Consider the following 57,671-nt stretch of genomic DNA (forward strand, 5'->3'; position numbering starts at 1 on the left):
CCGCCGAACACGCAACCGGAACCCGATGGCACGTTCACGTTGCCGGCGCATCTGCCGTCGGATCCGTATCGCCGTCGGCGGCGTTGGATACCTTCATCCGGCTGCGCGATGGCTATTGCACCGAACCGGGATGTCTGACCTCGGCGTGGCGTGGGGATCTCGACTATGTCGATGAGTACGACCACGCGTGTCCGCACAGAGGTGGGCAGACCACTGAGGTGGGGTTGAACGCGAAATGTCGTCCCGGACACTTGCTGAAGACCTTCGGCGATTGGGTCGATGATCAATGGCGCGACGATGACGGGCGGGTGGTCACCGAATACATCACCCCCGAAGGCCTGGTGTTGCCCGGCGAAGCCGAAACCCAGGAAGACTTGTTCCCCGGACTGCGCAGGATCCGGTTCACCGCACCCGCCCAGGCCCCACCCCCGCGCACCGGCAGCACGATCGAACGCAGCACCCGCGTCAACACACGGGTGACGAACAAACACGCCCGCAGACGCGCCGAACGCGCCCGCAACCGCAAACGCGTCACCGACGCCGGCCCACCACCGTTCTAACGCCGATCTCCGGTAGCGGCTTGCCGCGCGTCGTCGATCTCATCGGGTCGGCCATTTATCATGGGCCCATGACGGCGGATGTCGGCACCATGTTGCGCCAGTGGCGATCACAGCGATCGATGAGTCAACTCGACCTCGCCTACGAGGTGGGTGTGTCACCCAAACACCTGAGTTTCGTCGAGACAGGCAAGTCGATACCCAGCCCGAACCTCATCGAGGCATTGTCGGTGCGTCTGGACATTCCGTTGCGCGAGCGCAATGCGCTCCTCCTCGCCGCTGGTCACGCGCCGAGATATTCTGAACAATCGCTCGATGCCGCGTCGATGGATCGGGTACGGACATCGGTGCAGCGGGTTCTCGACGCGCACAATCCGTTTCCTGGGCTGGCACTTGACCGTGCTTGGAATGTTGTGCTGGCCAACGAATCTGCGCGGTCGCTGGCCGCGATGTTGCCGCCCCATCTCACCGGTCCGCCGTTCAACCTCTTCCGGGCGTCGCTGCACCCAGACGGGTTCGCGAAGATCACCGTCGACTTCGACATCTGGGCCTCGTACCTGCTGACGACGCTGCGCCGGCTCGTCAGCATCACCGGCGATCCGCGTCTGGTCGACCTTGAGCGTGAGGTGACCGGTTACCCGACCGTGGACGACCTGGAACGGCGTAGCCCACGCACCGCGGAGCGGGATCCGGGCCTGCTGGTGCCATTCGCGATCCGGTCTGGTGAGAACGTGTTGTCTTTCTTCACGACGCTGACCACGTTCGGTTCACCCCGAGACATCACGCTCGAGGAGATGACGATCGAGCTGTTCTATCCCGCCGATGACACCACCGAGCGCGCCTTCGCGCGCTGATGGACCTACATTCTCGGATCTCAACCGCCTGCCGACGTGCGCGGGGCGTACCGCAGAAGAGCCGCAATCCCGTCCTTCGGCGCAAGGCGTTCATCCAGACTGACCAGGTCCGAATGGGTGCACACCGCGACCATCGGCAGTGCTTCATCCGCTCGTACCACGTCGTTCGGAGGGGCACCCAGCTCGGACAGGTTCTCGGGTGAGGGCGCCACCATCATCAGGTCCTCTCCGACGACCACCGTGGCATCGTCGATGTCGCCGATCAGCAGAGTCTGAACCTCGCCGGCGCGTAGCGCACCGCACACGGCTGTCAGGCCCTCGACTGCCAGACCCGAGGACCGCCCCTGTTCGGCGCGAAAGCGATCGGTGACTTCGGCGAGGACTCGGTTGTGCCGTCGCAACCACTCTGCGTCGACGGCGCCGGAGATCTCGCTGTCGGCAACGCTACCGCGCGCTCCGAGGCCGAGATTGACCACGACGTCCTCGATGCGTTGCGGCAATTGCGCGGTCAGATCGCTGACCGACCGCGATTCACCGACCACGAAGAGCACGTCCGGTCGTTCTCGATCGACAAGGGAGGTGAGCCGGTCGACGACGTCACGGATATTCTGGCGTGCCTGCTCTTCGGCGCGTGGCTGCGGGTCACCGTATCCTGGGGTTTCTGCGCCGGTTGCCTTGTGCACCGGATGGCCCTCGCCGGCGACGGTTTCGGAGTAGGCGACATCATCGCCGTGGACAATCTGGATGTCGGCGCCGCGGTGATCAACCACAGCGATCATATGAGAGCCGACGTCGCGGGCATGGGTCACCAGCGGAACCAGAAAGGGCAATGTCGAGTACCGCGCGACAGATGCGGTAGGCGGACGGATGAGCTGCTGGTCCAGGACTACCCGCTCCGCGGTGGCCACCAACCCGCGACCACTGACGCCAACCGGACGCTCGCCGTCCAACAGGGCGGTCTGAATGTGGTCCAATGCAGCTGTCGGGGCGCCGTCTGATTCCAGCTGCTCGCGAAGGCTGCGCCACCGCAATTCCATACTGTGCGTGGCATTCTCGGTATTGTGCGAGTCATCCACATAGACAGAGACGAACGGCCCCGAATCGGTCGGCAGCTCCCGGAACAGGTCGGTGTGCATGCGTATCTCCTTCGATCGCGTTGTCCTGGTTGCCGGGTTGCCACATGTCTGTTCGCCAAAACATGAGCGAGCCGATGCCCCGGGCGCCGGCATGCGGTTTCGGGTGGGGTTGTGCGGGTACCCCAACTGCATGACCGAAGATCCCTCTGCAACGCCGATGGAGCCGGCCCGTGATCGCGGAACGGAAGTCGATCAGAGTCGGCAACGGCGCGACGTCGAGAAGCGTTGGGACGACCCGAGCGCGCTCCGTCGGGCCGCGCTGTACGTGGTCGGTGTCGTCGGGGTGGCCGCGATGGGCGTCGTGGCATTCATGAGCACGGGACGAGACAACCTGGTGTGGGCGGTCGTTGGGCCGGCGGTGCTCGGGCTCGGCGGACTCGCCGCGCTCGTCATCGCCTATCGCGTGTACCGCGGCGGCGGCACCTGGCCTATCTGGCACGGTGCCGCATGGTTCCTGCTGGCATTGATGCTGCTCGCTCTCGGGTTCCCGATGCTCGCGATCGAATAGAACGTGCCTACGGCTGTCGCGAATGAAGGCTTACGCAATGCGATGATGCTGACGTGACCGACCGACCGACGACCTCAGCATCGACCCCTGCCGCGGGTGGCTCAACCTTCTCTGCTTCGTCCCTGTCCGGCCCGGCCGCCGTGCTCTGGGACATGGACGGGACGCTCCTCGACTCCGAACCGCTGTGGGACGTGGCCATGGCCGACCTCGCGCTACGGCACGGGATCACGATGAGCCCGGCGCTACGCGAGTCCACCCTGGGCAACGCACTTCCCGATGCGCTGAGCAAAGTGTACGCCGCAGCGAGAATCCCCGCCGCCGAACAGGACCGTGCCGGCGATGAACGGTGGTTGCTCGACCACGTCGCCGCGATGTTCGACAAGGGGTTGCCGTGGCGTCCGGGCGCCGACGCCGCCCTCGAGCTGGTCCGATCGGCGGGCCTGCCCATGGTGTTGGTCACCAACACGGTGCGGGAGCTGACCGATGTGGCACTCGAGACACTCGACGCCACGCGCTTCGTCGCGACCGTGTGTGGCGACGAAGTGGCCCTCGGCAAGCCCCATCCCGACCCGTACCTACGCGCGGCGTCACTCGTGGGCCTGCGGCCCGACCAGTGTCTGGCCGTCGAGGATTCGCCCGCGGGAACCGCGGCGGCGACCGCAGCGGGCTGCCCGACCCTGGTGATCCCGTCGGCGGCCCGGGTGCCTCAGGGCAGTCTGCGCAGCTTTCGGCGCTCGCTGGTCGGCCTGACGATCGCCGACGTCGTCGATGCATGGACCGGGCAACACCCCGGCCATCTTCCAGCCGGGCGTGACATGCAAAGATGAGGGACCGTGAAGACTTTCGAGGAGCTGTTCGCCGAGCTGAGCGACAAGGCACAGACTCGTCCCCCCGGTAGCGGGACGGTCGCCGCCCTCGACTCCGGAGTTCACACACTGGGCAAGAAGATCATCGAGGAGGCCGGCGAGGTCTGGCTCGCCGCCGAACACGAATCCGACGAGTCGCTCGCCGAGGAGATTTCTCAGCTCGTCTACTGGCTGCAGGTGATGATGATCAAGCGGGGTCTGACGCCGGCCGACGTGTACCGACATCTGTGACCGGGCGCCCCGGACACCGACATCGTCAGACACAGATCGACACCTCGACCACAGACCCCCACCTAATCCAGAAGGAACCCGACATGCTGCGTGTGGCCGTGCCCAACAAGGGGGCACTCTCCGAGTCTGCGGCCGCCGTCCTCGCCGAGGCCGGCTACCGGAAACGTACTGACGCCAAGGACCTCACAGTCCTCGACAACAACAACGACGTCGAGTTCTTCTTCCTGCGCCCGAAAGACATCGCCATCTACGTCGGCGCCGGCACGCTCGATCTGGGCATCACCGGCCGCGACCTGGCGCGGGACTCGGGGGCGTCGGTCGACGAACAACTCTCGATGGGCTTCGGCTCATCGACCTTCCGTTACGCAGCCCCCGCGGCGGAGAGCTGGTCGGTCGAGTCGTTGGCGGGCAAGCGCATCGCCACGTCGTACCCAAATCTCGTGGCAGATGATCTCGCCGGTCGCGGGGTCGAGGCCACCATCATCCGCCTCGACGGCGCCGTCGAGATCTCCATCCAGCTCGGTGTCGCGGATGCGATCGCCGACGTGGTGGGTTCCGGGCGGACGCTGCGTGCGCACGGGCTGGCTGCCTTTGGCGAGTCGCTGTGCGACTCGGAGGCCGTACTGATCTCACAGGCCGGGATCACGCAGACCAAGGCCGCGCGGCAGTTCGTCGCCCGCGTGCAGGGCGTGGTGTTCGGCCAGCAGTACGTGATGATCGACTACGACTGCCCGCGGACACTGCTTGCCGAGGCATCGAAACTGACACCTGGCCTGGAATCACCGACCGTCGCGCCGATGGCGGACCCCGATTGGGTCGCGGTACGGGCCATGGTGCCGCGTAAGATCCACCAGAGCCTGATGGACGAACTGTCCGAACTCGGTGCCAAGGCGATCCTCGCCACCGACATCCGGTCCTGCCGGTTTTGACGGTCCGGCACCGCGCCTCAGGCCATCCGATTCAGCAGGACGGTCTGAGCCGATCGGCCGATGAAGCCGTGGCGGTCGTGGAGGTCACCGAACGTCGCGCCGAAGCCGTCGGGCCCCTGCACCATGTCGGCGTCGATGCCGACCCACGGGCCCGACGGGATGCGGGTGAGGTGGACGGTGGTGTCGGTGTTCATCCACGTCCACTGATCGGTGCGTAGCCGGGTGCCCAGACCGTTGGCGATGTCGATGACGGTGAACATCGATTCGAGGTCGGAGATCTCCTCGCCACCCACCAGAGCGATCGCCGGCCGGACCCACACCGCCGGGGTGTCGCCGGTGCGGCCCGGTGCCGTCGCCGACTCGATCGAGCCAATGAAACCAATTGTGCCCCAGTCCACTCCGAGATCAGAATTCTCGGTGACGCCATGCACCGGGGTCAGGTCGTCGGGGGTCGGCGTCAACGCCTCGGGGGCTTCGGCGATGTCGGCGGTGTCTGCGGTGCGCAGCCGCCAGCCCACCGATCGAGCCGCGAGGCGAAACGAGCCATCAGCCTGCTGCACCTCGAGATCGGTGCCGACCAGGCTGATCTGGCGGCCGGGCCGGATCACCTCCGCGCGGATCCGATTCACACCCAGTCCGATCGGCCCGAGGATCTCGGTGGTGACGCGGGTGAACTGCTGGCCCGGCTGGGCATCGCAGCGCAGCAGGGAGCGCATCATCAGACCCGACGGTGGCCCGCCGTGTTGCATCGTCGACGCCCACACGCTCTGGGTGGCCTCGGTGGGTTGGAAGTATTCGTGGCCGGTGTTGCCGGCAGAGGCCGGCGGATCGATCGGCACGTAGTAGCAGGACTCCACGACAATCACAGTATGCCTACCGTCATAACCGACGCGGTCGGGGGTCGGGCTGCGTGACCTCAGCTGGTCATCCGGTGAAGCCCGGCGGCGGCCCCGGATACGGGGGGATCTCCCCGCCGAACTCCGGACAGCGGTGCTGGTGCTCGCACATGCGACACTGCCGGGAGCGGTGCGGGCGGAAGTCGCCGGTGGCGACCGCGGCGCGGATTGCCGTCCAGATGGCCTTGAGCGTGCGGGCGAAACGTTCCAATTCTTCGCGGTCGGGTGTGTAGCTGAGCTGTTGACCATCGGACAGGTACATCAGCTGCAACCGCGCCGGGACCACGCCGCGGATACGCAGCACGGCCAGCGCGTAGAACTTCATCTGAAACAGCGCCTTGGCCTCATAGGCCTCGCCAGGGGATCGGCCGGTCTTGTAGTCGACCACCCGTATCTCGCCGGTCGGCGCGACATCGATCCGATCGATGAAACCCCGCATCGCCACGTCGTCGGCGGTGATCTCGACGTGCTCCTCGCAGGCGTCCGCCTCGAAGGCGGTCGGATTCTCCATCGTGTAATAGGTCGCGATCAACTTCTGCGCATCGGCGACGAATCGGTCGGTGCCGCTTTCACCGATGATCTCCGCCAGCAGGGGATCGGCCTCACACAACGCCGCCCAGGCGCCTTCGACCAGCAGATCCGCCGACTCTTGGGTGCGCAGCTCAGCCGGCATGTCGAAGAGGTTCTCGAGCGCGGCGTGCACCACCGTGCCGCGGGTCTGAGCTGGGGTGGGGGTCTCCGGGAACCGGTCGATGGCGCGATATCGGTACAACAGCGGACACTGCTTGAAGTCGGCAGCGCGTGATGGGGACAACGCCAACGGTCGGCGCACCACGCTCGACCCGGGTGTTGCGGTGTCGTCGCCGGTCTGCTGAGGCGACCCAGCGTCCATCGTCATACTCACATTTGGCAGGGTAGGTCGCGACAGTGACAGGTTCGCGAAACGACACCCGTGCGACCAGCCGGAAGGACTCCAGCCCGATGCCGACGACCGGCCCCTTCGCCGTGGGTGACCGCGTGCAATTGACCGACGCCAAAGGTCGCAAGTTCACCGTTCACCTGGAGGAGGGCAAGCTCTTCCACACCCATCGGGGAGCCATCGCCCACGACGATCTGATCGGAGCGCCCGAGGGCAGCATCGTCGCAGCCACCAGCGGCACGCAGTATCTGGCGCTGCGGCCGCTGCTGGTGGACTACGTGCTGTCGATGCCGCGAGGGGCGCAGGTCATCTATCCGAAGGACGCCGCTCAGATCGTCACCGAAGGCGACATCTTCCCGGGCGCCCGCGTCCTCGAAGCAGGCGCCGGCTCCGGTGCGCTGACGTGCTCGCTGCTGAGAGCGGTCGGAGATCGGGGCACGGTCACGTCCTACGAGATACGCGCAGACCACGCCGAACACGCGATCCGCAATGTCGAGACCTTCTTCGGTGGCCGGCCCGGCAACTGGGAGATCGTGATCGACGACCTGGCCACGTTGGACGCCGATGCAGTGGCCCCCGACCAGCGATTCGACCGCGTGATCCTCGACATGCTGGCGCCCTGGGAACCCCTGGACGTGGTGCGTCGGGCGATAAAACCAGGCGGGGTCGTGGTGATTTATGTGGCGACTGTCACACAGTTGTCCCGCGTGATGGAAGCACTGCGTGACCAGGAGTGTTGGACCGAGCCGCGAGCCTGGGAATCGATGGTCCGGGACTGGAGCGCAGTGGGTCTCGCCGTGCGGCCGGAACACAAAATGCAGGGCCACACGGCATTTCTGATCACCACGCGCCGCCTCGCCGACGGCGTCACGACCCTGCGTCCACAACGTCGTCCCACGCGCGGATGACGACATCTCGCCGCTGATCCGACCCTGCCGGAAGACTCGGCGAAACGTCGCGAATACGTTGCGAAGACGTAGATTTAACACGTCGTCAACACCGAGTGTTGCGCGGTGCAGGGCGATTTCCGGTTCACACCGGTAGCGTGGGGTTACGGCGCAAACACTCCATGAAGACACCATGAGAGAAGTGTTTGCCGGGGAGAGGAGTCAGCAATGACCGAATCTGACCGCCAGGGCGCCAGCGGCGCCGACCACCTCGGGTTCTCGGGTGCGCGAGACCACGGACCCGAACAGGACGGCACCGGCCAGATGCCCGAGGATAACTTCGTCCCTGCCTACACGGCCCCTCTGGCCCGTCCGGAATCGCTGCGCGGCGGCGCACGCCCCGGCACCGGCCGCCCTGCTGATGTGACCGAACTCCAGGAGCGGGTCGATAACCTGACCACCCGGAATGCGAAACTGCTCGACACGCTCAAGGAGGCGCGCCAGCAGTTGGTCGCGCTGCGCGAAGAGGTAGACCGGCTCGGCCAGCCGCCGAGCGGGTACGGCGTACTCCTCGAGATCTATCCCGACAGTACCGTCGACGTGTTCACCTCCGGCCGCAAGATGCGCCTGACGTGTTCGCCGAACATCGAGGTCGAGACCCTGCACAAGGGTCAGACTCTTCGTCTCAACGAGGCCTTGACGATCGTCGAGGCCTGCGAGTTCGACTCCGTCGGCGAGATCAGCACGCTGCGCGAGGTCCTCGGCGACGGCCGCCGCGCGCTCGTGGTCGGACATGCCGACGAAGAACGAGTGGTATGGCTGGCCGAACCCCTCCTCGGCGAGGTCGACGGCGAGGACGGCAAGAAACGCACGTTGCGACCCGGTGATTCTCTGCTCATCGACACCAAGGCCGGGTTCGCCTTCGAACGGGTACCCAAGGCTGAGGTCGAGGACCTCGTGCTCGAAGAGGTGCCCGACGTCGGCTACGAGGACATCGGCGGCCTTGGCCGTCAAATCGAGCAGATCCGCGACGCCGTGGAGCTCCCGTTCCTACACAAGGACCTGTTCCGCGACTACGCGCTGCGTCCTCCCAAGGGTGTCCTGCTCTACGGTCCGCCCGGATGCGGCAAGACGCTCATCGCCAAGGCGGTGGCCAACTCGCTGGCAAAAAAGATCGCACAGGTGCGCGGCGACGACGCCAAGGAGGCAAAGTCCTACTTCCTCAACATCAAGGGCCCCGAGCTGCTCAACAAGTTCGTCGGTGAGACCGAGCGACACATCCGCCTGATCTTCCAGCGTGCGCGGGAGAAGGCGTCTGAGGGCACCCCGGTGATCGTGTTCTTCGACGAGATGGACTCGATTTTCCGTACCCGCGGTTCGGGCGTGTCGTCCGACGTGGAGACAACCGTCGTCCCGCAGCTGCTCAGCGAGATCGACGGCGTCGAGGGACTCGAGAACGTCATCGTGATCGGTGCGTCCAACCGTGAGGACATGATCGACCCGGCCATCCTGCGTCCGGGCCGTCTCGACGTGAAGATCAAGATCGAACGTCCCGACGCGGAATCGGCGATGGACATCTTCTCGAAGTACCTCACCGAGCAATTGCCGGTGCACGCTGACGACCTCAACGAGTTCGGCGGCGACCGGACGGCATGCGTCAACGCGATGATCGAGAAGGTCGTCGAGCGGATGTACGCCGAAAGCGACGACAATCGGTTCTTGGAGGTCACCTACGCCAACGGCGACAAGGAGATCATGTACTTCAAGGACTTCAACTCCGGTGCGATGATCCAGAATGTCGTCGACCGGTCCAAGAAGTACGCGATCAAGTCGCAGCTCGACACCGGTGCGCCGGGTCTACGGGTGCAGCACCTGTTCGATTCGATCCTCGACGAGTTCGCCGAGAACGAGGATCTGCCGAACACCACCAACCCCGACGATTGGGCACGGATCTCGGGCAAGAAGGGGGAGCGGATCGTCTACATCCGTACCCTGGTCACCGGCAAGAGCGCGGGTGCCAGCCGCGCCATCGACACCGAGACCAACACCGGGCAGTACCTGTAGGTCACGGGCTCCTCAGAAATCGGGGCGGTCGCACCACTGGTGTGACCGCCCCGACCTCTGAGGTCCGTAGGCGGGTCAAGCAGGCTCGGGCAGCGAGCCGGAGCCGCTCCCCGGACCCACGTCCTCGGCCGTGCCCACGGGATAGCGCACCAACCCAAGTTCGGCATCGTCGGAAAGCTGCGGGTGGCGCGGGAGAACCCGTGCGGTATAGCCGTGGCGACCAGAACGCGTGGGCACCACGGTGGCCCGGAACAGCGTCCGGCCGGAGGGATCGGTCTCCGATGTCGGTGACATCTCCACCACCTCGGGGTCGATGATCTCGCCGTTGCCGTCGACCCGTCCGACCAGTGCCTGCACACACACCCGCTGCGGACTCAACTCGCCCAGCGCGACGTGTGCGGTGAAGGTGAGGTTGACCCGTTGCGGGCCGTCGGCGTCGAGCGAGTCCCCCGCACCGGATTCGTCGATGCCGGCGATCTGCACCGCAGGCCACGAGCGCTCGAGTTGGTGGCGATATTCGGCGAGATCGCGGGCCGGTGCGAAGTCATCGGCGCAGATGGATGCGAGTTGGTCGGCGGCCGGCACATAGAGTGCGGCGGTGTAGTCCCGGACCATCCGTCCGGCCTGCACCTGCGGGCCCAGCCGGGTGAGCGTGTGACGCACCATCTGGACCCATCGTTCGGGCACCCCACTCGCCGAGCGGTTGTAGAACAGCGGGATGACCGTCGCCTCGAGCAGTGTGTAGAGGGCCTCGGCCTCCAGGTCGTCGCGACGGTGATCGTCGGCAACACCCTCGGCCGACGGAATCGCCCAGCCGTTCTCCCCGTCGGCCATCTCATCCCACCAGCCGTCGAGGATCGACAGGTTCAACCCGCCGTTCATCGCCGATTTCATGCCGGATGTTCCGCACGCCTCCATCGGACGCACCGGATTGTTGAGCCACACGTCGCAACCGGCGTAGATGTCGCGGGCCATCGAAATGTCGTAGTCCGGCAGGAAAACGATGTGCGTGCGCAATTCGGGATCCTCGGTGAACCGCACGACCTGCTGGATCAGTGCCTTGCCGCCGTCGTCGGCCGGGTGTGCCTTTCCCGCGATGACGAGCTGGACCGGACGCTGCGGATCGGTCAGGATGCGGCGCATACGCTCGGGATCACGCAACATCAGCGTCAGGCGTTTGTAGGTGGCCGCGCGCCGAGCGAAACCGATCGTGAGTGCGTCGGTGTCGAAGAGTTCGGCCGTCCACCCGAGTTCGGCCTCGGTGAATCCGCGGCCTCGGGCGCTGTCGTGGGCGCGGCGTCGGACCTCCTCGACCAGACGCGTGCGCAACTCCGATCGCACCTGCCAGATGTTCTCGGGCGACATCGCCGCGATGGCCGCGGCCTGCCCGGCCTCGTCGTCGACCGCCAGATCGAGCCATGTCCGCGCCGTCCAGGTCGGTCCGTGCACACCGTTGGTGACCGAGCCGATCGGCACCTCGTCCGCGTCGAATCCCGGCCACAGGTCGGCGAACATCTCGCGACTGACCGCACCGTGCAACCGAGACACACCATTGCTGCGTTGGCCGAGTCGAAAACCCATGTGCGCCATGTTGAACACACCGGGGTCGGCCTCGTCGCCCAGATCGAGGACGGTGGCGACCGGCAGGCCGGGCAGCAGCCGCGACATCCCCGCGTCGTCGGCATCGAGGTAGTAGCGCACCATGTCGCGTGGGAAGCGGTCGATTCCGGCGGGCACCGGGGTGTGGGTGGTGAAGACGTTCGACGCCCGCACCACCGCCTCGGCGGTGTCGAAGTCCAGCGCTTCGGTCCCGGGGCGGCCGACCATTTCGCGGATGCGCTCCACACCCAAAAAGCCCGCATGGCCCTCGTTCATGTGGAACACGGCCGGCTCGGCCCGACCGGTGACGCGGACATACTCCCGCACGGCCCGAACACCACCGATGCCGAGCAGGATCTCCTGCTTGATCCGATGGTCCTGATCGCCACCGTAGAGGCGGTCGGTGATGCCGCGCAGTTCCTCGTCGTTGTCCGGTAGGTCGGAGTCGAGCAACAGCAGCGGGATCCGGCCCACGGTGGCGACCCAGATCCGGGCGGACAACTGCCGGCCACCCGGCATTGAGATCGTCACTATCACGGTCTCACCGGCATCGGTGAGCAGCTCCAATGGCAGTGAGGTCGGATCGTTGACCGGATACCGTTCGACCTGCCAGCCGTCATGGGACAGACTCTGGTGGAAGTACCCGGAGCGATAGAACAGACCGACCCCGGTCAGCGGTAAACCCAGGTCCGAGGCTGCTTTGAGGTGATCGCCGGCGAGGATGCCGAGGCCGCCGGAGTAGATCGGTAGTACCTCGGAGATGCCGAACTCCATCGAGAAGTAGGCGATCCCGGTCGCGGCCAGGTGCGCCGAGCCCAGTTCGTCGGTGGTGTCGCCGAACCATCGCGACCCGGCCAGATAGCTCTCGAGATCGTTGCGGACGGCGGTCAGGCGTTCCCGGAAGGCGGGGTCGGCGGCGAGCGCGGCGAATCGCTCCGGCTCGACATCTGCGAGTAGTCGCAGCGGGTCGCCGGTGGCGTCCCACAATGCTGGGTCGATGGTGGCGAACAGATCCTGGGTGGGTGCATGCCACACCCAGCGCAGATTGTGCGCCAGCACGGTGAGGTGGGTGAGTTCGGTGGGCAGCGGCACCCGAACGGTGAACCGGCGGAAGGCTTTCACCCCAGTAGACGCTACCCAGAGCAGGACGACGCTGCGACCGCTCACAGATGAACATCTAGGCTCGTAGCATGCAGCGAATCATCGGCACCGAGGTCGAGTACGGGATCTCCGCGCCCGGGGACCCGACCGCGAACCCGATCATGACGTCCACCCAGGCCGTGCTGGCCTATGCCGCGGCCGCGGGCGTGCCCCGCGCCAAGCGCACCCGATGGGATTACGAGGTGGAGTCGCCGCTGCGTGATGCCCGCGGGTTCGACCTCGGTCGCGGCAGCGGACCGGCGCCGATCATCGACGCCGACGAGATCGGCGCGGCGAACATGATCCTCACCAACGGCGCACGGCTCTACGTCGACCACGCTCACCCGGAGTACTCGGCACCAGAGGTGACCGATCCGATGGATGCGGTGATCTGGGACAAGGCCGGTGAGCGGGTCATGGAGGCGGCCGCACGCCATGTGGCGAGTGTGCCGGGTGCGCCACGCCTACAGCTCTACAAGAACAACATCGACGGCAAGGGCGCATCCTACGGGACCCACGAGAATTATCTGATGAACCGGGAGACGCCGTTCACCGCCGTCATCGCCGGACTGACGACATTCTTCGCCTCCCGGCAGATCATCTGCGGAGCCGGCCGCGTCGGCATCGGACAATCCGGCGATGAGGCGGGCTATCAGTTGTCGCAACGGTCGGACTACATCGAGGTCGAGGTCGGCCTGGAGACCACCCTCAAGCGCGGGATCATCAACACCCGCGACGAACCGCACGCCGATCCCGAACGCTACCGTCGGCTGCACGTCATCATCGGTGATGCGAACCTCGCAGAGACCGCGACCTACCTGAAGGTGGGAACCACCGCACTCGTCCTCGACCTCATCGAGGCCGGCGTCGACTTCTCCGACATCGAACTCGCGCGGCCGGTACAGGCGGTGCACACCATCTCCCACGACCCGAGCCTCGCCGCGACCGTCGCACTCACCGACGGCCGAGAGCTCACCGCGCTTGCCCTGCAGCGCGAGTACCTCGAGCGTTGTATGAAGTTCCACGAGTCCGAGCACAGCGACGACACCCGGGCCGCCCACGTGTTGGAGACCTGGGCCGACGTCCTCGATCGGCTCGAGCGCGACCCGATGGAATGTGCCGACATCCTGGACTGGCCCGCCAAGCTGCGGTTGCTGGAGGGCTTCCGGCAGCGTGAAGGCCTCGGGTGGTCCGCGCCACGTCTGCACCTGATCGACCTGCAGTACTCCGACGTGCGGCTCGACAAGGGCCTCTACAACCGGCTCGTCGCGCGCGGATCGATGAAGCGGTTGGTGGACGAGAGCGATGTCACCCGCGCCATCAGCGAACCACCGCAGAACACCCGTGCCTATTTTCGCGGCGAGTGTCTGCGCCGCTTCGGTGCCGACGTCGCCGCGGCGAGCTGGGATTCGGTCATCTTCGATCTGGGCGGCGACTCGCTGGTGCGTATTCCCACCCTCGAACCGTTGCGCGGCAGCCGGGCACACGTCGGCAGGTTGCTCGACTCGGTGGACTCGGCGGCCGAACTCGTCGATCAGTTGACCACCACCTGACCGGGCCCAGCGACTGCCCGCAGCGCGGCCGGTCGCTTCCACCCGCGGCGGCTCGCACACCGGTAGTGTGTGAAATACGCGGTTTTTCAGATCCGGTGACCCATAGCCGGATCGGCGCCCGTCAGGGTGGATCGGGCCGGATTCGCAGTTTGTGTGTCCGGCGAGATGAAGGAGGCAGCAGATGGCGCAGGAACAGACCAGGCGTGATGGCGGCGGCGACGACGGTGACGTCGGCTCGGACGGCAGCGCCGGTCAGGAACGCCGCGAGAAGCTCGCCGAGGACACCGACGACCTGCTCGACGAGATCGACGACGTGCTCGAGGAGAACGCCGAGGACTTCGTACGTGCCTACGTACAGAAGGGCGGCCAGTGAGCGATCGGTTCGGTTCACTGCACACCCACAACTCACCCGCACGACCCATCCCGGCCACCACATCGTCGTTGGGTGCCGACATCTCGTCGTTCACCGACTACCTGCGCAACCATGCGCCCGAGCAGTTGCCGCAGCATCGGTGGGACGGTATGAGCGCGCACGCCACAGATGAGATCCCGCACGGCACAACCATCGTCGCGGTGTCCTATCCCGGCGGCGTGGTGCTCGCCGGCGATCGTCGTGCCACCGCGGGCAACCTCATCGCCACCCGCGATGTGAAGAAGGTCTACATCACCGACGAGTACTCGGCGTGCGGTATCGCGGGCACCGCGGGAATCGCGATCGAGATGGTGCGGTTGTTCGCGGTCGAACTCGAACACTACGAGAAGATCGAGGGCGTCCCGCTGACCCTGGACGGAAAGGTCAGTCGGCTGGCATCGATGGTGCGGGGCAACCTCGGCGCCGCGATGCAGGGCCTGGCCGCCATTCCGCTGTTGGTGGGGTACGACATCGACCACGACGACCCCACCGAGCGTGGCCGGATCTTCTCCTTCGACGTCGCCGGTGACCGGCACGAGGAGTTCGGAGGCTATCAGGCCATCGGCTCTGGATCGGTATTCGCGAAGTCGTCGCTGAAGAAGCTCTACCGGCCCGACCTCGACACCGGTTCGGCGCTGGCGATCGCCATCGAGTCGCTATACGACGCCGCCGACGACGACTCGGCCACCGGTGGTCCGGACCTGGTGCGCAAGATCTTCCCGATGGCAGTCGTCGTGACCGCCGAGGGCGCGCGAGAGGTGGACACCGCCGAGATCGAGGCGGCGGCCCGCGTCATCATCGAACGGCGTGCCGCAGAGCATGAAGGGGGCTCGCGATGACGTTCCCGTATTACGCCAGTGCCGAACAGATCATGCGCGATCGGTCGGAGCTGGCGCGTAAAGGCATCGCCCGGGGCCGCAGCGTCATCGCCCTGACCTATGCCGACGGCGTGCTGTTCGTGGCCGAGAATCCGTCGAACACTCTGCGCAAGACCAGCGAGATCTACGATCGGATCGGTTTCGCCGCAGTCGGCAAGTACAACGAGTTCGAGAGCCTGCGCAAGGCCGGCATCCAGCTCGCCGACATGCGCGGATACAGCTACGACCGCGCCGATGTCACGGCACTGTCGTTGGCCAACACCTATGCCAACGCACTCGGCTCGGTGTTCACCGAACAGGCCAAGCCCTATGAGGTCGAACTGTGCGTGGCGGAGGTGGCCAAGTACGGCAAGCCGCGGCCGTCACAGCTGTATCGCATCTCCTACGACGGGTCCATCGCCGACGAGACGCGTTTTCTGGTGATGGGCGGTGCGAACGAGGCGATCACGGCCGCACTGCGCGAGAGTTACGCACCCGATCTGGACCTGCCGGCGGCGCTCGCGCTGGCGGTGGCTGCACTGACGACCCCACCGGCCACCAATGGATCCTCGACCGGATCGTCCACGTCGGCACCGTCGACTCCGCGCGAACTCGCCGCCACCGACCTCGAGGTCGCGATTCTCGATCGCAATCGGCCCCGCCGCGCATTCCGCCGACTCAGCGCAGCGGCCGTGGCCGAGCTGATGCCGTCCGCCACGACATCAGCGTCACCGTCGAACGAATCGGATGGCTCGGGGTCAGACGGCACGTCCGCTGCCGATGGTGACACATCGTCGAATCCGGATACCTGAGTCGAATACCGGCACATCACCGCAGACCCGGCCACGCGAGCACCCGTCGCGTCGCCGGGTCTGTGGCGTTGTTCGCGGGTAGGGTTGACCTGTGCAGCGTCGAATCATGGGTATCGAGACCGAATTCGGTGTCACGTGTACCTTCCATGGCCATCGCCGACTGAGCCCGGACGAGGTCGCCCGGTATCTGTTTCGGCGGGTCGTCTCGTGGGGTCGATCGTCCAACGTCTTCCTGCAGAACGGCGCGCGGCTCTACCTCGATGTCGGTTCGCATCCCGAGTACGCGACCGCCGAGTGTGACAGTCTCATCCAGCTGATCAACCATGATCGAGCCGGGGAACTCGTCCTCGAGGATCTGCTCGTCGACGCCGAGCAGCGGCTCGCCGATGAGGGGATCGGCGGTGACATCTACCTGTTCAAGAACAACACCGATTCGGCGGGCAATTCCTATGGCTGCCACGAGAACTATCTGGTGGTGCGCGCTGGCGAGTTCTCCCGGATCTCCGACGTCTTGCTGCCGTTCCTGGTGACCCGGCAGCTGATCTGCGGCGCCGGAAAGGTCCTGCAGACCCCCAAGGCGGCCACGTTCTGCCTGTCGCAGCGTGCCGAGCACATCTGGGAAGGAGTGTCGTCGGCGACCACCCGCTCGCGGCCCATCATCAACACGCGCGACGAACCGCATGCCGATGCCGAGAAGTATCGGCGTCTGCACGTCATCGTCGGCGACTCCAACATGTCGGAGATGACGACCCTGCTCAAGGTCGGCTCGGCGGCGCTGGTGCTGGAGATGATCGAGGCCGGCGTGGTGTTTCGTGACTTCGCCCTCGACAACCCGATCCGCGCCATCCGCGAGGTCAGCCACGATCCGACCGGGCGTCGGCCCGTGCGACTGGCCGGTGGCCGACAGGCCAGCGCCTTGGACATCCAGCGCGAGTACCACGCGCGTGCGGTCGAACACATGGCCAACCGTCGCCCGGACCCGGAGATGGATCAAGTCGTCGACCTGTGGGGGCGGATGCTCGACGCGGTGGAGAGCGGCGACTTCTCCACGGTGGACACCGAGGTCGACTGGGTGATCAAACGCAAGCTGTTCCAGCGGTACCAGGACCGCTACTCGATGGATCTCTCGGACCCGAAGATCGCCCAACTCGATCTGGCCTTCCACGACATCAAGCGTGGTCGGGGCGTGTTCGACGTGATGCTGCGCAAAGGCCTGATCGCGCGCGCGACCACCGACGAGGCGATCAAGACCGCGGTCAACGAACCGCCTCAGACCACCCGTGCCAAACTGCGCGGCGACTTCATCTCCGCGGCGCAGAAGGCCGGGCGGGATTTCACCGTGGACTGGGTCCATCTGAAACTCAACGACCAGGCACAGCGCACCGTCCTGTGCAAGGACCCATTCCGCAGTGTCGATGAGCGAGTCGATCGGCTGATCGCGTCCATGTGATCGTAAGCTGGCGGGGTGGCAACGCAGAAAGTCGAGCGCCTGCTCAATCTGGTGATCTGCCTGCTGTCGACACGCCAGTTCCTGACCGCCGACTACATCCGCCGACATGTCGCCGGTTACAACGACGATGGCCAGTCCGACGAGGCGTTCAACCGGATGTTCGAGCGGGACAAGAACCAGCTCCGGGATCTCGGGATACCGCTGATCACCGGCCGGGACCGGATGTCGGGCAACGCCGAGGGCTATCGCATCAACCGCGACGTCTACGAATTGCCCGACATCGAACTCGACCGCGCCGAGGCAGCGGTGGTGGCGATGGCGGCGGCGCTGTGGGAGGCCCCGGAGATCGCTGCGACCGCGCAGAACGCGGTCCTCAAGCTGCGCGCCGCCGGGCTCGATGTCCGCGCAGACGATGAACTGGTGGTTTCCGCCAGTCTCTCGCCCAAGACGGTCGGGTCGGAGGCCGCACTGGCAGCGTTGCTCGCCGCGATCGACGCTGCCACGGCGGTCACCTTCGATTACCGTCCCGGCGCTGCGGCATCGACGACCCGCCGCACGCTGGAACCGTGGGGCATCGTCACCCATCGCGGGCGGTGGTATGTCACCGGCCACGACCGTGACCGGCAGGACACCCGTACCTTTCGGCTGTCCCGGATCTCGGAGGTGACACCGACGGGGACGCACGGGGAGGTCGTGGTTCCGGACGGAACCGACATCCAGCAGATCGTGGCGACCGCCGTCGACTCCGCGGCGGGCGCCGACACCGGCACCGCGCGCATCTGGCTGGCCCACGACCGAGCCGCCGGACTGCGTCGGATCGCGACGCGCATCGAGTCCGAGTCACTCGACGGCGAGCCGGGAGATGTGGTCACCATCGAGATCCGGTCGCTGACCACGCTGGCCCGGATGGTGCTCGGCGCCGGGGCCGACGCCGTGGTCCTGTCGCCGCCGGAGTTGCGTGACACCGTGATCGGTGCGCTCGACCAGCTGAGCGGGGTGACCAGCCGATGACACCACGACCGGACCGACTGAGCCGCCTGCTCGCGTTGGTGCCCTACTTCGCGACCCGCGACGGGATCGCACTGGATCAGGCCGCTCGCGACCTGGGTATCTCGCAGACGCAACTCACCAAAGACCTCGAGTTGCTGTTCGTCTGTGGGTTGCCGGGCTACTTCCCACACCAGCTGATCGACCTGCAGTTCGAGCACGGCTTCGTCGACGTGATCTTCACCGCCGGGATGGATCGGCCGCTGCGCCTGACGAGCGCGGAGGCCAGCACCATGCTGGTCGCGCTGCAAGCGCTTCTCGATCTGCCGGGCGCGGTCGACCAGGAGGCCGCGCGACGCGCCATCGCCAAGATCGAGGCCGCCGTCGGTTCGTCGGACACCGCGGTGCGCATGCCTGCGGGATCCACAGACTCCGACAACCCGACATTTGCGAGCATCCGGGAAGCCGTGACGGCGCGGCGGGCCCTGCGGATCCGGTACTACTCGGCCACCCGGGACAGCGTCAGTGATCGCATCGTCGACCCGATCGGGCTGCAGACGATGGACAATCACACCTATCTCGAGGCGTGGTGCCGGATGAGTGAGGGTGTGCGCCTGTTCCGTTTCGACCGGGTCGACGAGGCCGAGAAGCTCGACGAACCGGCGTCACCTCCGGAGGAAGCGAAGGCCCACCCCCAACGCGCGGTGTTGTCGGAGAATCCCGACCTGCCCTCGGTGCAGATCGAGATCGACCCGGGCGAACTGTGGGTTCTGGACTACTACCTCATCGAGCCGTTGGAATCGCTCGAGACGCGGGTGGACCCGCAGGCACCTGTACGTGCCCGGCTGGTGTACGGGTCGCCGGAGTGGTTGACCCGGTTCCTACTCGGCTTCGGTGGCCGGGTGCGCGTGATCTCCGACTCGGCGATCGCCGATTCGGTCATCTCCTCAGCGGCCGCGGCCCGAGCACGGTATACCTAGGGGCGCCCGCTGGGCGCTGCCGTCGGGGTGGCTCGGGTAGCATTGGCAACGTCGGAATTCGGAGGTGGAGAATATGGGTGCTCTGTCCTGGTGGCACTGGGTGATCGTCCTGCTCGTCGTGGTGATCCTGTTCGGCTCCAAGAAGCTTCCCGACGCAGCTCGGGGACTGGGCCAGTCGCTGCGGATCTTCAAGAGCGAGGTCAAGGAAATGCAGAACGACGGCAAGGACTCCGCAGATGCGGGCGAGTCCGCCAATCGTGAACTGCCGCCCGGTGAAGCGTCGCCCACGTCGGCGCGGACCTCGACCGACGATGTCAAGAAATCTGCCTGATCATCTGTCGTCGACCTGAGGCCAGGCCCCCGCGTGCGCATTTCTCTGGACCCGAGGCGCCGTAAGCGCAAGGTCAATCCCGACGGCACGATGTCGTTGGTCGAACATCTCTACGAACTGCGGACCCGAGTGGTCATCTCGGCGATTGCGATCGTCGTGACAACCATCTTCGGGTTCGTCTGGTACACCCACGGCTTCCTCGGTATCCCGTCGCTGGGCGACCTGCTCCGCGGGCCCTACTGCGATCTGCCGCCGGAGTCGCGGGCAGTACTGACCGAAGACGACTCGTGCCGCCTGCTGGCCACAGGGCCGTTCGACCAGTTCATGCTGCGGCTCAAGGTTGCGCTCACCGCCGGAGTGGTGTTCGCGTGTCCGGTCTGGCTCTACCAGCTGTGGCAGTTCATCACCCCAGGTCTGCACTCGAATGAGCGGCGGTACGCGGTCGGCTTCGTCTCGAGCGCGGCCGTGCTGTTCGTCGGCGGTGCGGTGCTCGCTTATCTGGTGGTCGCCAAGGCGTTCCATTTCCTGCTCACGGTCGGCAACGACGTGCAGGTCACCGCGCTGGCCGGCGACCAGTACTTCAACTTCATGCTGCACTTGCTGATCATCTTCGGTGTCAGCTTCGAACTGCCGTTGCTGATCGTGGCGTTGAACATCATCGGTGTCCTCACCTACGAGAAGCTCAAGAGCTGGCGGCGTGGTCTGATCTTCGCACTCTTCGTGTTCTGCGCCATCGTCACGCCAGGTCAGGATCCGTTCACCATGCTGGCACTGGCGTTGGCGCTGACGGTGCTGATGGAACTGGCCATCCAATTCGCCCGGTTCAACGACCGGCGCCGCAAACGCTCCACACCCGATTGGGCGGCGATCCCCGACGATCAGGCCAGCCCGTTGCCCGCCACCGGACCATCGCCGATGGCGTCGCGACTCGACCGCACCACCACATCACCGACCGGTCACGGCGCATCGAAGAACGCACAGGCCCCGTCGGCGCGCACCTCCGTCCGTGAACGCGACACCTTCGACGACATCCTGTGACTCGACTCGACGAGTTCAGTGGGCGGTTGGCGTTCGCCCTCGACGATTTTCAGCAGCGTGCATGCGTGGCGCTCGAGGCCGGGCACGGCGTATTGGTGTGCGCCCCGACCGGCGCCGGCAAGACCATCGTCGGCGAGTTCGCCGTCCATCTTGCGCTCACCTCGGGCACGAAGTGTTTTTACACGACGCCCATCAAGGCGCTGTCCAATCAGAAGTACGCCGATCTGGTGGCGGTATACGGTTCGGACTCCGTGGGCCTGCTCACCGGCGACAACTCGATCAATCCGCATGCGCCGGTCGTGGTGATGACCACCGAGGTCGTGCGGAACATGATCTACGCGAACTCGCGGGCGCTGGACGGGCTGTCCTACGTCGTGATGGACGAGGTGCACTTTCTGGCCGACCGATTCCGTGGCGCGGTGTGGGAGGAGGTGATCCTGCATCTGGATCCGTCGGTCCGCGTGGTGAGCCTGTCGGCCACCGTGAGCAATGCCGAGGAGTTCGGCGACTGGATTCAGGCGGTGCGCGGCGACACCACGGTCATCGTCGACGAACATCGCCCGGTGCCGCTCTCACAACACATGCTGGTTGGCACCCGGATGTTCGACCTGTTCGAGCCAGCTCACCCGTCCGTCACCCGGTCGGCTGCAAAGAGGCCGGCCCGGCGGGAGGTCAATCCGGAACTGAAGCGCTACATCCGGCATCGGATGCTGCTTGCCGACGACTCCGACGGACGGTCCCGGGGTGGTGGCCGCCGCGGTGGCGGCCCGCGCGGCCACCGGCGCGGTGGTGCGCGCGGGCCGTCGCGACCGGACCTGGTGTCCAGGCTCGATCGCGAAGGGCTGCTGCCGGCCATCGGGTTCATCTTCTCGCGGGTGGGTTGCGACGCCGCGTTGACTCAGTGCCTGCGGTCGGGCATTCACCTGTTGACCCCCGATGAGGCGCAGACGGTGGACGCCGTCGTCGATCGTCACCTAGAAGAACTGTCGCCCACCGACGAGGAGATACTCGGCGTCGAGGAATGGCGTGCCGGACTGCGGCGCGGTTTCGCCGCGCACCACGCCGGACTGCTTCCGACCTTTCGGCATGCGGTCGAAGAACTCTTTGTGCACGGCTTGGTCAAGATGGTCTTCGCCACCGAAACGCTCGCGCTGGGCATCAACATGCCGGCCCGCACGGTGGTCCTCGAACGGCTGGTGAAGTTCAACGGCGAGGCGCACGTCGACCTGACTCCCGGCGAGTTCACCCAACTGACCGGGCGCGCCGGTCGCCGCGGGATCGACATCGAGGGACATGCCGTCGTGGTGTGGACGGCGGAAACGGTTCCGGATCAGGTCGCCGGCCTCGCCGGCGCGCGGACGTTCCCGTTGCGCAGTTCGTTCCAACCCGAGTACAACATGGCCGTCAACCTGTTGGGTCGTCTGGGACTCGCCGGATCGCGTGAACTGCTGAACCGATCGTTCGCCCAGTTCCAGGCCGATCGTTCGGTGGTGGGGCAGGCCCGCAAGGTCGATGACGCGCAGCGGCGACTGCGCAAACTGGATCTGGAATTGATCCGGGCCGCCGAGGACCGCGGCCTCGAGCCCGGTGGCGCACTCGCAGAAGACCCTTCGGGCAACGACGAGGATTTCGATGAGGCCGACGCGGCGGACGCGCAACCCTACGGCGGGTTTCTCGGGTATGTGCAACTGCGCGAGGACATCCGACGCCGCGAACGAGATCTCAAGTTCGAGCGGCGGGCCGCGCACAATCAGTCGACGGTCGCCGATCTCGCCGCGCTCAAACGGGGGCATGTGATCGGCCTGCACGGCGGGCGGCACCGAGGTATCGCAGTCGTCCTCGAACCGGCTGCCCAATCGGTGGATCCCAAACCGCTCGTCCTTGCGCAAGACGCCTGGTGTGGGCGAGTCGGCAGCCGCGATTTCGTCAATCCGCCCCAGGTCCTGGGGAACATGCGGCTACCCAAACACGTCGACCGTCGCACGGGGCGGGGCCGCCGCGATCTGGCGTCGGCGCTGCGCTCCACCGGGATCGAGATGCCGCGCGGTCGATCCAAGAAACGTGCTGCGGCTGCCGACGACCGCGAACTCGGCCGGCTTCGATCGACGCTGCGGGCACATCCGGCGCACCGTCTCGACGGGTCCGATGACCTCTTTCGGCTCGCCGAACGACGCAACCGGGTGGTCCGTGAGATCGTGTCTGCCGAACGGGTCATCACCGAGCGGACCTCGACCCTCGGTGTGCAGTTCGACCGCATCGTTGCCGTGCTGGCTGAACTCGGCTACATCGAGATCGCATCCGACCGGTCCGGCGCCGAGCAGGTGACCGTCACCGCATCCGGCGAATTGCTCAGCAGAATCTACAGCGAGAGTGACCTGCTGGTCGTCGAATGCATCCGGGCCGGGGTGTGGGATCGCTTGGCCCCGCACGAACTCGCGGCCGTGGTCGCCGCGATGGTGTTCGAGGCACGGCGGGAGAGCTTCGCAGGTGCCGACGCGATGCCCGGCAATGCGGCTTTGCGCCGTGCGCTCGCCGACACGGTCGACATCTGGCGGGCGCTGACGGCGCTGGAATCACGTCATCGGGTCGATGCGACGCGCGAACCCGACACCGGATTCTCTGTCGCGGTCTCATTGTGGGCGTCGGGTCGCACGCTGACCGAATCGTTGGCGGCGGCTGGTGAGCGCGGCCAACTGTTGTCACCGGGAGACTTCGTGCGATGGAATCGGCAGGTCGTCGATCTGTTGGAGCAGATCCGGCTCTGCGTCGGACCCGGCACCCGGCTCGCCGATTCGGCGCGAGCCGCGGTTGCCGGCATCCGTCGCGGCGTCGTGGCAGCCGAGCTGGGCTGAGTTCGGGGTCTTCGACGTCGCACGCCGCGCACATGGCGGGCCAGTTCACTGATCCCGCCCCCGGAGTGGGGTAACGTTCACGTCGCGGTCGTGAAGCGGGGCGGACCGTTCCGGCGCGGATCCGGTGAGCTGCGGGAACAGTGCTGCGGGAACACGGTTGCGGCCCGCTTCGGCGGACCGGTGTCCTGGCGTTGCGGTGCCCTTGTCGCGGGCGGAGCGGGAGATCGAACATGAGCGAGCCGAGCGATCCGAGTCGACCGGACCTACAGACGTCGGACCCCCACGGTCCGGTGTCCGATGACGCCACCGCCTCGGCTGCGCCAGACGGCCCCACGGCACCGGCACCGGCACCGGGCGCAGCGAACACCCCTGGTGGCCACGACGCCCCGGCGCAGGACGCCTCAGGAGCCCCCGGGACATACCCCCCCTACGGGGCAGGCGGCCAGACCGCACCTCCGGGTCAATACGGTGCTCCCCAGTACGGAAGTGAGCAGCCCGGCGGCCCGCAGTATGGGGGTCCGCAGTATGCCGCTCCGCAATACGGGGGTCCGCAGTACGGGGGCTCGCAGTATGGCGCACCACAGTACGGCAGCCCGCAGTACGGCGCACCCCAGTACGGGGGCTCGCAGTATGCCGCACCGCAGTACGGGGGCTCGCAGTATGGCGCACCCCAGTACGAGAGCCCGCAGTATGGCGCACCCCAGGCTGGAACCGTGCAGCCCGGCGGCCATGCGGGGTACCCGACCACCGCCGAACAGCCGACCCAGGCCGGCGGCCAGTTCGGGGGGGATCAGTTCAGTGCCATGGCCACTCCGCGCGCCAAGCACGGCCGGCGCACCGTCCTGCTCATCGGCGTTGGCGCCGTGGTGCTCATCGCCGCGATCCTGTTGTTCACGGCTTTCGTGATCCCCGGCTGGGCTCCCAAGACGATCTCGCAGGACGCCGTCCAGGACGGCGTCCGACAGGTGTTGACCGAGGACTATCAGGCCAGCGACGTATCTGCCGTCTCGTGTCCGTCGGGTCAGCTCGTCGAGGAGGGCAGTTCCTTCGACTGCACCGCGACGGTCGGCGGGCAGGAGCAGACCGTCACGGTCACATTCCTCGACGATGACGGGACATACGAGGTGTCGCGGCCCACGAACTGAACGGAATCCACATGGCCGACGGTACGATCCGTCGGCCCCCGGTGGGGTTCGGCGAGATCTTCACGCCGGGCACTGTTCGCCTTCATGTCGCACGCGGCGTGGTCGGCCACCCGAGTGCCTTGGCCAACCTCGACACCGAGGCGCCGATGCCGAGTTCGTCGACGAGATCGGCCAGTCCGTTCGCGTCGGCCGGTTCGGTGGGCAGGCTGTCGGCACCGCTGTCGATGGTCTCCGCGTCGGTCCGCACCAGGACCACGGTCCGGGCGGCTCGGAGATACTCCGTCGCGGCCGTCAACGCCTTGCGATTTCGTGGCGTCAACGACGACGTCGAGTCGCCGACCGCGGCCTCCAGCGCATCGAGCGAACCGAACTCCGTGATGAGCTTTGCTGCGGTCTTCTCGCCGATCCCGCTGACCCCCGGGAGCCCATCGGACGGGTCTCCGCGCAGCATCGACATCTCGGCATAGGCCATACCCGCCCGATCGACGGGCAGGGAGTATTTCTCGGCCACCTCGACGGGGCCCATCATCTCCGCCTTCGACAGACCGCGTCCCACGTAGAGCACCCGAACCGCGACCGGGTCGTCGGCGACCACCTGCAACAGGTCGCGGTCACCGCTGACCACGACCACCGGATCCACCGACTCGTCGTAGGCGAGGGTGCCGATCACATCGTCGGCCTCACAACCGAGCGCCCCCGAGGTCGCGATGCCGGCGCAGCGCAGTACGTCGAGAATCATGTCGACCTGCGGTGTGAGGGTGTCTGGGACCTCTTCGATGTCGACGGTTCGCTCACCGGTGGGCCCGCCTTCGGTTGCATCCGCGGTGGGCGGCGCCTCCTCGGCGACCCGGTGCGCCTTGTAGGACGGGATCAGGTCGGTCCGGAACGCCGGACGCCAATCCAGATCCAGACACACCACGAGCCGTGTGGGTTGCTCCCGCGTGACCAGCGCGGCGATGGTGTCCACGAATCCGCGGACGGCGTTCACCGGCCTGCCATCGGGTGACGTCATCTTCTCCGGCAGGGCGAAGTAGGACCGGAACCACAGACTCGCGCCGTCGAGCAGCATCAGAGATCCAGACATACTCCAACTCTGTCATGGTCGGATGCGCCGTGGCCCGGCATGCGTGACGTGACACCGACCGGCGCCGGTAGGCTGCGCCCATGGCCTACCGCTTTGCTTCGGATGTGTACCGACACCGGCTCGATCGCGCCCGCACCCTCACCCGGGCCGCCGGTCTCGATGCGCTGGTCGTGTCCACCGGACCGGATCTGCGCTACCTCACCGGTTCGCGCGCCGACACCTTCGAACGCCTCACCGCACTGGTGGTGCCGGCCGATGCGGACCCGCGACTCGTCGTCGCGCGACTCGAGTTGGCATCGGTGCGGGATTCGGCGCTGGCCGACCTCAACATCGAGATGGCAGCCTGGGTCGACGGCGAGGACCCCTATGCGATGGCTCTGGCGGGACTGCCCGCAGCCGCCCGCGTCGCGGTCTGCGACACCATGCCGGCATTGCATGTCGTGCCGATCGCCGCTCGCACCGGTGCCATACCCGCCCTGGCCACTGACGTGCTGCGAGAGCTGCGAATGACCAAGGACACCAGCGAGATCGACGCGTTGCGACACGCGGGCGCAGCCATCGACCGGGTGCACGCCCGCATGGGGGAGTGGCTCATTCCCGGGCGCACCGAACGCGCCGTGGCCGACGACATCCGCGCCGCGATCCTCGACGAGGGGCACAGCGAGGCGGCGTTCATCATCGTCGGTTCGGGGCCGCATGGCGCAGATCCGCACCACGAGTTCTCCGACCGGGTGATCGAGGGTGACGACATCGTGGTCATCGACATCGGCGGACCGGTCGACCCGGGCTACAACTCGGACTCCACCCGCACCTACTGTTTCCGCGCACCCGCCGCCGATGTGGCGGATGCGTATGCGGCGCTTCAGGAGGCCCAGCGCAAGGCTGTCGAGGCGGTGCGGCCCGGCGTCACCGCCGAGGCGATCGATGCCGTTGCCCGTGACCATCTGCGCGACCACGGTCTCGGCGACGCCTTCATTCACCGGACTGGCCACGGGATCGGGTTGTCGGTGCACGAGGAGCCGTACATCGTGCGCGGCAACGACATCGAACTGCGGGCCGGGATGGCGTTCAGCGTGGAGCCGGGAATCTACTTCGACGGACGCTGGGGAGCGCGCATCGAGGACATCGTCGTGGTGACCGAGGACGGCTGCGAACCGATGAACACCCGGCCGCACGACCTCCAGGTGCTGTGAGGCTCGCGAAAGCGGTCACATCACGCGAACATCCGCGAGGAGCCCAGCACCTTCGTCACCGTGATCTCGATGACCACGCGGCGCGGATTGGGCTTCGGCTCGCGATAGCGCTCGGCATAGCGTCGCTCGGCCTCCCGAACGCGATCCGGCTCGCGTCGAACCACCGCCTCGCCCTCCAACGTCAGCCAGCGCGGCCCTTCGATGTTGGTCACCGCGACCCGGCGGGTGCGTTCGACGTTGCGCACCTTCTGGTTGCCGTCGGAGGTGATGACGCGCGCCAGCCCGTGCTCGCCGTCCCAGGTGAACCCCACCGCCACCACATGCGGTGAACCGTCGGCGCGCAGCGTCGCCAACGTCGCGAGGTGACGTTCGGCGAGGAACTCGGTGGCGGCGATTCCCAGGTCTGCAGCGGAGCGGGTCATGGCTGCAACGCTAGCGGGCGATGCGATACTGACAGCCATGGCCCCGACTTCGACGCCCGCGACGATCGTCTTGTTCGGTGGCCGCAGTGAGATCGGGGTGGCGCTGGCCCGCGAACTCGGCGCCGGCCGGCAGGTCGTGCTCGCCGCCCGCCGCCCCGACGATCTAGAGCCCCAGACAGCGCAACTGCTCGCTGCCGGCGCCGCCGCCGTGCACACCGTCGCCTTCGACGCCGATGACACCGACGCGCATCCGGAGCTCGTCGGCGAGATCGCCGCCCGATACGGTCCCATCGAGGCCGCGATCATCGCGTTCGGCATTCTCGGAGATCAGGCACGTGCGGAGACCGACACCGCGCACGCGCTGCAGATCGCGCACACCGACTACTTCGCGCAGATCAGCGTGCTCACCCCCCTCGCTCAGGTGCTACGAGCGCAGGCCTCCGGGACGCTCATCGTGTTCTCGTCGGTCGCCGGAATCCGTACTCGCCGAGCCAACTACGTGTACGGATCCACCAAGGCGGGGCTCGACGGCTTCGCGAGCGGGCTGGCAGATGCGCTACACGGCAGCGGTGCCCGCCTGCTGTTGGCCCGGCCGGGCTTCGTCATCGGGGAGATGACCAAGGACTTGATGGCCGCCGGCGTCAAGCCGGCACCGTTCTCGGTCGACGCCGAACGGGTGGCCGTCGACGTCGCCCGCGCCTATCGGCGCGGCCGCGGGGAAGTGTGGATTCCGGCGATCCTGCGTCCGGTGTTCGTGGGCATGCGACTGTTGCCGCGCGCGATATGGCGGAGGCTGCCCCGGTGACCGGCACGTTTGTGGTGGTCGGCATCGGCGCCGACGGATGGGAGGGCCTCGGACGCCGCGCGCGCGACGAACTCGCCGGCGCCGAGATCATCATCGGGTCGCACCGACAGCTGGACCTGTTACCCGACCTGCCGGCGCGTACCGAGGCGTGGACATCGCCGATGAGCACCCACCTGAACCGGTTGATCACCGACGAAGACGACGGTGTGCGGCATATCCTGGCCAGCGGCGATCCGATGTTTCACGGCGTGGGCACCACCCTCGTGCGCGCTGTCGGCTCCGATCGTGTCCGGGTGCTGCCCACGGTGTCGAGTGCCGCGCTCGCCTGCGCACGGCTGGGCTGGGATCTGACCGACGTGCAGGTGGTCAGCCTCGTCACCCACGACGTGGCGACCCTGAGCGCCGAACTCGACGACGATCGAGAACTACTCATCCTCAGCCGAGACGACACCACCCCGCACGAGGTGGCGAAACTGTTGACCGCCAACGGCTTCGGCTGGTCATCGATGACAGTTCTGGAGCAGCTCGGCGGACCCGACGAGCGAGTCATGCGTGGCGTCGCCCGCACGTGGGTCGAACCGCCCGGAGATCGCCTGAACATCATCGCGATCGGCTGCGTCGGCCCCCACCGGTCGCGGGCTCCCGGGCGACCCGACGACGGCTACGACCACGACGGTCAGATCACCAAACAACCCATCCGCGCCCTCACCGTCTCGGCCCTCGCACCCAGTCGGCGACAACTGCTGTGGGATATCGGTTCAGGGTCGGGCAGCGTGGCCATCGAATGGCTCAGGGCCGAACCGACCGGGCGAGCGATGGCCTTCGAGATCGATGCCGAACGCCGACAGCGACTTCACGACAACGCCGTCCGGCACGGTGTGCACGAGCGGCTCACGGTCCGTGGTGCCGCGCCATCGGACTGCGCCACCGCCCCGGAGCCCGATGCCGTCTTCATCGGCGGCGGACTCGACGACGACCTGCTCACCGCAGTGTGGGAACTGGCCCCGAGCGGGGGGCGGCTCGTCGCCAATGCTGTGACGCTGGAAAATCAAACGCTGCTCACCGAATGGTATGCGCGACATGGTGGATCGCTGCGACGCCACATGGTGGAGACGGCCGCGGCACTGGGCTCGATGACCACCTGGCGGCCCGCCCTGCCGATCGTGCAGTGGGTGGTGGACCGCCCGTGACCCTCTACGTCATCGGCGCCGGTCCCGGCGCCGCCGATCTCATCACGGTCCGCGGCGCGGAAGTCCTCGGCCGGTGTCAGACCTGCCTGTATGCCGGTTCGTTGGTCCCCACCGAACTGCTCGACCGGTGCCCACCGGGCGCCGACCTCATCGACACCGCACGAATGCCCCTGTCACAGATCGTGTCCCACATCGTCGACGCGCACACAGCCGGTCACGACGTCGCCCGTCTACACTCCGGCGACCCGTCGTTGTATTCGGCGATGACCGAGCAGCGACGTGCGCTCGCCGCGCACCGGATACCCGTGGAGGTCGTGCCCGGCGTACCCGCTTTCGCCGCCGCCGCGGCAGCCCTCGACGCCGAACTCACCGTCCCAGGGGTGGGCCAGAGCCTGCTCATCACGCGGGTGTCGACATTGTCGACCGACATGCCACCGGGGGAGGAACTCGACCGCCTCGCGGCAACCGGCGTCACCCTGGCTCTGCATCTCGCCGCGCACCGTGCAACGGAGATCGCCGATATCCTGGCTGTCCACTACGGCAAGCACTGTCCCACGGCCACCGTGGCCTTCGCCAGCCGCCCGGACCAGCAGATCGTGCGGTGCCCGCTCGACGAGTTGCCGGATGCGCTGGCGGCCGCGGGGATCCGGCGGACCGCGGTGATCTTCGTCGGCAACATCCTCGACCCGGACTCGCAGCCTGGCCTCAGCGAGAGCTACCTCTACTCACAAGCCCGGATGACCAAGCTGCGCACCGATGGCTGACCGGCCCGTCCTGCTTCTGGGCGGGACCGCCGAGGCGCGTTCGCTCGCCGCGGACCTGCACGCCGCCGGCATCCCGGTCGTGAGTTCCCTGGCGGGTCGGGTGCGTGACCCGCGGCTTCCGGTCGGGCCGGTGCGGATCGGCGGGTTCGGCGGAGTCGAGGGCCTCGTCGGATGGCTACGTGAGCACGACGTCGCCGCCGTCGTCGATGCCACGCATCCGTTCGCCCGGACCATGTCCGAGCATGCGGCGGGTGCTGCCGAACAACTGGGCACACCGTTGCTGCGGCTGCGCCGGCCGGCATGGCAGCCATCCGAGAGTGACCGGTGGGAGCAGGTGGCCGACATCGGCGAAGCCGCACGCGCGGTCGCCGACCGCACAGTCGCCCATCTCGCGGGGGTGGACCCGTCTGGGATGGACTCGGCTGGGCGGCGTCTTCGGGTCTTGCTCACCACCGGACGTCAGGACGTGGGCGTATTCGCCGACAATGCCGACGCCTGGTTTCTCATCCGGGTGGTCGATCCGCCGACCTGCCCACTTCCGCCGCGCCATCAGATTGTCCGGTCGCGGGGCCCCTACGACCTGAGCGGTGAGCTGACGTTGTTGCGCGAGAATTCGATCGACGTCCTGGTCACCAAGAACAGCGGAGGAGATCTGACCCGAGCGAAGCTCACCGCGGCCGCCGAGCTCGGTGTGCCGGTGGTGATGGTGCAGCGGCCACCCGAACCGGCTCTGGGCACCGCGGTGCACACTGCGGCGGCGGCCAAGGAGTGGATCGCGCACCTGAATGCATGATCCCGCTCCGCGGACGGTCGGCGACAAGCCGTCTGCAATTGCGTGTATACCCAGTCGACGGAAAACAGCGCCCGGTCAACGGACAACAGCGCCCAGTCAACGGAAAACGGCACCCACTCGACGAGGCAGGAGCGGGGCGAGGTGGGTCAGGCGTCGTGGCGCCGTGGGGTGTAGGTCAGATCGCCACCGGAGCGGCTGACCACCGTGGTGGCCGGCGACCCGATGATCAGCAACGTGCGCATGTCGACGACCGCCGGGTCGAGTGCTCCGACCGTGGTGGTGCACAACGATTCCTCCGGCCCGCCGACGTCGCGTCCGAGTACCACGACCCGGTCATCGGACACCATTTCCCGCAGCACCTCGCGCAGCCGAGCGACCTGCCAGGTGCGGGCGGCCGAACCGGGGTTGTAGATCGCCACCACGAGGTCGGCACCCACCGCAGCACGAAGCCGATGCTCGATCATGTCCCACGGTTTGAGGCGATCGGACAGGGAGATCACCGCGTAGTCATGACCGAGCGGGGCGCCCACCGCCGCCGCGACCGCGTTCGCGGCCGTGACACCTGGTTGGACGCGGACCGGCACGTCATGCCAGCGGGACTCGGCCGCGACCTCCGCGACGGCGCTGGCCATCGCGAACACCCCGGGATCGCCCGAGGACACCACGGCAACGCGCGCGCCGCGGGCGGCGAGATCGAGCGCGAATGCCGCGCGTTCGGCTTCCACCCGGTTGTCGCTGGCGTGAATCCGCTGGCCCGGTCGCGGGGTGACCCGCGCGAGATAGGTCTTGTATCCGACGAGGTCGGTTGCCAGCGCCAGTTCCACCTGCACTGCCGGTGTGGTGTGTTCGTCGGCGCCGGGACCGAGTCCCACCACCACGACCTCACCGCGCCCCGAGGCTTCGTCGTGGCGTGGGTTGTTGCGTGGCCCGGGCACCACGATCATCGAGAAGTACGGCACCTCTTCAGGGTTCACCTCCGAGACCGGAAGTACACGTTGCACCCGGGTGGAGGCACGTTCGACGTACCACGCCTCGTCGAGCCGACCGGCCGACTCGAGGGCATCGCGCACCCGCGTGAACGTCCGGCCCAGCTTCATCACCGCGATCGCCTCGGCCGTGCGGAACCGGGAGATCAGCGCCTGCGAACCCAGCGTGCCCGGCACCACGGTCAGCGTCTCCTCGCCCTCCACCAACGGGATGCCCACCGCGGCCGACGAGGCACTGACCGAGGTCACGCCGGGGATGATCTCCGCGTCGAACTCACCGGCGAGCCGCTTGTGCATATGCATGTACGAACTGAAGAACAACGGATCCCCCTCGGCGAGGAGGACCACATCACGGCCGGCCCGCAGGTGGCCGGCGAGTCGTTCGGCACTGGCCGCGTAGAAGTCGCGCAGCGCCCCGTCATAGCCGCCGGGATGGTCCGTGCCCTCGGTGGTCACCGGGTACATCAGACGTTCCTCGAGCTGCCCGTCACGCAGATAGGGCTGCGCCACCGAGCGGGCGATGCTGTTGCCGTGACGTGCGCAGTGATAGGCGACGACATCCGCGGATTCGATCACCCGGGCGGCCTTGACGGTCACCAGTTCGCTGTCGCCGGGGCCCAGTCCGATGCCCCAGAGTTTTCCGCTCATCGTCACTCCTCGGGACTCGCGAGCGCATTGACCGCCGCGGCGGTGATGGCCGAGCCACCGCGCCGGCCGGTCACCGTGATGAATTCGAGGTCCTCGCGCGCTGCCAGCGCCGCGCAGGATTCTGCGGCGCCGACGAATCCGACCGGCGCACCCACGATCGCGGCCGGCCGGGGCGCACCGGCGTCGATCATGTCGAGCAATGCGAACAGTGCGGTGGGCGCATTGCCGATCGCAACCACCGCGCCCGCCAGGCTGGGCCGCCAGAACTCCAGGGCGGCTGCGGTTCGGGTGGTTCCGAGCTGTTCGGCGAGGCTCGGCAGCGTCGGTTCGGACAGATGGCACCGAACGTCGTTGTCGGCGGGCAGACGCTTGCGGGTGATCCCGGAGGCGACCATCGATGCGTCGCAGAGGATGGGCGCCCCACCGCGCAACGCCGTTCGCGCTGCGCGGACCACGCCGTCGGTCGCGACCACGTTGTCGGTGAGGTCGGTCTGGCCGCAGGCATGGATCATCCGGACCACCACGCCCGCCACGTCGGGGGAGAACGCGGACAGATCAGACTCCGCACGAATGGTGGCAAAGGACTGGCGATAGATCGCGGGGCCGTCACGCAGGTAGTCGGTCATGGTGCGCTAGAGCCTATCGACGGGCGGAGCGGTACTCGCCGTCGGGACCGGCCTGAACGAACTCGTGCGGCCCGGTGGGCGAACCGCAGCCACGCGGGCAACCCACCCAGTGCTCGCGGTCGTCGACGGGGTCGCCGGACCGCACTCGGGCCAGTAGGTCATCTCGCACCGGGGCGTGCGACTTCGCGCAACCCGGCGCACCCACACAGCAGGTCACCCGCACCCACGGCGAGGACGCGTCGAAGATCAACCCCATCGGCGCGAGCACGCGGACCCCCGTCTCCGCCACCCCCTCATCGAGATCACACAACAGGATCTCGCGATCGGGGGTGAGCACGATCGGGGCGTCGACGGCGGCCAGGAATTCGGCCAATCGGGCCGGCAATCGACCCAGTTCCACCACTGCGCCCAACAGGACCTGACCGTCGTCCTGGTCGAACCATCCGACGACTGGCGCCGCCGGTTCGTGGTCGAATGAGCCACCGACGGGCGGAGCCAAACGGGCACGCGCCCGGCTCTCGAGGCGAGTGCGCTCATCTACGGCGAGGTCACCGACCCGCCAGGCGTTCGGATCGATGTCACGCATGTCGAGCGCGATCTCACACATCGCCGCCACGATGGGATCGATGCCGCGTGCCGAACCGACCGGTACGCCGCCCACGACCAGGTCCGCCCCGATCAGGTCGGCAGGGTTCGGGTCGGCAGGGTTCGGATCTGTAGGGCTTTGATCTGCAGCCGGTAGGTGCGGGCCGACGTCACCTCCGGCGTCCGGTGTCGCGGTTTCGCGCACCACCGCGCAGACGTCGGGCCGACGCCCGGCGACGTCGCCGCGGCCGTCGTCGACGCCGAACAGGAAACGACCCGAGAGGCTCGTCGCCCATGCGTCGGCCCGCAGTCGCGCATCGAGTGCGTCGGCGATCGGCGCAGCGTCCACCAACCCGCCGATCCGGCCCGTCAATGGGCTCAGGGCGATGTTGCGGATCTTGTCATGGGCACCACTGGGTGCCAGACCCGCCGCGACGACCTCGCCGGCCACGCCGTCGACATCGTTGATGCCCCGGATCTGCAGGTTCGCGCGCGCGGTGAGCTCGAGAAAACCATCACCGAACTCGGCTGCGGAATGTGCGAGTCGCTGCAACTGGTCGGGACGCAGCCGTCCACCCGTTAACCGGATCCGGGCGACGGCGCCATCTGCCGCCGAGTGGGTGTCGAACACCCCTGGGCAGCGGTCGGCGGCGGTACGACGGTCGGCTTCGGGCACATCCTCCAGGGTAGGCGCCTGCACTGCGGGTCACTGTCCTAGGCTGAACGCATCGAGGGCGGCAGAAGCCGGTGGGAGTCCGGCACGGTCGCGCCACTGTGACGGCCGGAAGGCCGGAGTCAGACCTACCCCCTCGCCGCACCACACGCCAACACCCCACAGAGCCCGAATCCGGGCTCCACGACGCACCGGGCGCGCCTCCCGGCGAGGAGATCTGATGATCCTGCTGCTCTCGACCTCGGACACCGACCTCATCACCGCTGCCGCGAGCGGCGCGGAGCTGCGCGGTGCCAACCCCTCCCGGATCCTCGTAGAGGACATCGACGAGCTCGCGGCCGGGACCGATCTCATCGTCGTCCGGATTCTCGGGGGTGTCCGGGCGTGGGAGGACGGCCTGGCCGCGGTCGCGGCAACAGGAAAACCACTGGTGGTGTGCTCGGGTGAACAGCAGCCCGATCCCGACCTGATGGCGCGATCGACGGTGCCTGCCGGGGTGGTGGCGCAAGCACACAACTATCTGGCCGCCGGGGGCGTGGCGAACTTCGTCAACCTGCACAACTTCCTGTCCGACACAGTGCTCCTGACCGGCATCGGTTTCGAGTCGCCCGCGCAGACACCGGCCTGGGGCGTGCTCGATCGCGCCGCGGCGACACCCGATACGAGCGCGCCGACCGTTGCCGTGCTGTACTACCGCGCCCAGCACCTCGCCGGGAACACGAAATACGTCGATGCCCTCTGCGCAGCGATCGAGGCCAAGGGCGCGCGGGCGCTGCCGATCTTCTGTGCGTCGCTGCGAACCGCACCCGACGATCTGATCGAGCTGCTCGGTACCGCCGACGCGCTGGTCGTCACCGTGCTCGCTGCGGGCGGTGCCACCCCCGCGACCGCAGCCGCCGGTGGAGACGACGACGCCTGGAACATCGAGCGCCTGGCCGCGCTGGACGTCCCGATCCTGCAGGGCTTGTGTTTGACGAGTTCGCGCGCCGACTGGGCGGCCACGGACGACGGCTTGTCGCCGCTGGACGTGGCCACTCAGGTCGCGGTACCCGAGTTCGACGGCCGCATCATCACCGTGCCGTTCTCGTTCAAGGAGTTCGACGACGACGGGCTGCCCTGGTACCAGCCCGACCACGAGCGGTGCGCGCGGGTGGCCGGTATCGCGGTCGCCCATGCCCGACTACGCCACACGGCACCCGCCGACCGCCGCATCGCCCTGATGCTGTCGGCCTATCCGACCAAACACGCGCGGATCGGCAACGCGGTGGGACTTGACACCCCACGCAGCCTGCTGCATCTGCTGGACGCCTTGCGCTCCGCGGGATACGACATCGGGCCGGGTCAGGGACCCGACGCTATCCCGGGCCTCGCCGAGGCCGACTCCGACGCACTGATCCACGCGATCATCGAGGCCGGGGGACAGGATTCGGACTGGCTCACCGAGGAAACCCTGGCCGCCAACCCGATCCGGGTGTCGGCCGCGGACTATCGCCGGTGGTTCGCCACGCTCGGAGAGCCATTGCGTTCCGCGGTCGAGGAGCATTGGGGTCCGGCCCCGGGCGAACTGTTCGTCGACCGCTCGGTCAACCCGGACGGCGACATCGTCGTCGCGGCGATGCGGTTCGGCAACATCGTGCTGATGGTGCAGCCGCCCCGCGGATTCGGCGAGAATCCGGTGGCGATCTACCACGACCCGGATCTTCCTCCGTCGCACCACTACCTGGCGTCGTACCGGTGGCTCACCGGCCGAGCACCCGGCGAGATCGACGGCTTCGGCGCAGACGCCATCGTGCACGTGGGCAAGCACGGCAACCTGGAGTGGCTGCCCGGCAAGACGCTGGGCATGTCGGCCGACTGCGGTACCGACGCCGCACTCGGTGACGTCCCGATGATCTATCCGTTCCTCGTCAACGATCCCGGCGAGGGCACCCAGGCCAAGCGCCGCGCGCACGCCGTGCTCGTCGACCACCTCATCCCGCCGATGGCGCGGGCCGAAACGTATGGCGACATCGCCCGCCTCGAGCAGCTGCTCGACGAACACGCCAACATCTCCGCACTCGATCCGGCCAAGCTCCCGGCGATCCGTCAGCAGATCTGGACCCTGCTCACCGCCGCCAAGATGGATCATGACCTCGGACTGACCGAACGCCCCGACGAGGAGGTGTTCGACGACATGCTGCTGCACGTGGACGGCTGGTTGTGTGAGATCAAGGACGTCCAGATCCGCGACGGCCTGCATGTGCTCGGGCAGGCACCGACCGATGACAACGAGGTCGACCTGGTGCTCGCGATGCTGCGGGCCCGTCAGATCTGGGGCGGCGCCCAGTCATTGCCGGGATTGCGTGAGGCACTCGGACTCGCCGAAGACGGCTCGGCCGCCCGGGGCAGCGTCGACGACATCGAGACCACCGCGCGCACGCTGGTCGCCACGTGCGCCAAGGATGACTGGTCACCGGCGTCGGTCGCCGATGCTGCTGCCGAGCACCCGGCCGCGGTCGCCGACGTCCTGTCGTTTGCAGCCACCGAGGTGGTTCCGCGGCTGCGTCAGACCCGCCGCGAAATCGATCAGGTGCTGCGGGCACTCGACGGCCGCTTCATCGAAGCCGGTCCCAGCGGTTCACCGCTGCGAGGTCTGATCAACGTCTTGCCGACCGGTCGCAATTTCTACTCGGTCGATCCCAAGGCGGTGCCCTCCCGGCTGGCGTGGGAGACCGGCCGCGCGCTGGCCGACTCGCTGCTGACGCGCTACCTCGACGATCACGGCACCTATCCGGCCTCGGTGGGCCTGTCGGTGTGGGGTACCAGCGCGATGCGCACCTCCGGCGACGACATCGCCGAGGTGCTCGCCCTGCTCGGCGTGATGCCGGTCTGGGATGAGGCGTCGCGCCGGGTGTCGGACCTGGAGCTGATCGGGCTCGAGGAACTCGGTCGGCCGCGTATCGACGTCACCGTCCGCATCTCGGGCTTCTTCCGCGATGCCTTCCCGCACGTGGTCACCATGCTCGACGACGCAGTCGCGCTGGCCGCGGCCGCCGACGAACCCGACGAGCAGAACTTCGTCGCGGCCCACGTGCGCTCGGCCACCGCCGAACACGGTGACCGGCGACGGGCGCAGACCCGCATCTTCGGGTCCAAGCCGGGTACCTATGGGGCCGGTCTGCTCCAGCTGATCGACTCCCGCGAATGGCGTAGCGACGCCGACCTCGCCCAGGTCTACACGGAGTGGGGTGGCTACGCCTACGGGCGTGACCTGGCGGGAGTCCCGGCAGTCGAGGACATGCGCGCCGCCTACCGCCGCATCGCGGTGGCCGCCAAGAACACCGACACCCGCGAACACGACATCGCCGATTCCGACGATTACTTCCAGTACCACGGCGGCATGGTCGCCACGGTACGCGCGCTGACGGGCAACGATCCGGACGCCTACATCGGTGACAGCACGCGGCCGGACTCGGTGCGCACGCGCACGCTGTCGGAGGAGACCAGCCGCGTCTTCCGGGCCCGCGTGATCAATCCCCGCTGGATCTCGGCCATGCAGCGCCACGGCTACAAGGGTGCGTTCGAGATGGCGGCGACCGTGGACTACCTGTTCGGATACGACGCCACCACCAATGTGGTCGCCGACTGGATGTACGAGAAGCTCACCGAGTCCTACGTCCTTGACGAGGACAATCAGCGGTTCATGCAGCAGTCGAATCCGTGGGCTCTGCACGGCATCGCCGAACGACTCCTCGAGGCGGTGGAACGGGATCTCTGGGAGGCGCCACCGGCAGAGATGCTCGATCGGTTGCGGCAGGTGTACCTGCAGACCGAAGGTGATATCGAGGGCCGCGACGGCTGAGGCCGACCGCTCCGGATCGAGAAAATCGGTCGAATCGGGAGAGAACCACCGCACTGCGTCGTTGTACCCATCAGAGAGACACCCACCGACGGGTGGTCGGTGTGCGGATGGTCCCGGGAAGGCAGTGCTGAAGATGCGAATGCTGTTAGTGATCGCCTATATCGCGATCGAGATCGGCGCATTCGTCGCGATGACCCACTTCCTCGGTTTCGGCTGGGCAGTGCTCATCACGGTGGGCGCAGTCGCGGCGGGCCTGCTGCTCCTGCGGCAGCAGGGACGTAAGGTCTTCGCTCAACTGCGACGGGCCTCGCGCAACGAGGTCGACCCACGTGGGCCGCTCACCGACACCGCGCTGCTGGCCGGGGCGACGATGCTGATGGTGATCCCGGGCGTCGTCTCGACGGCGGCGGGCCTGCTGCTCCTGATTCCGCCCGTGCGGCGGGCCCTGCGCCCGGTGGTGGCCGCGGCGGGCGCCAAGAGTTTCGCCGCGAGCATGGATCGAGCCGGGCTGTATGCCTCGGGTATCTATGTGCGCGGTGGCACTGTCGTCGACGGAACCGTGGTGGACTCCGAGGCGACGGTTTCGACACCGCCGAGGACCAACCCCGATGACCGTCGGCTGCCGCGGGGCCACTGACCCGTCCCGACCCGTGGCAGGGCACACTGGACGACCGTGACCACGGAATTGCTTCTCGGTGGAGCTGTGTATTCGCCGTCCGCTCCCGATGCGACGGCAATGGCCGTCACCGACGGCGTCGTCGTCTGGGTGGGCAGTGACGAAGTCGGCCGGGCGTTGCATCCCGATGCACAGATCATCGACCTCGGCGGCCGCTTCGTGTCCCCGGGTTTCGTCGACTCCCACGTGCACCTGACCTCCACCGGACTCGCATTGGCGGGGCTGGCCCTCAGCGGCACCACTGACCGATCGGATTGTCTGCGCCGGGTTGCCGAGTACGCCGCCGGCACCGACGAGGGCGATTTGATCTGGGGTCTCGGGTGGGACGATTCGTCGTGGTCGGGCACCGATCCCGATGATCGCCGGTTTCCGACGACGACCGAGATCGACGCGGTGGTCGGCAACCTCCCCACCTATCTCGCACGGATCGACGAGCACTCGGCAGTCGCGTCGAGCGCGCTGCGACGCCTGGTGCCCGATCTGGCCGATGCTGCCGGTTATCACCCCGAAGAGCCGCTGGTCGCCGAAGCCCACCATCTGGTCCGTGGCGCTGCTCGCCAGTTGGTGACGGCCGCGCAGCGCGCCCGCGCGCAACGGCGTGCGCTCGACCATGCCGCGGCACACGGGGTGGTGGCCGTTCACGAGAACGGCGGTCCCGACATCAGTGGGCTCGACGACTTCCTCGCCCTCGCCGATCTCGATCACCCGATGGAGGTGCGCCGATACTGGGGTCAGCCGGTCGGCAGCGCCGATCATGCCCGCGAGCTCCTGGCCATCAGTCGTGCCGACGCGCTGGCCGGTGACCTCTTCATCGACGGGGCGTTCGGCTCGCACACCGCATGGCTGACCGAGCCCTATCACGATGAACCCGGGCAGACCGGTATCAGCTATCTCGACTACGCGACGATCCGCGACCACATCCGGGCCTGCACCGACATCGGCATCCAAGCCGGTTTCCACGTGATCGGGGACGCCGCCACTGCGTCGGTGGTGGCGGCATTTGACGAACTCGCCGCCGAACTGGGCACTCCGGCGCTGGCGCGATGTGCGCACCGCATCGAGCACGCCGAGATGGTCTCTGACCAGCAGGCCGCGGTCCTCGCGCGCTGTGGCGTCGTCGCGAGCATGCAGCCGCAGTTCGATGCGGCCTGGGGCGGCAGTGGTGACCTGTATGAACAGCGGCTGGGACGTGCGCGGGCGGTGGGGCTGAACAACTTCGCCGGACACGCCCGGCAGGGCGTCGTCCTGTCGTTCTCCTCCGACGCACCGGTCACCCCGATCGACCCGTGGTCGTCGATCCGCGCGGCGGTCCATCATCATCAACCGCACAATGCGATCTCGGCACGCGGCGCGTTTGCCGCGGCGACCCGGGGCGGCTGGCGCGCCGCAGGGGTCAACGACGGGCTCACCGGCACCCTGGTGCCTGGGGCTCCGGCGAGCTACGCGGTGTGGGATATCGACGATCTCGTGGTCGCGGGGTCGCGTGCGAGTGTGCAGCGGTGGTCCACCGACCCGCGATCGCGGGTCCCGGCACTGCCCGACATCGCGCCCGATGCGCGCCTGCCCCGCTGCGTGCGGACCGTGCACCGCGACGACGTGCTGTTCGACATCGGGGTCCTCGACGGCGGCGGGACGTGACCGGCGGCCGGTGGCGACCCGGCTCCGATCGGATGATCCTGCTGCTGCGGACACTGGTCGCCGTGGTCGCCGGTATCGCGATGTGGGCGGCCTTCCCACCGCGCAACCTCTGGTTCCTGGCCGTCGTCGGCCTCGGACTGCTCGCCGCTGTTCTCGGTACCGGACGTCCGCGCGCCCGTACCGGACTGTGGCTCGGCTTCGTGTTCGGAGCGGCATTCTTCGTGCCATTGCTGCCCTGGATCGGCGTGTATGTCGGGCCGCTGCCGTGGCTCGCGCTCGCCGCCGCCCTGGCCGTCTACACCGCCCTGTTCGGACTCATCGCCGTGGTCAGCATGCGGCTACCCGTGCCTCCGGTCTGGTTCACCCTGTCGTGGCTACTGGTGGAGGCATTACGGTCGGCGTTCCCGTTCGGCGGCTTTCCCTGGGGGAGGACTGCGTTCAGCCAGGTCGACGGCCCGCTGCTGCCGTTGGCCTCGGTTGCGGGCGCGCCGGGGCTCTCGGCCGCCGTCGCGTTGTTGGGTGCCTCGATCGTCTGGTTGTGTCAGGTGATGATCCGGGCGGTCCGCGACGGTGAGCATCATGGCCGCCGCACCGTCCGCACCGCGGCGATCGCCGTGGTGTTGGCCCTTGTCGGTCCGGTGGCCGCCATCGCGCTGACACCGGACACCGTCGATCGCAATGTGGCATCGGCATCGGTGCGTGTCGCGGCGGTGCAGGGCAACGTCCCGCGCCTCGGTCTGGATTTCAACGCCCAGCGTCGCGCGGTCCTCGACAATCACGTCCGGCAAACCGAGATGCTCGCGGCGGCGGTCCGCGCAGGCACCGCCGATCAACCTGATTTCGTGGCGTGGCCGGAGAACGCATCCGACATCTCTCCGCTCACCAACCCGGACGCGGCGGCAGAGATCACCGCGGCGTCGGTGTCGGTGGGCGCACCGATCCTGGTCGGCACTCTGGTCATGAACCCCGACGGCCATTACACGAACACGGTGCTGGTGTGGGATCAACAACGCGGTCCGGTCGACCGGTACGACAAACACATCATCCAGCCGTTCGGCGAGTACCTGCCGTGGCGTGGCTTCTTCCGCCTGTTCTCGTCTTATGCGGACCTCGCGGGTGATTTTCGGCCGGGTTCGGGGTCCTCGAGTCTCACCGTGCCGGGACGGTCGGGATCGGTGCAGGTAGGAGTGTCGACATGTTGGGAGGTGGCCTTCGACCGGTCGGCGCGCAAGGCGGTCGATGACGGCGCGCAGATTCTCTACATCCCGACCAACAACGCGACCTTCGGACGCACCGAGATGACCTACCAGCAGTTGGCCATGTCCCAGGTGCGTGCGGTCGAACACGGCCGCGCCGCCGTCGTGGCCGCGACGAGCGGCGTCAGCGCGATCATCGACCCCGACGGGATGATCATCGCAGAGAGCGGGATCTTCACGCCGGCGGTGTTGTCGAGTCGGCTTCCGTTGCACAACGACCGCACGCTCGCGACGCGGCTGGGGGACTGGCCTCTCACCGTGGCCATCGTGATCGCGGTCATCGGGTTTTTGTTCGCGGTGAGACGGCATACTAGGTTCTCTCTGAGGTGGTTCACGGCGGGCGCACGCCGCGCGCGTGGACGAGCACCCGAGGCGACGCAAACGGAATCGACAGCGACGCAGAATTGGACGGCACAGGGTTGAACGCCCCACGGTCGAACACCACAGGATCAACCACCGCAGGATCGACCACCACAGGATCGACCACTGCGGGACTGAACGAGGAGCTCGGTGGCATTGGGTGAACCGACAGCCGGTGATGGACAACCGGAGAACGGCGCGGACGCGACGGCGCCCGGCGTCGTCGGCCCGTACGGCGAACGCGCGCTGGTGGTGATCCCGACTTTCAACGAGCGGGAGAACCTACCCGTCATCGTCGAACGCCTGCACGCGGCCCTGCCCGGCATCCACCTCCTGGTGGTCGACGATTCCAGTCCCGACGGTACCGGCGAGGTGGCCGACGGTCTCGCCGCCGAGGATGCGCGCAACCGAGTCCACGTGCTGCACCGGGTCGAGAAGGACGGCCTCGGCAAGGCCTACCTGGCCGGCTTCGCGTGGGGTCTCGACCGTGACTACGCCACGATCATCGAGATGGATGCCGACGGGAGTCACGCTCCCGAGCAGCTCCACCGCCTGCTCGACGCCGTCAACGACGGTGCCGATCTGGTGATCGGGTCACGCTATGTTCCCGGTGGCCAGTTGGTGAACTGGCCACGTCATCGTGAGATGTTGTCCCGAGGAGCCAACACCTACGCGCGACTGGCGCTCGGTGCCAGGGTGCACGACATCACCGCCGGCTTCCGTGCCTACCGCCGCCAGGTGCTCGACAAGATCGAACTCGACACCGTCGAGTCGGCCGGTTACTGCTTCCAGATCGACTTGGCCTGGCGGGCCGTCCGCGCGGGGTTCGACGTCCGAGAGGTACCGATCACCTTCACCGAACGCGAGATCGGGGAGTCGAAGATGAGCGGTGGTGTGATGGGCGAGGCGTTCGTGATGGTAGCCCGGTGGGGGATCGAGAGCCGGATCGAACGGTTGCGCGGTCTGCGCCGCTGACCGAACCAACCGAGTGCACAGAAACGACAGAGGGCCGGGTGAACATCACCCGGCCCTCTGTTGCGTGTCGTCTGTACCGAATCAGTTCGTGACGCCCTTGCGCCGCTGCTTGAGCAGTTCGAGACGCTCGTTGAGCAGCACCTCGAGCTCTTCTTCCGAACGACGCTCGAGCAACATGTCCCAGTGCGTGCGCGGCGGCTTGGTCTTCTTCTCCTCGGGCTCGGCACCTTCCAGGATGGTGCCCTCCATGCCGTTCTTGCACGGCCACTTAGACGGCACCTCGGCGTCGTCGGCGAACGGGACGTCGAAGATCTCACCGTTGTCGGTCCGGTACTGGACGATGCGTCGTGGGGCGAGGTCGTGATCGCGATCGGTCTCGTAGCTCACCGCACCGAGTCGGCTACCCCGTAGCACTCGATCTGCCATTGACTTTCCTCTCAACATCTCGTCGGTCCGGGCGCAGCCGGACCCCCGCGCGTGACATTCACGCACGGCGATCCGGGCTGAACCGGCGCTGAACACGACCATTCTACGCGTTCGGCCCCGATCGGCGGGGACGCCACGTCCCACACCCGCCCACGGGCCCCGGTACGGTCTACTCCGTGGACGACCCCCGCCGACGGCCCTATTCCTGCGCGTGGTGCGGTCGCAGCATGATCGACTCCGACCTCGGTCGTCGCCGCAAGTACTGCAAACGTTCGTGTAGGCAACGTGCCTACGAACAAAGAGCGCTCACACAGGGCACTTCTATTCCCGACGACGCGGTCATCCTCACCTCGGCCGAGGCGGACGCATTCGGTGACCGCATGTTCGCGCTACGCTGCGCCGCCGAGGACCTGGTGACCGCTGTGGCCGAATGCGCCGACACCCCGACGCTGCAATCGCTGACCGACGACCTGCTCGGCCTGGCCCGCGAAGCCGAGCGCCTGCGGTGATCGTCCGGGTCTTCGGGCTGTCGGTTCTCGTCAGTCTCGCCGCATTGGCTGCCGCCTTCCTGTACCGGGGCTGGACCGGACTGGCGTTGTGCGCCATCCTCGGCATCCTCGAAGTGTCGTTGTCCTTCGACAACGCCGTGATCAACGCGACGGTGCTGGAACGGATGAGTCTGTTCTGGCAACGGATGTTCTTGACGGTGGGCATAGTGATCGCCGTGTTCGGCATGCGTCTGCTGTTCCCGCTGGCCATCGTCTGGATCACCGGGGGCCTCGCCCCGGCCGAGGCGTTCCGGCTCGCGATGAATCCGCCGCCCGATGGTGCCGACCATTTCCCTGATGGCAGCCCGAGCTATGAGGCGATCCTGTTGGAGGCCCACCCGCAGATCGCCGCATTCGGCGGCATGTTCCTGCTGCTGCTGTTCCTCAATTTCGTTCTCAGCAACCGTGACCTGACGTGGCTGTCGTGGATCGAGCGGCCACTGGGGCAGCTCGGTCGTCTCGATCAGCTCGCCGTCGTGATCGCGATGGTGGTTCTGGTGGTGGTGGCAGAGTATCTGTCACCTGACGACTCACGGGCCACCGTGCTGATCTCAGGTCTACTGGGAGCGGTCACCTACCTCCTCGTCGATGGCCTCAGCTCGTTGTTCCAACGTCGCCAACCCGGTGTGTTCGGCGGTTCGCCCGACGACGGGCCGGGCGACGCGTCTGCGATGGATACCGATACGTCGACACGTACGGGTCGCGATCCCCACCCCACCACGGTGGCGGTGGGCAAGGCCGGATTCTTCTTGTTCCTCTACCTCGAGGTACTCGATGCGTCGTTCTCGTTCGACGGAGTCATCGGCGCGTTCGCCATCACCCCGGACCCCATCCTGATCGCGCTCGGGCTGGGGTTCATCGGCGCGATGTTCGTCCGCTCGATCACCATCTATCTCGTTCGGCAGGGCACATTGGGCCAGTACCGCTATCTGGAGCACGGCGCGCACTGGGCGATCGGGGCACTTGCGGTCATCCTTCTTCTCAGCATCCAGATCGAGGTCAACGAGGTGGTCACGGGCTTGGTCGGAGTGGCGTTCATCAGCGCTGCGATGGCGAGCAGTGTGCGCGCGAACCGCTGTGACGGCCGCCGCCGCTCCGATCACGAGGCTGCCGGCACCCACTGACCGCCCGTGACCCACATCGGGGCGGAGCCCTCCGGCCGGCGGAATACACTGGCCCACGTGACGCGGACCGACGATGCCGGCGACGAGCACGGCGATGCTGCCGACCCCACCGACGCGGTCACGGCGACCTCCTCGGCGCGGCATTCGGGCAACCTTGGGCCTGCACGCCGTGCCGCCGACGCACTGGCTCGTTCTGATGCCAACGCCCGAGCGGTTCGGGCGGCGCGTGCGGCACGCGGTCTGCTGCCCGGCTCGCCACCGCAGGATGGGGGCCGGACCTCCGATCGCCTGGCCCGATTGATCAACGAGGCTCGTCCCGAGCAGCCCAGCGTCATTCGTGAACTGGGCCTCGGTGCGCTGCAGGTGTGGCAGACGATGCTCGCCCGACGCGGCGGCCGGGGGCGCGAACCGGTGCCCGCAACCATCCTGTTCACCGATCTGGTCGGTTTCTCCACGTGGGCTCTCGGGGCGGGCGACGACCAGGTGTTGCGGCTGTTGTCCGAGGTGAACGCGGTGACCGAATCTGTCATCTCCGCGCGGGGTGGCAGTGTGGTGAAGTACCTCGGCGATGGGACGATGGCGGTGTTCCTGGACGGCACCGAGGCGATCGAAGCAGCCCACGAGGCCATCTGCGCAGTGAGCGCGCTGACCATCGACAGCTACCGGCCACAACTGCGCGCCGGTCTGCACACCGGAACCCCGCGCGCGGTGGGGGACGATTTCATCGGCGTCGATGTCAACATCGCGGCCCGGGTGGCCGATGCCGCGGGACCCGGCGAACTGTTCGCCAGTGATGCGACCCTGAACAACGCGGACGCCGAGCGCTACCACCGTCGCAAGCGGCGGTTCAAAGCCAAGGGCGTTCCATCGGATCTCGTCGTTTACGCGGTGGTCCCTCGCTACGAGCAGTGAGTGGAGCGAACGAAATATCCGGTGCGCGCGGACTTTTGGACGTTTCGGGGGAAATGTCCGACCCTGCGGCCACACGCCACGCGACATTCACGTCCCGTTGATTCCAGGCAGTGACACACGCCATCATCCGAGGGCACAATATGGGCGACAGGCGTCGAACGGCCGGTGTTGAACAGTCAGCGCGGGTGCCGGTTCCATTCGACGATTCTCCGGCGATATCTCAGGGGCAGAGTGACAGTGCGCGACAAGCAGCGGCTCGACACACCGCACGACAAGCAGCAGAAAATGATCGACTTCGAGAAGCACTGGTATCAACTCGGCGGTGGCTCGTCGAGCGCCATCGCCGAACAGTTCGGACTCACCGATAGGGAGTTCTTCGATGAGGTCGACCGCATCGTCGCCGACGATCCGCCCGCGACGTTGACCTCCGGAGAGCTGCGTCGGATGCGCGGTGTCATCCGACGACGGCGCTGGATGGCCCGCTGACTTGACCGAGTAACGCGCAACCTTTTTCGCAAAGGTGTCGACGTGGGCGAGCTCACACGTTAATCTGACTACATAAGTCCTCAGAATGAGGTCGCTCGTTGAGACGAGTCAGAACGCGTGGAGGTCCGACATGACAATCACCCAACCGTCCCCGATGCTGGCCGACGAACCGGTGATATCGCACGGCGATGACGAGATCGAACTCATTTCTCCCGATTCATTGACCGCCGAACTCGTTGGCCGCTACACGTTCCTGCCGGTCAACGGTGCGGCGTTCGTGATGCAGGTGATGCATCCGGTCATCGGTGACGTCGTCGGCAAGTACTCGGTGTACCGCACGGACCCGATGGGTAGGGCCATCCGGTCGATCGACTCGGTCATGCGTTGGGTGTATGGCGGGCAGGAAGCCATCGAGGAGGGCAAACGGCTGCGGCGCATGCATCAGCCGCTACGAATGCGCAACGCGGAGGGCAAGCACATCAGCGCGCTCAACCCCGAGGCCTATCAGTGGGTCATCGCCACTGCCTTTCCGACGTCGGTGACGGCAGCACCGCTTGTCCTCGGTCGCGAGTTCACCCCGGTCGAAGAGGAGGAGGTGTACCGCGACAACGTCCGGATCGCGAAGATCGTGCAGGTGCCCATGAAGGGGTTCCCGCAGACGATCGAGGAGTTCACCCCCTACTTCGACAACATGATCGACAACGTGTTGGTCGCCCACCCGACGGCGGTGGAACTGGTCCGCCAGATGCAGACGGCGCCGCGGCTCGACGGCACGGTCCCCGCACCGTTGGTCCGGTTCGCCAACACCATCGCACGCTATGCCTCGGTGCCCGCCCAGAAGTTGAACTATCTGACCACCATCGGGGTGATGGACCCACGCATCCGAGAGATCCTCGGTGTGTCCTGGACCGACGGCGAACAGCGCGAACTCGAGCGCATCCACGCGGCGATTCGCGCCGCCTATCGCGTACTGCCCGAGCGGTTGACCTACTTCCCGCTGGCCTACCACGCGCGACGTCACCACAACGCGATCGTGAAGATGAAGCAGCGGGAAGGTGCCGGAGCGGCCTACAAGGTGGCGAAAGCCGCCGGCTGAGCCAACAAGCGGGATCGCCTCGACCGGCAGCCATGGGCCGGGTGGCGGTGATCAGTTGACACGGTGATCTGCGCGCGCGGCGCACTAAACTCGTGGGGTGCCGTTCTCCGACGACGATCTCGAGGCGTTCTATCGTGAGATCGAGCAGCGCACCGACGAGCGCCGTTCGGGTCGTCCAGTGCGACCCGAACCGTCGAAATCGCAGGACATCAACGGCCGGCAGCCCGAGTCCTCGTCGTTCACCGACGCCGAACTCGAGAACTTCTATCGCGCCATCGAAGCTCGAACCGCCGCGACTCCGGCTCGCAAGCGTCGGCGCGCCGGGGTCTCGAAAGCGGCCCCACCGCGATCGTGCCCCACCCCGGACAAGGTGGCCTTTGCCTCCGACGTACTCGCCCGCGAGAGCATCGTTGCCGTCCGCCGCCACACCGGCTCCGGGCCGACGCTGCGGTGCTACCGATGTGTCTGCGGCGCATGGCACATCACCAGTAAGCTGCGGCCGTGAACGGAGCACCGCCGACCGGCGTCGACGTCGACCTGATGTCACCGGACGTCGCTGCGACCCACGCCGTGTACACGTCCCTGTTGGGTCGTGGGTCCACGAACGGGGCGTTCGGGTTCGGTAACGGATCGCTGCGGTTTCACGGAGATGGGGCAGCAGGACACCGGGTGAGCTTCGGCGTCGACAATCTCGCCGACGCGCAGCGGTTGACCAAGCGCCGAGGCCTGGACCCTGACGAACCCGTCGGCGTGACCGATCGGATCGACCTACCGCTGTGGCCGGATGCCGACATCCCCAGGCTCGATCATCTCGTCTTCACAGCACCGACTCGTGATCATGCGCTCGCGCTTTTCGGCGCCACCCTGGACCTCGACTTCCGCCTGGATCGCCACATCGGCGGCGATACTCGCCAACTGTTCTTTCGCGCCGCCGATCTCGTCGTCGAGGTCGTGGTCGGAGCCGATCCGGCCCATGGGCCCACGTGCCGATTGTGGGGCCTCGCGTGGTCTGCCCCCGATATCGCGGTGACCCACGACCGGTTGATCTCGGTGGGCATGGCGATCAGTGAGATCCGGATCGGTCAGAAACCCGGCACGCGGTTGTTCACCGTCCGCGATCGCGCACTGGCCACCCGCACCGTGGTGATCGGCCCGACCTGACCGCCCCGTCGGTGGGAGACTGGTTCGGTGACCACGCCAGCTGCGGACAACTCACGTGCGCCATCGATCGTCGTGGTGGCCTCCGGCCATGCCGCGACCCTCATGGGCGAATTCGATCGCTACCGTCGTGACTACGACATCACCTGTGCGGCATCGGCAATCGAGGCGATCACACAGCTGAGCAGGCTGCGTAGCGACGGGCGGCCCATCGCGATGATCGTGGTCGAGTCTGAATTGCCCGACATGAACCTGCTCGAGGCACTCGCGACCTTCCGGAGTATCGTGCCGACCGCACGTCGAGTGGTAGGCATCCACTGGTCGGTGTTCATGGAGCGATCCGAGACTCTGCGGCCCGCGCTGCAGAAGGGCAAGTTCGACACATTTCTGTTGATCCCGCGCGGCCCGCGCGACGAAGAATTCCACTACGCCATCACCGAACTGCTCTCCGACTGGGGAGCAACGGTCGCCGCACCGGAAGTGGAGGTCATCCGGATCGTCAGCACCGAACTCACGGCGCTCACCATGTCCATCCGAGACTTCCTCGACCGGATGGGGATGCCGTACCGCACGCACATGCCGGACAGTCCGGAGGGCCGCGCCACCATCGACTTGTTCAGCCGGACCGATTCGCGCACACCAGTTCCCGACACCCTGGTCCATTCACTGCGCGGTGACACCACCTCGGTCATCGCGCCGACGTCGGTCCGTGACGTCGCGGTGCTGCTCTACGGCCGACCCTCCGACATCTCGGTTGACACCGTTGTCGACCTCGCCGTGGTGGGGGCCGGGCCGGCCGGTCTCGCAGCCGCCGTGTACGCCGCCTCCGAGGGGTTGCGGACGGTCGTCATCGAGTCGGAGGCGGTGGGCGGGCAGGCAGGTACCAGCTCGATGATCCGCAACTATCTCGGGTTCCCGCGCGGGATCTCCGGGATGCGACTCTCGCAGCGGGCACGGACGCAGGCGCTGCGTTTCGGCGCGCGGTTCCTGACCGGGTGGCCGGTGCAGCGTCTGCTGATCGAGGAGGCGCTGGCGCCCTATCGTCTCGTGACCGACGGCGGCGAGGTATGCGCTCGGTCGGTCCTCATCAGCACGGGCGTCGCCTATCGACGCCTCGGCGTGGCCGCGTTGGAGGAACTCGTCGGTGTCGGCGTGCATTACGGCGCCGCGATGAGCGCCGCACGCGAGATGGACGGGCAGGATGTCTTCGTGGTCGGCGGCGGCAACTCCGCCGGTCAGGCAGCCATCCACCTGGCGCGCCATGCGCGCTCGGTCACAATCGTGGTGCGGCGCCCGGATCTGAGTTCGACGATGTCGGACTACCTCGTCGGGGAGATCGCATTCAATCCACGCATCACCGTGTGCGGGTCAAGCGAGGTCGTCGACGGTGGTGGTTCCGGCAGGCTGGAGTGGGTGATGTTGCGCGACAATCGCACCGGACGCGAGCAACGATGCGCGGCCGGCGGACTGTTCCTGCTGCTGGGTGCCTCCCCACATTGCGACTGGCTGCCCGAGGTGGTGGAGCGTGACGATGACGGGTTCGTGTTGACCGGCCGCGACGTACCCCGGCAGCGGTGGCCTGGCGACGTTCCGCCTGCCGAACTGACCACCAGCGAACCCGGCCTGTTCGCGGCCGGTGACATCCGTTCGGGGTCGATGAAGCGAGTCGCCGCCGCCAGTGGGGAAGGGGCCAGCGTCGTCCCGCTGGTGCACACCTGGCTGGCCACTCTGCGGGAAGCGCAGACGTCCTAGACTTCCCACTCCTGATCGCGCACCCCGCGATAGATTCCGCGGCGGACGATCCAAGGCTGCAGGACGGTGTCGATCGACCATGCGGGCAGCCGGAACCCTCGACCATCGGGGGTGAAGATCTCCAGTCCGTCGCGCTGGACACCGAGAACCGACCCCCAGCGATGCTGTCGAGGACGATAACGGCGCCGGTGGCCACCGCGCAGTGTGGCGCGCACATTGTGTGCGACCAGTCGGTCGGCCCGGTTACGCGCCGAGTTGCGCAGGGGATCGGTCGCCGCCACATCGCCGAGCGCGAAGATGCGCTCGTGCCCGGTCACGCCGAGATCGTCGTCGACGCGGACGAACCCGTGTTCATCCAGCAGATCGGCGGGCAGCCACTCGGTGTTCGGACGCACCGCTCCGACCGCCCAGACAACGGCGTCGGCATGTGCCGATGGCTGACCGGTGCTCCATTGAACGGGTCCGGTACCGATGTGGTCGATCCCGGAGCCGGCGGGAAGTCGGGCGCGATGCCCCGGGTGCAGCTCGACACCATAGCCCTCGAGGCGGGCCCGCACCTGTTGCCACACCCGCGGATGATGACCGGGTAACGCCCGGGAGCCCGGAAAGTACAGGTGCACGTTCTTGTTGGGCCATACCGCGGCCACGTTGGCCGCACTGCTGATCGCGGCCGCCCCACCGCCGATCACCGCAATGCTCGTCGCAGCGCGCAGACGTGCATGTGTCCGCCTGAGGTCGTCGGCGATGTCGGCCGCGGTCTGCAGCGTCGGCTGCCGCCAGAAGCCGTTGCGCACCCCAGTGGAGATCACCAGCACGTCGTAGGGTTCGGCGACGGTCGAGCAGTCGCTGCGCACAACCTCCACCCGCCGCTGACCGGTGTCGAGACCGACGAGTGTGCCGTGCACGGTCCGCACCCGGTCGAGTCCGCGAAAGCGGTCGAACCCGATCCAATAATCGCGGCTCCACACGTCGGGTCGCGCAATCCGGGTGCCCAGTTCCTGCCCGCTGAGCAGCCCGGGTTTCGACGAGATCCCGACGATGTCGATAGTCGCCCGAGAACCGGACCGAGACAACGGAACCGGCGATCTGCCACGCGCCAGATGGAGCGCGGTGAGCAACCCGCTGTCACCCATGCCGGCGATCACGACCCGCGGTCGCCGTCGGTGCGCGCTCATCGGCGAGTCCGCACGGCACCGCCCGCGCGCGGTGGCCGCGGCACGAACCGCGGTACCCGGTCGATCACCGACTGGTAGCCGGGTCGTCGGGCGAGGCTGCGCCGCTCCATCATCGGGATGCTCGCGCCCTCGAACAGAGCGAGCATCACCGCGGCGCCGATGAACAGCCACCAGGCGTCCGCCGGAGACGCCGCCACCCCGAACAGCGCGAGCGAGAACCAGAACGAGAACTCACCGAAATAGTTCGGGTGGCGCGACCATCCCCAGACGCCACGATCCATCACATCGCCGCCGCGAGCGGACCGGACGAACCGGCGCAGCTGCCCATCGGCGATCGTCTCGAGTCCGACAGCCGACAACCCCACCAGGAACGCCACGACGACCAACCAGGTCGGGCCCTGGGCCGGGTGGGTCACCGCAACATAGGCCGGCACCATCCCGGCGAACACCTGCAGGGTCGGGATCACATGGATGGCGAACAGGTCCACCGGCAGCTCCCACCGACCGGCGTCGGCGCGCAGCTGTGCGTAGCGCCAATCTTCGTGGTGCAGACCGGGGAACGTACCGACCCAGTTCGCGGTCAAGCGGACCGCCCACACCGCAACCACGATGAACAACAGCCAGGTACGGAGATCGTCGACGCCGAGGTCTGACTGCCACCACCAGTACCCGAGCAGCAGCGGCGGGATCACGCTCCAGTACGCGTCGTAGAAGCTGCTGTTGTGGTGGACCCGGCTGAAACCGAAGATGACGACCGTGGCCAGCAGGTCGGCGATCAACGTATCGAGCCACAACACACCGGTCGCGGGTCCCCACAGCAACCACAGCACCGCGACCGCGATGGCGAGCAGGTAGGCGAATGTGACCCGGACGAGTGCGGTGACCCGACCCGACGGCGATTGGCGCGACATCTGGCTGCTCAGATGAGCGTCGCCAGCTGCTCGATCTCGGGCACGCTGCCGGGCGACACCAGCATCATGGTGACGCCGGCGGCCTCCCACCGCTTGACCTCCGACCGCACGTGCTCGATGTCACCGACGATGGCCGAATCGGCCACGACTTCGTCGGGTATCACCTGTGCGGCCTCGTCTTTGCGGTTGCTGCGGAACAACGCGGTCACCTCGTCGACGACGTCGGCGTAGCCCATCCGCCGATACACCTCGGCGTGGAAATTCGTGTCCTCGCTGCCCATCCCGCCCATGTAGAGCGCGAGGAACGGTTTGATCGCCTCGTAGGTGGCGGCCCGGTCGTCGGTGATGACGATCTGGGCGGTGGCGCAGATCTCGAAGTCGGCGCGCGTGCGCCGGGCCCCCGGCCGTGCGAATCCCTCGTCAAGCCACTCGTTGTAGGTGTCGGCGAGTCGGGGCGTGTAGAACAGCGGCAGCCAGCCGTCGGCGATCTCGGCTGCCAGGGCGATGTTCTTGGGGCCTTCGGCGCCCAGCATCACCGGGATGTCGGCACGCAGCGGGTGCGTGATCGGCTTGAGTGGTTTACCCAGTCCGGTGGCGTCGTCCCCGGTCAGCGGCAACCGATAGTGTGGGCCCGTGCTGGTGACCGGCGCCTCGCGGGCCCACACCTGCCGCATGATGTCGATGTACTCACGGGTTCGCGCGAGCGGCTTGGCGAATCGTTGACCGTACCAACCTTCGACAACCTGCGGACCCGACACGCCGAGCCCGACGATGTGGCGGCCACCGGACAGGTGGTCGAGGGTGAGTGCGGCCATCGCGCAGGCGGTCGGGGTACGTGCCGACAGCTGCAGCACCGACGTGCCGAGCCGGACGCGTTCGGTTGACGATCCCCACCACGCCAAGGGGGTATAGGCATCCGATCCCCACGCCTCGGCGGTGAAGACGGCGTCGAATCCGGCGGCCTCGGCCGCCCGGACCAGCTCGGCATGGTTGGTTGCCGGCTGTGCACCCCAATATCCCAGCTGTAACCCGAGTTTCATGCTGCTCCCCACATCAGACCGCCGTCGCGACGGCTCCGTGCAGTTCACCGTAGCCGGTCACGGTCGATCGTCGCGGCAACATGGGCAGCCAGCGCCAGACAGGACGTCAGGCCCGGACTCTCGATGCCGAACAGGTTGACGACACCGGCGACGCCATGGTCGGTCGGCCCCTGCACCAGGAAGTCGGCGGCCGGTTCTCCCGGGCCGGTCAGCTTCGGTCGGACGCCGGCGAAGTCCGGCTGCAGGGCGTCGTCGGGCAATCCGGGCCAGTAGCGGCGGATGGCGGCGTAGAACGCATCGGCCCGGGCCGGATCGACGACATGCTCAGCGTGGGCGACCCATTCCACATCGGGACCGAAACGTGAGATGCCGTCGAGGTCGACGGTCAGATGGACGCCGAGGCCACCGTCCACCGGCACCGGATAGATCAACCGCTCGAATGGTGCTCGGCCGGCTCGCAAGCCGAAGTAGCTCCCCTTGGCGAGGTGCCGGAGCGGCACCCGCTCGGCCGGGAACCCGGTCAGCGATCGCGCGAGCCCCCAGGCGCCCAGACCCGCGCAGTTGACCACCGTCGCGCAGACGATGGCACCGATGTCGCGGACCGTGAGTTCGATCCGACCATCCGGTCGAACGCGGCCCCCTGTCACGTCGCTGCGCAAGGAGATCACCGCTCCTGCCTGCTCGGCGTCGCGGCGAAGCGCACCCATCAGACCATGGGCGTCGACGATTCCGGTCGACGGCGACCACAACGCAGCCACGCCGCACACCTCGGGCTCCATCTCCGCCAGTTCGGTCCGACCGATCCGTCGCAGATCGTCGACGCCGTTCTCGCGCGCACGCTGGGCGATACCGTCGAGTGCGGCGAGCTGATCGGTGTCGGTGGCGACGATCAGTTTGCCGGTCCGACGGTGCGCGACATCGTGATCGGCGCAGTAGCGATACAGGAGTTCGCGGCCGGCCACGCACATCCGTGCCTTCAGGCTGCCCGACGGATAGTAGATCCCGGCGTGGATGATCTCGGAGTTGCGGGAACTGGTCTGGGTGCCGATCGCGTCCTCACGCTCGAGGACCACCACGCTGAGACCGTCCCGGGCAAGCCGGCGCGCCACGGCTAGGCCGATCACACCTGCACCCACCACCACGACGTCCACGGACTCTGTCACGGTGTGCCAGCCTAGTGTCCCGCGAGCCGCCTGATGCGTAACCCACTGGCTCGTGACGCGAGCGGCCGCCGGTTCGGTGAGGAGCCCCGGTGCCTGCCCAGCGGCGTCGCGAAGGACCCTAATTCCACACGATGCGGGCCAAGGCGTCCCGATCCGCGACGTCGAGTTTGATGCAGGCGCGGTAGATGTGCCCCTCCACGGTTCGGATCGACACGGTGAGGCGCTCGGCGATCTCTCGGTTGCTGAGCCCCTGCGCCACCAGCGCGGTGATCTCCCGCTCCCGCGCGGTGACCGGCAGCGGCCGCGCGGCAGCACGGATGGCCGGTGTCGTCGCCGAGTCGCAGCGTGCGGCCAGCCGTGCGGAGCGCGCGGTCGCCTCGGCACACTCGCGTCGTCGTCCGGCCCGGTCGTACAACGGAACCGCCTGCGCGGCCGCATCGGCGGCCGAGAGCATCAGACCGATCTGTTCAAACCGCCCACTTACCACGCAGAGCGCGGCCGGGTCCGCATTCGCGACCGCGGCCGCATGCTGCACATAGAGGCCGACCACCGGACCCTGGACCAACCGGCCGACGTCGGTGAGACGCTGCGCGATCTGGCGGTCGCCGAACCGAGCCGCATGGTGCAACGCCTCGACGGCTACCGCATACTGCCCCGAGCTCTGGGCCGATTCCGCAGCCTCACCACACAACTCGATCGCCTCCCGAGGGCTCCCGGTCGATGCCGCGATCCAGGCACGCGAGATCGTGCGTTGCGGTTCGTGAAGGCGCAGGTGCGGTCCGGAGTGTTCCTCCGCGTCGTCGATCACCTGCTGCGCCTTCGCCACCTCACCGAGCGCAGCGTAGGCCCGGACCAGGATCAGCCGCGCGGGCAGCTGCCACGGCAGGGATGTCTCGGCGTTGAGCGCCGCCAGTGCCTGCTCGATCGCCTTCGCCGCAGTGCGGAAGGCACCGCGGTGGGTCGCGACGAGACCCGGCATGATCTTGGCGATCGCCCAGCCGACGAACTGGCCGGACGACGAGAACTCGGCGTACTCTACGGTGCGGCGGTCGGCCGCATCGAGGTCACCGACAGTCGCCAGCGCGAGCACATCGCCGTAGCGGATCATCACTTTGATCATGCCGTCGGTGGCCTTCTGCTCCGGACGGCATCGCGCCGCGATCGGCTCGAAATTCAGTCCACGACCGGCGACCGGCATCGCCAAACCTGCGCCGAATGCCGCGAAGTCTATTGCCTGAGAGGGTGATTCGGCGTCTGCGAGAACCTTCTCGGCCGCCTCGATGCCCTCGTCGATGCGGTTTTCGTGTACCGCCATGGCAGCGCCGGCCGCATCGACGACCAAGCGCAGCGCCCGATGGCCCACCCTGTCACGCATCAGCTGCAACAGCCGGCCACTCTGCGCAACGTCGCCGATCGACCAGAACAGCCGGCTCATCCGCGGAACGCCCCACTGCACCAACTGCAGTTCGTCGAGATCGTCCGGGTCGTAGCCGGCCAGCACTTCATCGGAGTCGGCGATCCGACCCTGCCACAGCAGTGCCCGCGACAACAGTTCGGCTGCTGCGACACCGCCGCCGCGTTCGTGGGCGGCGCGGGCCAGCTGTTCACCGAGCGGGAGATTGGTCAGTGCCACCGCATCTTTGGCGGCCGAGATCAACAGCTTGGGCTCGATGTCCTGATCACCGTCGACGCAGAGCCGGACGAGCCGGATCCGCTCGGCGGCCGAGGTGATCGGACGATCACGCAGGACCGCCACGATCCGTGAACGCAGGGTCCGAGTTCGACCAGCGTGTCGAGATCGAGTGGTTCGTACAATGCGAGCAACTTCAACGCATCCACCACGGCGTCACCGGCCCGATCGAGTCGCTCGTCGATCAATGCCACGAGTCCCGACGGCACGGCGGTGGGGCCACGAAGCTGCCAGACTTCGTTGTTCTCCGTGAGGTTTCCGGCCGCCAGCGCACCCTCGACCATGTTCCGCAGGAAGAGGGGATTACCACCCGACGATTCCCAGATCACGTCGGCGCTGAGACCTTCGAGAGTCCCGCCGAGCACCTTCTCGACCAGCTCGGTGCACTGCTCCTTGGTCAGCGGGTCGAGCTCGATCCGGGTGAGATACCCGTCCTTCCACAGCGTCGTGATGGCGTCGGGGACGGTCTCGCGGCTGCGGGCGGTGGCCACCACACGAGCCGCGTGTTCGATGGTGATCTGGTGTAGCAGCGTTGCCGAGAGCTGGTCGAGCAGGTGAGCATCGTCGACGCCGATCACGGTGTTCGGCTCGGCGATCAATGCCTCTCGCGCCGACACGAGTGCGGCGATCGGATCGCGGGAGGTGCTCGGCGACAGACGGACCCACGGCGCA

50 protein-coding genes and 2 pseudogenes (1 of these 52 running past the window's edge) are annotated in these 57,671 nt (G+C 67.3%); 37 read left to right on the forward strand and 15 right to left on the reverse strand.

Annotated features, from left to right (window positions below):
- Both OSB52_RS21325 and OSB52_RS21330 read left to right on the forward strand, forming a co-directional pair.
- A pseudogene (locus tag OSB52_RS21325) lies at positions 1-560 on the forward strand (HNH endonuclease); the annotation flags it as partial.
- Positions 561-628: 68 nt separating this feature from the next.
- The gene (locus tag OSB52_RS21330; protein ID WP_266063437.1) at positions 629-1,411 is read left to right on the forward strand and encodes a helix-turn-helix transcriptional regulator; all 783 of its coding nucleotides are present in this window, start codon (positions 629-631) and stop codon (positions 1,409-1,411) included.
- 20 nt (positions 1,412-1,431) lie between these two features.
- Here the strand turns inward: OSB52_RS21330 and OSB52_RS21335 are convergent, their stop codons facing one another.
- Positions 1,432-2,547: an Rv2629 family ribosome hibernation factor gene (locus OSB52_RS21335; RefSeq protein WP_266063438.1), complete on the reverse strand. Its 1,116-nt coding sequence runs from the start codon at positions 2,545-2,547 to the stop codon at positions 1,432-1,434.
- A gap of 130 nt (positions 2,548-2,677) precedes the next feature.
- Here OSB52_RS21335 and OSB52_RS21340 point away from each other — a divergent pair, with 130 nt between their 5' ends.
- The 4 genes from OSB52_RS21340 to hisG all read left to right on the forward strand — a co-directional run bounded on the left by OSB52_RS21340 (position 2,678) and on the right by hisG (position 5,081).
- Positions 2,678-3,055, forward strand: coding sequence for a hypothetical protein (locus tag OSB52_RS21340; protein WP_235724830.1), 378 nt, complete (start codon positions 2,678-2,680; stop codon positions 3,053-3,055).
- A gap of 122 nt (positions 3,056-3,177) precedes the next feature.
- Positions 3,178-3,882 (forward strand): HAD family hydrolase, encoded by a 705-nt coding sequence (locus OSB52_RS21345; RefSeq protein ID WP_266063461.1) that lies wholly within the window; start codon positions 3,178-3,180, stop codon positions 3,880-3,882.
- A 6-nt stretch (positions 3,883-3,888) separates the two neighbouring features.
- Positions 3,889-4,152 carry a phosphoribosyl-ATP diphosphatase gene (locus tag OSB52_RS21350; protein WP_235724829.1) on the forward strand — a complete coding sequence of 88 codons (264 nt, stop codon included), beginning with the start codon at positions 3,889-3,891 and terminating at the stop codon, positions 4,150-4,152.
- Positions 4,153-4,235: 83 nt separating this feature from the next.
- Positions 4,236-5,081 (forward strand): ATP phosphoribosyltransferase, encoded by an 846-nt coding sequence (hisG, locus tag OSB52_RS21355; protein WP_266063439.1) that lies wholly within the window; start codon positions 4,236-4,238, stop codon positions 5,079-5,081.
- A 17-nt stretch (positions 5,082-5,098) separates the two neighbouring features.
- Here hisG and OSB52_RS21360 read toward each other — a convergent pair whose 3' ends face one another.
- Together OSB52_RS21360 and OSB52_RS21365 are read right to left on the reverse strand one after the other, a co-directional pair.
- A complete protein-coding gene (locus OSB52_RS21360) occupies positions 5,099-5,938 on the reverse strand; it encodes a thioesterase family protein (protein WP_235724826.1) in 840 nt (279 codons plus the stop codon).
- Between the two features lie 67 nt (positions 5,939-6,005).
- Positions 6,006-6,869, reverse strand: a complete 864-nt coding sequence (locus tag OSB52_RS21365; protein ID WP_235724884.1) for a RecB family exonuclease — start codon at positions 6,867-6,869, stop codon at positions 6,006-6,008.
- 89 nt (positions 6,870-6,958) lie between these two features.
- Here OSB52_RS21365 and OSB52_RS21370 point away from each other — a divergent pair, with 89 nt between their 5' ends.
- Together OSB52_RS21370 and arc are read left to right on the forward strand one after the other, a co-directional pair.
- The gene (locus tag OSB52_RS21370; protein ID WP_235724825.1) at positions 6,959-7,804 is read left to right on the forward strand and encodes a tRNA (adenine-N1)-methyltransferase; all 846 of its coding nucleotides are present in this window, start codon (positions 6,959-6,961) and stop codon (positions 7,802-7,804) included.
- 303 nt (positions 7,805-8,107) lie between these two features.
- On the forward strand, positions 8,108-9,847 hold the full coding sequence (gene arc / locus OSB52_RS21375; protein ID WP_372475167.1) for a proteasome ATPase: 1,740 nt from the start codon (positions 8,108-8,110) through the stop codon (positions 9,845-9,847).
- A 75-nt stretch (positions 9,848-9,922) separates the two neighbouring features.
- On the opposite strand, the gene glgP is transcribed toward arc, so the two are convergent.
- Entirely contained in the window at positions 9,923-12,568 is a 2,646-nt protein-coding gene (gene glgP / locus OSB52_RS21380; protein ID WP_266063440.1) for an alpha-glucan family phosphorylase, read from the reverse strand.
- Positions 12,569-12,636: 68 nt separating this feature from the next.
- On the opposite strand from glgP, the gene dop reads away from it, so the two are divergent.
- The 11 genes from dop to OSB52_RS21435 all read left to right on the forward strand — a co-directional run bounded on the left by dop (position 12,637) and on the right by OSB52_RS21435 (position 25,003).
- Positions 12,637-14,139: a depupylase/deamidase Dop gene (gene dop / locus OSB52_RS21385; RefSeq protein WP_235724820.1), complete on the forward strand. Its 1,503-nt coding sequence runs from the start codon at positions 12,637-12,639 to the stop codon at positions 14,137-14,139.
- Between the two features lie 181 nt (positions 14,140-14,320).
- Complete coding sequence (locus tag OSB52_RS21390; RefSeq protein WP_235724819.1) at positions 14,321-14,512, forward strand: ubiquitin-like protein Pup; 192 nt, start codon at positions 14,321-14,323, stop codon at positions 14,510-14,512.
- Positions 14,509-15,390: a proteasome subunit beta gene (gene prcB, locus OSB52_RS21395; RefSeq protein WP_235724817.1), complete on the forward strand. Its 882-nt coding sequence runs from the start codon at positions 14,509-14,511 to the stop codon at positions 15,388-15,390. Before OSB52_RS21390 ends, prcB begins: the two co-directional genes overlap by 4 nt.
- Positions 15,387-16,220, forward strand: coding sequence for a proteasome subunit alpha (prcA, locus tag OSB52_RS21400; protein ID WP_266063441.1), 834 nt, complete (start codon positions 15,387-15,389; stop codon positions 16,218-16,220). Before prcB ends, prcA begins: the two co-directional genes overlap by 4 nt.
- 91 nt (positions 16,221-16,311) lie before the next feature.
- Positions 16,312-17,670 (forward strand): Pup--protein ligase, encoded by a 1,359-nt coding sequence (pafA, locus tag OSB52_RS21405; RefSeq protein WP_235724813.1) that lies wholly within the window; start codon positions 16,312-16,314, stop codon positions 17,668-17,670.
- Positions 17,671-17,685: 15 nt separating this feature from the next.
- A complete protein-coding gene (locus OSB52_RS21410) occupies positions 17,686-18,681 on the forward strand; it encodes a helix-turn-helix transcriptional regulator (protein WP_266063442.1) in 996 nt (331 codons plus the stop codon).
- On the forward strand, positions 18,678-19,637 hold the full coding sequence (locus tag OSB52_RS21415; RefSeq protein WP_235724811.1) for a helix-turn-helix transcriptional regulator: 960 nt from the start codon (positions 18,678-18,680) through the stop codon (positions 19,635-19,637). Before OSB52_RS21410 ends, OSB52_RS21415 begins: the two co-directional genes overlap by 4 nt.
- Positions 19,638-19,710: 73 nt before the next feature.
- Complete coding sequence (gene tatA, locus OSB52_RS21420) at positions 19,711-19,968, forward strand: Sec-independent protein translocase subunit TatA (protein ID WP_266063443.1); 258 nt, start codon at positions 19,711-19,713, stop codon at positions 19,966-19,968.
- A gap of 33 nt (positions 19,969-20,001) precedes the next feature.
- Positions 20,002-21,006 carry a twin-arginine translocase subunit TatC gene (gene tatC, locus OSB52_RS21425; protein WP_235724808.1) on the forward strand — a complete coding sequence of 335 codons (1,005 nt, stop codon included), beginning with the start codon at positions 20,002-20,004 and terminating at the stop codon, positions 21,004-21,006.
- A complete protein-coding gene (locus OSB52_RS21430; RefSeq protein WP_266063444.1) occupies positions 21,003-23,858 on the forward strand; it encodes a DEAD/DEAH box helicase in 2,856 nt (951 codons plus the stop codon). Before tatC ends, OSB52_RS21430 begins: the two co-directional genes overlap by 4 nt.
- A 230-nt stretch (positions 23,859-24,088) precedes the next feature.
- Complete coding sequence (locus OSB52_RS21435; RefSeq protein ID WP_235724806.1) at positions 24,089-25,003, forward strand: DUF4333 domain-containing protein; 915 nt, start codon at positions 24,089-24,091, stop codon at positions 25,001-25,003.
- 82 nt (positions 25,004-25,085) lie between these two features.
- Here the strand turns inward: OSB52_RS21435 and OSB52_RS21440 are convergent, their stop codons facing one another.
- A complete protein-coding gene (locus OSB52_RS21440; RefSeq protein WP_235724883.1) occupies positions 25,086-26,072 on the reverse strand; it encodes a 5'-3' exonuclease in 987 nt (328 codons plus the stop codon).
- 95 nt (positions 26,073-26,167) lie between these two features.
- Here OSB52_RS21440 and OSB52_RS21445 point away from each other — a divergent pair, with 95 nt between their 5' ends.
- Positions 26,168-27,280: a M24 family metallopeptidase gene (locus OSB52_RS21445; RefSeq protein WP_235724805.1), complete on the forward strand. Its 1,113-nt coding sequence runs from the start codon at positions 26,168-26,170 to the stop codon at positions 27,278-27,280.
- 20 nt (positions 27,281-27,300) lie between these two features.
- On the opposite strand, the gene OSB52_RS21450 is transcribed toward OSB52_RS21445, so the two are convergent.
- Complete coding sequence (locus OSB52_RS21450; RefSeq protein ID WP_235724804.1) at positions 27,301-27,702, reverse strand: PPOX class F420-dependent oxidoreductase; 402 nt, start codon at positions 27,700-27,702, stop codon at positions 27,301-27,303.
- 37 nt (positions 27,703-27,739) lie between these two features.
- Here OSB52_RS21450 and dprE2 point away from each other — a divergent pair, with 37 nt between their 5' ends.
- Genes dprE2 through OSB52_RS21470 form a run of 4 tightly spaced genes read left to right on the forward strand, consistent with a single transcriptional unit; the run spans position 27,740 to position 31,254 of the window.
- On the forward strand, positions 27,740-28,507 hold the full coding sequence (gene dprE2 / locus OSB52_RS21455) for a decaprenylphospho-beta-D-erythro-pentofuranosid-2-ulose 2-reductase (protein ID WP_235724802.1): 768 nt from the start codon (positions 27,740-27,742) through the stop codon (positions 28,505-28,507).
- On the forward strand, positions 28,486-29,697 hold the full coding sequence (gene cbiE, locus OSB52_RS21460) for a precorrin-6y C5,15-methyltransferase (decarboxylating) subunit CbiE (protein WP_235724801.1): 1,212 nt from the start codon (positions 28,486-28,488) through the stop codon (positions 29,695-29,697). The genes dprE2 and cbiE overlap by 22 nt, the downstream gene beginning before the upstream one ends.
- Positions 29,694-30,461, forward strand: a complete 768-nt coding sequence (locus OSB52_RS21465) for a cobalt-precorrin-4/precorrin-4 C(11)-methyltransferase (RefSeq protein ID WP_235724799.1) — start codon at positions 29,694-29,696, stop codon at positions 30,459-30,461. The genes cbiE and OSB52_RS21465 overlap by 4 nt, the downstream gene beginning before the upstream one ends.
- Positions 30,454-31,254, forward strand: a complete 801-nt coding sequence (locus OSB52_RS21470) for a cobalt-precorrin-6A reductase (protein ID WP_266063445.1) — start codon at positions 30,454-30,456, stop codon at positions 31,252-31,254. The genes OSB52_RS21465 and OSB52_RS21470 overlap by 8 nt, the downstream gene beginning before the upstream one ends.
- A 146-nt stretch (positions 31,255-31,400) precedes the next feature.
- Here the strand turns inward: OSB52_RS21470 and OSB52_RS21475 are convergent, their stop codons facing one another.
- From OSB52_RS21475 to OSB52_RS21485, 3 genes are read right to left on the reverse strand one after another with little or no spacing between them, the layout of a single operon-like run.
- Positions 31,401-32,888, reverse strand: a complete 1,488-nt coding sequence (locus tag OSB52_RS21475; protein WP_266063446.1) for a precorrin-2 C(20)-methyltransferase — start codon at positions 32,886-32,888, stop codon at positions 31,401-31,403.
- 2 nt (positions 32,889-32,890) lie between these two features.
- Positions 32,891-33,514 (reverse strand): precorrin-8X methylmutase, encoded by a 624-nt coding sequence (locus OSB52_RS21480; RefSeq protein ID WP_266063447.1) that lies wholly within the window; start codon positions 33,512-33,514, stop codon positions 32,891-32,893.
- 13 nt (positions 33,515-33,527) lie between these two features.
- Positions 33,528-34,775 (reverse strand): ferredoxin-like domain-containing protein, encoded by a 1,248-nt coding sequence (locus OSB52_RS21485; protein WP_266063448.1) that lies wholly within the window; start codon positions 34,773-34,775, stop codon positions 33,528-33,530.
- Positions 34,776-34,992: 217 nt separating this feature from the next.
- On the opposite strand from OSB52_RS21485, the gene cobN reads away from it, so the two are divergent.
- The 5 genes from cobN to OSB52_RS21510 all read left to right on the forward strand — a co-directional run bounded on the left by cobN (position 34,993) and on the right by OSB52_RS21510 (position 43,518).
- Positions 34,993-38,613, forward strand: a complete 3,621-nt coding sequence (cobN, locus tag OSB52_RS21490) for a cobaltochelatase subunit CobN (protein WP_266063449.1) — start codon at positions 34,993-34,995, stop codon at positions 38,611-38,613.
- A gap of 133 nt (positions 38,614-38,746) precedes the next feature.
- A complete protein-coding gene (locus tag OSB52_RS21495; RefSeq protein ID WP_235724791.1) occupies positions 38,747-39,250 on the forward strand; it encodes an FxsA family protein in 504 nt (167 codons plus the stop codon).
- Positions 39,251-39,286: 36 nt separating this feature from the next.
- Complete coding sequence (locus OSB52_RS21500) at positions 39,287-40,927, forward strand: amidohydrolase (protein WP_235724790.1); 1,641 nt, start codon at positions 39,287-39,289, stop codon at positions 40,925-40,927.
- A 32-nt stretch (positions 40,928-40,959) separates the two neighbouring features.
- Positions 40,960-42,606 carry an apolipoprotein N-acyltransferase gene (lnt, locus tag OSB52_RS21505; RefSeq protein WP_235724882.1) on the forward strand — a complete coding sequence of 549 codons (1,647 nt, stop codon included), beginning with the start codon at positions 40,960-40,962 and terminating at the stop codon, positions 42,604-42,606.
- Between the two features lie 87 nt (positions 42,607-42,693).
- Positions 42,694-43,518, forward strand: coding sequence for a polyprenol monophosphomannose synthase (locus tag OSB52_RS21510; protein ID WP_372475154.1), 825 nt, complete (start codon positions 42,694-42,696; stop codon positions 43,516-43,518).
- A gap of 81 nt (positions 43,519-43,599) precedes the next feature.
- Here OSB52_RS21510 and OSB52_RS21515 read toward each other — a convergent pair whose 3' ends face one another.
- Positions 43,600-43,944: an RNA polymerase-binding protein RbpA gene (locus OSB52_RS21515; protein ID WP_160902307.1), complete on the reverse strand. Its 345-nt coding sequence runs from the start codon at positions 43,942-43,944 to the stop codon at positions 43,600-43,602.
- Positions 43,945-44,120: 176 nt separating this feature from the next.
- Between OSB52_RS21515 and OSB52_RS21520 the strand changes: the two genes are divergently transcribed.
- The 8 genes from OSB52_RS21520 (at position 44,121) to OSB52_RS21555 (ending at position 51,020) form a co-directional block, all read left to right on the forward strand.
- Positions 44,121-44,453: a hypothetical protein gene (locus OSB52_RS21520; RefSeq protein ID WP_372475152.1), complete on the forward strand. Its 333-nt coding sequence runs from the start codon at positions 44,121-44,123 to the stop codon at positions 44,451-44,453.
- The gene (locus OSB52_RS21525) at positions 44,450-45,616 is read left to right on the forward strand and encodes a DUF475 domain-containing protein (protein WP_266063450.1); all 1,167 of its coding nucleotides are present in this window, start codon (positions 44,450-44,452) and stop codon (positions 45,614-45,616) included. Before OSB52_RS21520 ends, OSB52_RS21525 begins: the two co-directional genes overlap by 4 nt.
- A 57-nt stretch (positions 45,617-45,673) precedes the next feature.
- Positions 45,674-46,528 (forward strand): adenylate/guanylate cyclase domain-containing protein, encoded by an 855-nt coding sequence (locus OSB52_RS21530; RefSeq protein WP_372512462.1) that lies wholly within the window; start codon positions 45,674-45,676, stop codon positions 46,526-46,528.
- 231 nt (positions 46,529-46,759) lie between these two features.
- Positions 46,760-47,014 carry a DUF3263 domain-containing protein gene (locus tag OSB52_RS21535; protein ID WP_372512463.1) on the forward strand — a complete coding sequence of 85 codons (255 nt, stop codon included), beginning with the start codon at positions 46,760-46,762 and terminating at the stop codon, positions 47,012-47,014.
- A 130-nt stretch (positions 47,015-47,144) separates the two neighbouring features.
- Positions 47,145-48,110 (forward strand): oxygenase MpaB family protein, encoded by a 966-nt coding sequence (locus OSB52_RS21540; protein WP_266063451.1) that lies wholly within the window; start codon positions 47,145-47,147, stop codon positions 48,108-48,110.
- Between the two features lie 97 nt (positions 48,111-48,207).
- The gene (locus OSB52_RS21545; protein WP_235724786.1) at positions 48,208-48,615 is read left to right on the forward strand and encodes a hypothetical protein; all 408 of its coding nucleotides are present in this window, start codon (positions 48,208-48,210) and stop codon (positions 48,613-48,615) included.
- Positions 48,612-49,271, forward strand: coding sequence for a VOC family protein (locus tag OSB52_RS21550; protein ID WP_266063452.1), 660 nt, complete (start codon positions 48,612-48,614; stop codon positions 49,269-49,271). Before OSB52_RS21545 ends, OSB52_RS21550 begins: the two co-directional genes overlap by 4 nt.
- 102 nt (positions 49,272-49,373) lie before the next feature.
- Positions 49,374-51,020 (forward strand): NAD(P)/FAD-dependent oxidoreductase, encoded by a 1,647-nt coding sequence (locus tag OSB52_RS21555; protein WP_266063463.1) that lies wholly within the window; start codon positions 49,374-49,376, stop codon positions 51,018-51,020.
- Here OSB52_RS21555 and OSB52_RS21560 read toward each other — a convergent pair.
- The 5 genes and pseudogenes from OSB52_RS21560 to OSB52_RS21580 all read right to left on the reverse strand — a co-directional run.
- A complete protein-coding gene (locus tag OSB52_RS21560; RefSeq protein ID WP_266063453.1) occupies positions 51,017-52,195 on the reverse strand; it encodes an FAD-dependent oxidoreductase in 1,179 nt (392 codons plus the stop codon). The genes OSB52_RS21555 and OSB52_RS21560 overlap by 4 nt on opposite strands.
- The gene (locus OSB52_RS21565) at positions 52,192-53,106 is read right to left on the reverse strand and encodes a DUF1295 domain-containing protein (protein ID WP_266063454.1); all 915 of its coding nucleotides are present in this window, start codon (positions 53,104-53,106) and stop codon (positions 52,192-52,194) included. Before OSB52_RS21565 ends, OSB52_RS21560 begins: the two co-directional genes overlap by 4 nt.
- Before the next feature lie 8 nt (positions 53,107-53,114).
- Positions 53,115-54,146, reverse strand: a complete 1,032-nt coding sequence (locus OSB52_RS21570) for an LLM class F420-dependent oxidoreductase (protein ID WP_235724781.1) — start codon at positions 54,144-54,146, stop codon at positions 53,115-53,117.
- 44 nt (positions 54,147-54,190) lie between these two features.
- Positions 54,191-55,309 carry an NAD(P)/FAD-dependent oxidoreductase gene (locus OSB52_RS21575; RefSeq protein WP_266063455.1) on the reverse strand — a complete coding sequence of 373 codons (1,119 nt, stop codon included), beginning with the start codon at positions 55,307-55,309 and terminating at the stop codon, positions 54,191-54,193.
- 118 nt (positions 55,310-55,427) lie between these two features.
- Positions 55,428-57,671 (reverse strand): annotated as a pseudogene (locus OSB52_RS21580) (LuxR C-terminal-related transcriptional regulator) (it continues 209 nt past the right edge of the window).

It is taken from the genome of Gordonia aquimaris, from assembly GCF_026262595.1.
Classification (GTDB): Bacteria; Actinomycetota; Actinomycetes; order Mycobacteriales; family Mycobacteriaceae; genus Gordonia; species Gordonia tangerina.

What these genes read in the sequence shown, in the direction of transcription:
- OSB52_RS21330 (WP_266063437.1), top strand. Translation starts at nt 629, where the DNA reads ATGACGGCGGATGTCGGCACCATGTTGCGCCAGTGGCGATCACAGCGA.
- OSB52_RS21335 (WP_266063438.1), bottom strand. Translation starts at nt 2,547, where the DNA reads ATGCACACCGACCTGTTCCGGGAGCTGCCGACCGATTCGGGGCCGTTC.
- OSB52_RS21340 (WP_235724830.1), top strand. Translation starts at nt 2,678, where the DNA reads ATGACCGAAGATCCCTCTGCAACGCCGATGGAGCCGGCCCGTGATCGC.
- hisG (WP_266063439.1), top strand. Translation starts at nt 4,236, where the DNA reads ATGCTGCGTGTGGCCGTGCCCAACAAGGGGGCACTCTCCGAGTCTGCG.
- OSB52_RS21365 (WP_235724884.1), bottom strand. Translation starts at nt 6,869, where the DNA reads ATGGACGCTGGGTCGCCTCAGCAGACCGGCGACGACACCGCAACACCC.
- OSB52_RS21370 (WP_235724825.1), top strand. Translation starts at nt 6,959, where the DNA reads ATGCCGACGACCGGCCCCTTCGCCGTGGGTGACCGCGTGCAATTGACC.
- arc (WP_372475167.1), top strand. Translation starts at nt 8,108, where the DNA reads ATGCCCGAGGATAACTTCGTCCCTGCCTACACGGCCCCTCTGGCCCGT.
- dop (WP_235724820.1), top strand. Translation starts at nt 12,637, where the DNA reads ATGCAGCGAATCATCGGCACCGAGGTCGAGTACGGGATCTCCGCGCCC.
- OSB52_RS21390 (WP_235724819.1), top strand. Translation starts at nt 14,321, where the DNA reads ATGGCGCAGGAACAGACCAGGCGTGATGGCGGCGGCGACGACGGTGAC.
- prcA (WP_266063441.1), top strand. Translation starts at nt 15,387, where the DNA reads ATGACGTTCCCGTATTACGCCAGTGCCGAACAGATCATGCGCGATCGG.
- OSB52_RS21415 (WP_235724811.1), top strand. Translation starts at nt 18,678, where the DNA reads ATGACACCACGACCGGACCGACTGAGCCGCCTGCTCGCGTTGGTGCCC.
- tatA (WP_266063443.1), top strand. Translation starts at nt 19,711, where the DNA reads ATGGGTGCTCTGTCCTGGTGGCACTGGGTGATCGTCCTGCTCGTCGTG.
- OSB52_RS21435 (WP_235724806.1), top strand. Translation starts at nt 24,089, where the DNA reads ATGAGCGAGCCGAGCGATCCGAGTCGACCGGACCTACAGACGTCGGAC.
- OSB52_RS21440 (WP_235724883.1), bottom strand. Translation starts at nt 26,072, where the DNA reads ATGCTGCTCGACGGCGCGAGTCTGTGGTTCCGGTCCTACTTCGCCCTG.
- OSB52_RS21445 (WP_235724805.1), top strand. Translation starts at nt 26,168, where the DNA reads ATGGCCTACCGCTTTGCTTCGGATGTGTACCGACACCGGCTCGATCGC.
- OSB52_RS21450 (WP_235724804.1), bottom strand. Translation starts at nt 27,702, where the DNA reads ATGACCCGCTCCGCTGCAGACCTGGGAATCGCCGCCACCGAGTTCCTC.
- dprE2 (WP_235724802.1), top strand. Translation starts at nt 27,740, where the DNA reads ATGGCCCCGACTTCGACGCCCGCGACGATCGTCTTGTTCGGTGGCCGC.
- cbiE (WP_235724801.1), top strand. Translation starts at nt 28,486, where the DNA reads ATGGCGGAGGCTGCCCCGGTGACCGGCACGTTTGTGGTGGTCGGCATC.
- OSB52_RS21470 (WP_266063445.1), top strand. Translation starts at nt 30,454, where the DNA reads ATGGCTGACCGGCCCGTCCTGCTTCTGGGCGGGACCGCCGAGGCGCGT.
- OSB52_RS21475 (WP_266063446.1), bottom strand. Translation starts at nt 32,888, where the DNA reads ATGAGCGGAAAACTCTGGGGCATCGGACTGGGCCCCGGCGACAGCGAA.
- OSB52_RS21480 (WP_266063447.1), bottom strand. Translation starts at nt 33,514, where the DNA reads ATGACCGACTACCTGCGTGACGGCCCCGCGATCTATCGCCAGTCCTTT.
- cobN (WP_266063449.1), top strand. Translation starts at nt 34,993, where the DNA reads ATGATCCTGCTGCTCTCGACCTCGGACACCGACCTCATCACCGCTGCC.
- OSB52_RS21495 (WP_235724791.1), top strand. Translation starts at nt 38,747, where the DNA reads ATGCGAATGCTGTTAGTGATCGCCTATATCGCGATCGAGATCGGCGCA.
- lnt (WP_235724882.1), top strand. Translation starts at nt 40,960, where the DNA reads ATGATCCTGCTGCTGCGGACACTGGTCGCCGTGGTCGCCGGTATCGCG.
- OSB52_RS21515 (WP_160902307.1), bottom strand. Translation starts at nt 43,944, where the DNA reads ATGGCAGATCGAGTGCTACGGGGTAGCCGACTCGGTGCGGTGAGCTAC.
- OSB52_RS21540 (WP_266063451.1), top strand. Translation starts at nt 47,145, where the DNA reads ATGACAATCACCCAACCGTCCCCGATGCTGGCCGACGAACCGGTGATA.
- OSB52_RS21555 (WP_266063463.1), top strand. Translation starts at nt 49,374, where the DNA reads ATGGGCGAATTCGATCGCTACCGTCGTGACTACGACATCACCTGTGCG.
- OSB52_RS21560 (WP_266063453.1), bottom strand. Translation starts at nt 52,195, where the DNA reads ATGAGCGCGCACCGACGGCGACCGCGGGTCGTGATCGCCGGCATGGGT.
- OSB52_RS21565 (WP_266063454.1), bottom strand. Translation starts at nt 53,106, where the DNA reads ATGTCGCGCCAATCGCCGTCGGGTCGGGTCACCGCACTCGTCCGGGTC.
- OSB52_RS21570 (WP_235724781.1), bottom strand. Translation starts at nt 54,146, where the DNA reads ATGAAACTCGGGTTACAGCTGGGATATTGGGGTGCACAGCCGGCAACC.